Raw genomic sequence first — 42,798 nt, 5'->3', positions numbered from 1 at the left:
TGCGGATGTGGGTCGATCTACATTCAGGGCATTGCATGATGTGTTCCCTTGATATCATCTTTTAATTATGCAACGCCCGAAATCTATCTCAAAGTCGTAAGTAAATTGTTTGCAGAGAGATTACATTGATAATATTGTATCTAACACATACATTATGACTATTGACCTTTTGTTGCAAGTAGTAATTGGTATCGGCTTGGGCTGAAAAATAATAAATGCAAGAGCATTTTGCCATTTAGCATATTAGTGAGAAGCGCGATCGCAAGAATCGATACTTATGTCGATAACATTCCAACCAAAATCAACTTTAAAATGATCGAAATGTTCATTGTCACTGAATCAGAACTCATTAGGAATGTATTCGATTTCTGCTTTAGAGATAATAAGCTTTTTCAGTCTAAATACAACATTAAAATGTGACAAATCGGAACATACAATATCAATAATTAATTAGTCCAGCTAGGTACAATATGAGTGAGCATCAAGAACAGTCAAAATCTAAAACAAAAATTTCACCAACTCTCTCTCGCAGCGCTAGTTCCTCACGCTCTGGAGATGAGCAATCTCCGAGTTCTATCCAGGGCAATTCCCGTAGCAATACTTCTGTTAATGCTTCTGCGCCGAAAGAACTAAAGCCGATAGAAAATGAGCTTGTTGATAAAAGGACTCGAAGAGAGACGTTTCTTAGGAAGTATCCGAAGGCTGCCGAGATGTTGAGAAACATTGATATACAAGGAACCGAAAAGGAAAATCTACAGGCTCTGAAGACAGCATTTAAGGACAACTCTGGATTTGAATACACCATGGGGACAACAAGTGCAGATGACTTCTTAAATGGCAAGAAAAACGGAGATTGCCGCACTCTTGCCAATGCCTACGTTAAAATTGCCCAAGAATATTTGGGCATCGAGGACGTGGAAGTTATTTCTAAAAGCGGAGATTTCTTCGTTCCTAATGGAGGGAAAGTGTTGGATAAGAATGGTGCAACGGGGAATGTGGACAAGGGTACACATTGGGCTTTCACTAACCACTCCTGGGTTAAGTCTCCAATCGGCACTATCGATCTTCTTTTCCTCGGAGAACCGGTGAAGCAAAGTCAATGGATTAACAAGACCGGAAAAGGAGAGGACAAGGAGAATAAAATTGAGTACCGCATTTTCGGAGATTACACGGTGTATGATGCCAACTACAAATCTCAAACTCTAAAAGACAAATATGCAACTAACTTAAACGACGCGCTTCAGGGTAAAGTATTGGCGGTGGCGGAGATGGCGGCGGAGGAGGAGGCGGCGCGGGTGAGAAGGGTTGAATCAAAGCGATCCCCTAACTTGCTAAAGTGTTGCAACGTGATGTAACTTTAACTGCTTTGTGATGCTGTTTGCCTACTTGCCAGAGTATAACCATGACAATTATCTTCATTGATTCAAATCCCATTGCCGTTTATCGCCCCGCTTGTTCGCAAAGTTTTTTAGATATTTAACGAACTAAAGGGGTGAAGCAAATGAAATTCTGAAAAATTGGAGTGGCACTGAATACATTTAGAGAGCCTAAGATATTTACATAGACTTTCTGTTTGTCAAGGAGGCTTATGTAAATATCTCCGTTCGCACTTGCTAATCTTGTTAATCGATTGAAGGTAGATATTACGAATGGTCACTTACAGCATTGCTCAATTCAACTTGCAAGCAAATCAACCGCTCTTGACCTAGCTGTAATTTATCTCCGTGACTTAGTGAATGGGGCGCTCCACGAGGTAATAATTTATCATTAAGATAGCTCCCGTTGCGGCTATCATCAACAATCATGTAAGCTTGTTGAGCGCAATCCCAGTAGAGATGAGCATGGGTGCGAGAGATGATACCTGCATGAGGTATTCCTGTTAAATCAATTTCAGGTCGCATACCATTAGCTAGACTTTGACGACCGATCGCGCCAGACTCCCTAAGCAATAAAAAACTTTGGTTGCTGGGATGAAGCAACTTCAACTGAGGACGCTTCTGACTGTTGCTTGTTGATGAAGATTGGGGCGAAGGAATAAAGGTTTCATAACTTGCTACCGAGGCTACCATAGCAGGGGCTTGTACTGCCTGTGCTAAGGAAGTACCGCACATCGGGCAGATTTTAGCGTTGTGCGGCAGTACCTGATTAAAAAAAGAGCAGCTTGGCTCTGGGCAACGATGAGTTTGGCTTGCCATAATAATTGCGCTCCTTAACGATTTAGAATAGATGACGATAAAGTGTAGTTTCTAGGTGCAGTCTGCAACGGCACAAGACCCGCTTGCTGTAGGAGATACTGCCCATCTTGAGTTTTGAGAAAATTAGCGAAGAGCGGCCCTGATATATGCCCAGGCAAATTATTATCTCTAGGATAGGCGATAACTAATGGCGTGCTGAGTGGATAGGTCACCTGATGAAAAGCCGCTATATTAGGCAAAGGTTTTTTCTCTAAACAGAGATTGTCTGACGGAGAAATAGGCTGCATTGTCCCGTTGGTGGTTTCTCTCAGGAGTGGCTGTACTGGATGTTTATTTCCCTGAGCAATGGCTAGAGGATAAATCTTACATTGATCCCAAGTTTGGGTTAATAGTCCGAAACTAATTGAGCCAGCTTCAGTTTTTTGCGCCTGATTTTCTCCAACCGCGATGGAGCGCAAGGTATTAAAGGTTGAACGTTGCTCAATCTTGCTAAATTGAGCAATTAGATTTGGAGCGTTGTCCAAAACTTTCTGTTGGAACAGGCGTAATGCTTCAGGTTCTAAAGGTCGATAGGGTTTGATTGGTAGGTCAGGAAAATCTGAACCTAGCTGTTTCCAGTGAGTGAGTTGCCCTGTAAAAATTTGCTGCAATTGGGCAAGACTAATCTTGCCTTGCAATGCCCTTGGTAGGTTTTGACTTTTGTAGGCAGGCACATAGACTAAAAGACCATCGTAGGCAATGGTTTCTTTAATTAACCCTTCGGGCAGTTGGGTTGATAAACTAGCGATCGCAAAATTAGATTTCCCATTAGCTTCAAGAACTTCGTTTAATGGCGATTGCACAGGCGCATAAGTTCGGTAGTTAAAAATAGCTGCTATATCTAGCTTTGGTTGGGTTAGCAATTCTCTAGTTTTGCGATCGCTTGCGGGCTTTTTATCTAAGACTGTTGCCCAAGTTCCCAGCGCTTCGCCTGTATAAGGGTACTGTCCGGGTTCGATTCCATTGACATCTGCAAACGATGGCAAAAGATGCTTAAAGCTAGTATCTGCATAAGACTTTGACATAGATTGGGGCAGTAATAACCAAATTAGTCCTCCCAATAGCGGCAAAGCTAGCAAACCCAATAACCAATACTTTCGAGATTTTGATTTCGTTGGAGACTCTGAGTGAAGATTTCTATGAAAACTAGCCGTTTCAACTTGAGGCAATTTTATCAAATCCTGACGAGCTTCTGCCGCAGAGTTGAACGGGGTATCTAGCCCTAACAAACGATGTAGAAAATCTTTTAGGGGCGGATCGTTTTGGGGCCAATGTTCAGCCTCGCGCGGATTTGGCGGTTCAGCATCAGAGTGAATTGCTTGAGCCGTCCAAAGCGCAAATGCGATCGCTCCCAGGTCGATTAAATCTTGTTCCAATAAAGGCATCGGACGCAGAGTAGGGACAAAAAGCTGCTCCCAAAATGCCAGATCGCAGACATAGACGTAGCCGCTATCGCTGATGACCAAGCTGTCAAGCCCCAAGTTGCCATGGGCAGAACCTACCGCAGCAGATGCCATTGAGGGCTGACTGTGGAGGAAATGTAACGACTGCAACGTTTGGTCTAGAAATTGTCGCACTCTTGATGCTGAAAAGGCTCCAGTCTCTCGCAAAACCTGCTTCAGGGTAGGAAGTGCGGCAGTTTCACCGGGAAAAATCAGATAGGCGCGATCGCTGGATGGGTCGGCAATAGTCTCTAATGGGCTAACCAACCTAAACTCCCGACCCTTGGGGGTAGTCAAATTGCTCTTGGCTACTTGACTCAAGGCTATTCTGCGCTGGTGCGCTTCCACATCGTTAAAACATTGTTTAGGTAGTAAATACTCTTTCACCACAACAGGTTGACCATTACTGGTCTGACCTCTGTACAGCCGTCCTATTCCCTGAGACCTAAACATTTCAGCAAGGCGATAAGTGCCTAAACTGCCCCAAAGTTCGGTCTGAACTGGCAATGTAGCGGGGAAGCCGCATTCCAAACAAAACTTGGCTCCTGGTATCTTCTTCGTAGTTTCTATCGGATTATGACAGCCTAGAGGCGCATTTTGGGTACATCGATACAATTTAGCTAAGGCATTAGAATCAACAATAGGCATAGAATCTTCTCGGTAGTTAGGGTTGAACCAAAATGACTGATTCCAATTACGACTGAACCAGATTCATCTTGATGGCTGCCACAATAGCTTGCGTCCGACTTGTTACCTGAAGCTTCAGAAAAACATTAGTCAGGTGAGCTTTAACAGTAGCTACTGAAATATAGAGTTGCTTGGCAACTTCGTCGTTTGAGGCTCCTTGAACGAGCCAATATAAAACATCGCTTTCTCGCTCAGATAGTTTGCAAGGCTGACCGATCTGTGAAGGCAATGAGGCTTGGGTTTTTTGGAATCTTCTAAAGAAGCCAGTGGCAACTTCCGGCGGTAGATAGATTTGATCTTGCACAATAGATGCGATCGCATCTAGCAACTGCTGTGAAACTTGGCTTTTAAAAACATAGCCATCTGCTCCTGACTGCATAGCCTGATAGATCCAGTAGTCTTCTTGGTGACCCGATACAACAAGGGTTTTACTTGATGTATTGCTATTTTGAAGCTGCTGTAGCAGGGAAAGACCATCTCCCCCGATTAATTCCATGTCAATCAAAATTAGATCGGGAGTATTTTGCTCGGCAAGGGATAGAGCCAAAGCCGGACAATCCGCTTCCCCAATCACGTTAATGGCTCGATCTTGAATCTGAGAGCAGCTTAAGAAGGTTCTGATTCCAGAACGAAATTGGCGATCGTCATCGACTAAAAGTATCGATAGTTTGGTTTGTTCTACTTGAGTTAACATACGGCGTTGTCCTTTGATAAATCAATAGATGGAATCAATCGAGGTAGACTTAGCAAAAATTCTGCACCTTTATTGGGTGCATTTCTTGCCCATAGTTTCCCTCCGTGAGCGATCGCAACTTTTTGGGCAATTGCTAATCCCAAACCTGTCCCCTCCGAGCGGCGGGTATAAAAAGGTTTAAACAACTTCTGCAAATCTTCTGAAGATAGACCAGGCCCTTCATCTCTCAAGGTCAGCAATACATCGCTCTGCTGCTCTTGCCAATCGATGAAAATTTTTGCCCCAAAGGGACTAAAATGAATGGCGTTACTTAATAAATTACTGACCGCCTGTTTGATTTGAAGTGGATCGAGTTTCAAAGTCAGCGCGCGATCGGTGCAACAAACCTGAAGTTCTTTCTCCAAAATCCAGCCTTGAAATTCTTCCAGCGTTTTATTGACGAGACTGCGAATATCTTGGGGTACAATCTGCAACTTTTCACTACTTGCACACTGCACGATCTCAGTGAGAGTTCGATCTAGGCTCAGAGCGGTTTTGCAAATGACTGAAGCTTGTTCTTGCTCCTTACTTTTAGGCAGAAGACGACTAAGGTTATGAGCATAGAGATTAATTAAACCCAAAGGATGACGTAACTGATGCCCTACTCGTTGAACGATATCTTCTAAAATTTGAATTTTCTGGCGGTGTCGCCAGTTTTGCTGATGTTCGTCTAGATATTCACCTATACTAGCCGCCGTTCGCTTGATGAATTGCCGATGAGTATAAGACAAAGGTTCTTTGGCAAATAATAGTAAGTATTGATTAGGCTGACTTTGTTCGCCAAAATGACAATAATAAAAGCCTTTGGCTATTGACTCTGAATCAATCGGCTTTAGCGCTAAAGCCGATGAAATATTAACTAACCAAGCTTCGGTCTGTAGGTAATTTAGAGCTTCTTTCGCAAAGGGGAAAGGCATTTGAGATGCTTCAACTTGTTGGCGATCAGACATCTGCGGATCTTGATAAACCACTTGCGCCCATTGAATCTGCGATTGAGATGCTAGTTGGTCAATCTGTAGCTGCAAGAAATGCTTTAGTTTGCGGGTGTAATGCTCAGGAGTTCCCCTTTTTGACTGAGGACTCGGATTTGTTAAGAGTTTGAGACTTATGCCGGGATTATTTGTGCGACTATTCATCCTTTCCTCCAAGTTGTATACTGTACTTATGGTCTGGTACAAAAAATATTTGAAACGATCTAAAGTCTCTAGGGCGTGTCTGCAAACTACAGAATCAATGATTTGAGCTTGTGAATATTACCTCAAGATTACGTCTTTCCTTTCCAGCAAGATGTCAGTTTTCGTAAAAAATCTTCACAAAATTTATTTTGCAGACACGCCTTAGAAATAGAATTGTTTAGATCACAACGCCAAAGATATTTGTCATAAATTTTACTTAAGCTATAAAGTTTCTTTTGCTTACTCCAAATAGAGTGGAAAGCGCTAGGGCGATCGCCTTCAATCGATGGTTAGCCGCTTGATTTATATATTAGAGAATTGAATGGGCAAACGCTTTAATCTCACGTACCAAGCTGATGACACAAATCAGCTAACTTAATTGCACGAGTCTGCAATGTATTACCTGATTGATTTAGGTATCTTAATTAAAGTTAGCCAAATCTATGTTTAAATCGACAACTTGTCTTATGATTCGCTGAATAAAGAAACGAAAAGATACATTGTGTAGCTGTTTCTTTATCTACCCGCCAAAAATTTAAGGCTACAGTCGGCTTTAAGAAACCGATCCTCTGTACCGGAGTAGAGAAAAAATTTTCTTCTCTGTTACTTTCCTCTATCACAACCCATCCAACGCCATAATGAACAGTAACATTGTCAATTTTGATTTAATATGACCCAGGATTTACGAAAACTAGGGACGCTCAAAATACTTATAGTAGATGACCACGATCTAATCTTGAGTGGAACGCTTGATTTGCTAAAACAGCACTACCCACAAGCTGAAATATGTACAGCCAAGACAACCCAGACAGCACTCCAGCAGGTCAAAGTTTTTGCACCCGACTTAGTTATTATGGATCTTTCCTTGCCAGAAACCTCCGGGGACACTGCCGAAATTAATCAAGGTATTAAAAGCTTAGAGATTTTAATCAAAAATTATGCCACTCTCAATCTCGTAGTGCAAAGCAGCTATGTCAAAGCACTCGTGCGGCTCAAACCTGATATTGATGCTCACGAAGGAGGATTCACTGTAGCAGATAAAGGACTTTCTAGTCAGGAGATGTTAAAACGAATTGACTTAGCGCTGGTTGGAGTTACCCATACTAAAGACCTCAAAATTCCACCAGGGGAAGTCAAGCCAGAGTGGCTCGAGGTACTTAATCTTGCTTTTGCAGAAGGATTAGAAGATAAAGTCATCGCCGATCGCATGAAAGTATCCCCTAGAACAGTACGCCACTATTGGACTAAAGTTCAAGATGTTTTGGGTGTTTATCTTGAAGATGGCAAAAGTCTTCGTATTCAAACAGAAAAACGAGCTAGAGAAGAAGGATTTATTGATTAACCAAGTTTGTTGGGGTAGAAACTGGTGATAGTTGGCATTTGGCGCAAAAGACAAGAAATGACCATTGGGTCTGTAGGAGTGCTACCAGGAATTATCGCTCTGGGATTAGTTATACTTCTCGGTGGGCTACAATTTCTAGAATGGGTGACTCTTGTAGGTTTGCGCCTGTTCAATGAGTAACCGCTCCACCTTTACCAAATTATTAGAGGAGCGATCGTTAACGATCGCTTCTTGCCAAGTATTGATTGCTTGCTTGAATTGACCGATTTGCTAGTAGGCTAAGGCGAGTTTTTCGCTGACAATTGGTTCATTTGCCAGGTTGTTGAGGTTCTGATAGGCACTTAAAGCAGTTTGCCAATAAGCGATCGCTTTAAGCATATCTCCGGCACGATACTGTTCGATCCCTTGCTATACCAATTGGCTAGGACTGGAAGACTGGGCGATTACTTCTCCCCATTTTACCTGTACAATGAAGGGAACGCGATCCAGCCTTAGACAGAACGTGAAACTGCTCAAAAATAGAATTACTAGACAGCAGGCGTGGCATCGGCGGTGTCGGTTTGGCATAGCAAAATATGGTAAGTTACAGAGAAAACTTTGGAGCGTAATTTCAACTTTATATCGATCTGAAGTTAAATACTTGGGCAATAATAATAGCTGCCTAGTTATGCGATCGCGCCTTTCCTAAGCGTGCAACTAACTTATCGCCACAGGTGAAAGCATAACTTTATCAGTTTAATATTTACTGTATTGATTAGGTCAAGTTTTGTGCTGGCGGCAGTAAAATGCTGAGAAGAAACTCCAAAGATACATTGCTAAAAATGTCGAAGAATTACTTTATGATTGCTAAAAGCTGGTGTAGTGGGTGTTGGCAGTGGGCAATTGGGGGTTTAGTTGGGCTGTCAATAGGAGTAGGTGACGGTGTTTTAGCGCAAGTCATACCTGATAACACGCTGGGTGCTGAAAATTCTGTAGTTACACCCAATGTTGATATTCAGGGGATTTTTAGCGATCGCATTGATGGTGGCGCAACTCGCGGCGCTAATTTATTTCATAGTTTTCAAGAGTTTAATGTCGGAGAAGCTGGGAGTGTTTATTTTGCTAGTCCTACTGGAATCGAGAACATCTTAACTCGCGTCACGGGCAGCAATCCTTCTAATATCTTAGGCAGGTTAGGGGTTGTGGATGGGGCAAATTTGCTGTTGCTTAACCCCAACGGGATTATTTATGGATCTAATGCCCAGTTAGACGTTAAAGGGTCATTTCTGGCTTCTACAGCCAGCAGTTTCACGTTTGCCAATGGCGGTGATTTTAGTGCTACCAATCCTCAAGCACCGCCTTTATTAGCGATTAGCGTACCTTTGGGCTTGCAATACGGAAACAACCCTGGAAACATTCAGGTGCAGGGGTCTATTCTACAAGTGAATCCAGGTAAAACTTTAGCGCTCGTTGGCGGTAGCGTGAGCATCGATGGCGGGCAACTTCAAGCTCTAGGTGGTCGAATCGAGTTGGGCGGAGTAGCAGGAGAAAGCACTGTCGGTCTAACTTTTAATGACTCCTATATTGGTTTGAGTTTTCCTATCTCCGATAGCGTACCGTTGTCCGATGTATTTCTCGATAATGGCACTTTAGTGAACGTAAGCGCTAGTGGTGATGGTAATTTAATCGTCAATGCCCAAAACTTAAATATGGCGCGAGGAAGTGGACTGCGAGCAGGAGCTTCATGGTTAGTATCGTCTAACAACAACCCTGGAATTATTGAGATTAATGCTACAGGAGCAATAAACCTTACTGATGCTAGCTTTATCGAGAATTTGGTATTCGATGGAGCCATGGGTAAGGGAGGTGATATCAACATTACAGCAGACTCTCTTACAGTAAACAATAGCGCTCAACTGAGAACAGATAGCTTTGGCAGAGGGGATGCGGGAAATTTGAATATAATCGCCCGTGATTATGTCACCTTTGATGGGATAGATAGCAGAGCGGAAAGTGTAATAGCATCTGAGGCTGAGGGTCAGGGAGGCACAATTAACATTACAACCCCTTCGCTATCAATATCCGGTGGCGCTACTTTGGTATCCCATACCTTCGGTCAAGGAAATGCGGGTGATGTGATTATTAATGCTACTGAGTCCGTTTCCCTGAAAGGGTCATCTACTGGCATAGGCAGCCAAGTATTTGAACAAGCAGTGGGCAATGGGGGCAAAATTAATATCATTACAGGCAATCTGTCTGTCACTGACGGTGCTACCTTAGTTGCTAATACCTCCGGTCAAGGAAACGGAGGCAACATTAATATCACTACAGGCAATTTGTCTGCCACTGACGGTGCTACCTTGGTTGCAAATACCTCCGGTCAAGGAAACGCTGGTGATGTAATAATTAGTGCTACTGAGTCCGTTGCTCTGGAAGGGTCTTCTACTGTCATAGGCAGCCAAGTATTTAAACAAGCAGTAGGCAATGGAGGTCAAATTAATATCACTACAGGCAATCTGTCTGTCACTGACGGTGCTACTTTGGTTACTAATACCGATGGTCAAGGAAGTGGAGGCAAAATTAATGTCACTACAGGCAATCTGTCTGCCTCGGATGGTGCTACCTTGGTTGCGAATACCTCCGGTCAAGGAAATGCTGGTGATGTGATGATTAGTGCTACTGAGTCCGTTTCCCTGGAAGGGTCTTCTACTGGCATAGGCAGCCAAGTATTTGAACAAGCAGTAGGCAATGGAGGTCAAATTAATATCACTACAGGTAATCTGTCTGCCTCGGATGGTGCTACCCTCGCTGCTAATACCTTCGGTCAAGGAAATGCTGGTGATGTGATTATTAATGCTACTGAGTCCGTTGCTCTGGAAGGGTCTTTTACTAGCATAGGTAGCCAAGTATTTGAACGAGCAGTGGGCAATGGAGGCAAAATCAATATTACTACAGGCAATCTGTCTGCCTCGAATGGCGCTACTTTGGTTACTAATACCGATGGACAGGGAAACGCTGGTGATGTGACCATTAGCGCTACTGAGTCCGTTTCCCTGGAAGGCGTAGGGATTAATACGCAAGTTACTGGCGTAGGTAGCCAAGTGCTTCTTAGTGCCGAGGGTAATGGCGGTAAGATTGATATAACTGCAAGGTCGCTTACTGTAACCAATGGCGCTCGACTGATTGCCAGCAGTAGCGGACAGGGGAATGGGGGTGATGTGGAAATAATTACCCGCGATACGGTTTCCTTTGATGGGGTGGGTAGTAATGGAATAAGCAGTGGAGTATTCAGCAGTGTTGAAGTGGGTAGCGAGGGCGAGGGTGGTGACATCAGAATTACAACTGATACCCTGAACGTATCTAATGGAGGCGTTTTAGATTCCCAAACCCAAACTAACTTTAAAGCGGGCGATCTTGAATTGAATGCCCAACAATCTGTAAACATAAATCAGGCAAGTTTACTTGCTCAGTCTATAGACAAGTCAAATGGTGCTGGGGCTGCTGGTAACGTAACGATTAACACCGGAAATCTAACCGCTAGAAATGGCACGGTTACAACCTCCTCTCAGCAATCTGCTGGGGGAAGTATCACCATTACATCTGCTAAAATTCGCTTATTTGGCGACAGTGACATTACGACTAATGTCAATCAAGGTGCAGGAGGGGGGGGAAACATTGACCTGAAAGCCGACTCAATTCTTGCTTTCGACGACAGCGATATCCTCGCTTTTGCCCGTGATGGCAAAGGCGGAGACATAACCCTCAATACTCCTGCCTTCTTTGGTGAAAACTACCGTCCTGTACTTCGTGGCACTAACCCCGATACTGTTGATAATAATAATCGCGTCGATATCAATGCCACTGGTGCTGTTAGTGGCATCGTCACTATACCCGATGTCAGCTTTATTCAAAACAGCCTGATTGAGTTACCAGAAAATCAGATCGATACCAACAGCCTGCTCGCAAATAGCTGCATTGTCCGCCGCAATCAACCAACGAGGGGAAGCTTCACGATTACGGGGACTGGTGGCTTACCCCAGCGTCCTGGAGATGTTCAAATATCTAGCTTTCCTACCGTAGATGTAGAAACTCTACCTACCAATGACAGTACACCCGCAACTACTAACTCTAATCGTTCTTGGCAAAAAGGCGACCCCATTGTCGAACCTCAAGGAGTATATCGACTACCAAACGGGAAGCTCGTATTGAGTCGAGAATGTTCTTAATTTATGACATGAATATGTATCCAAATTTAAGGTGGGTTACCACTCCAGGTTTTTACCTAGCGGCCTGGCTTTGCCTTGCTGTCAGTGCGATCGCTCAATCCACACTGCCACCAGGCGTTGCTATTCCTTCAACTACACCTGACGCAGTAGAGCAAACTATTCCCCAACCCTCCCGATTGCCGCGTCCGCTCCCACTGGAAACGCCCACATTACCCCCACTTCAACTGCAAACTCCCTCAACTCAAGAGCCACCTCAAGATAGTCTTTCAACAGGCGATTACTTTTTTATCAAAAAAGTGGAAGTGCTGGGCAATACCATCTTGCACGACGAAATCACGGGCTTAACTCGGCTTTACGAAAACCGCGAAGTTACGTTTGAAGATTTGCTCCTCCTGCGCTCGGCGATCGCCCAACTCTATATTCAAAACGGCTACATCACTTCTGGCACTTTCCTACCCACCAATCAAAACCTCAGCACTGGTATAGTCCAAATTCAAGTTGTAGAAGGGGAACTCGAACGGATTGAAATTGGTGGGTTAAGGCGATTAGACCCAAGATACGTGACTTCGCGCCTCAAGAGAGCCACCTCTACTCCCTTAAACCAGCAACGCTTAGAAGAAGCATTGCAATTATTGCAACTTGATCCGCTCATTGAGCAGGTGACAGCCGAGCTAGTTGCAGGTAGCACTCAAGGGCAAAATATTTTACGGGTTAGTCTTACTGAAGCACCCGCTTTTCACGCGGCGATCGCCATTGAAAACAACCAATCTCCCAGTATCGGTTCTATTCAAGGCAATGTAGAAGTAAGTCACGATAACGCTTTAGGATTTGGCGATCGCCTTAGTGCCAGCTACGGTCGTACTGAAGGACTTGCCTTCTACAATATTAGCTATAACATCCCTGTAAATGCTCTTAACGGTACTTTTAGCCTCCGCTACAACAACGATGATAGCCGCATTATTGCAGCAGATTTTCGAGATGTCGGCATCAATAGCGAAGCTCAAACTTACGCTTTTGGTTTCCGTCAACCTCTGTTGCGATCGCCAAATAGTGAATTTGCCTTGAGCTTAGGTTTAGATTTACGTCGCAGCCAAACGTATATACTTGACGATATTCCCTTTTCCTTCACCGCAGGCGCTGAAAATGGGGAATCTAAAGTTACAGTAATTCGGTTTTCTCAAGATTGGTTCAATCGCAGTGTGAGAACAGTTTTAGCCGCTCGGTCTCAGTTTAGTTTCGGAGTAAATGCCTTTGATGCAACCATCAACGATACGGGTACAGACGGACAATTTTTTTCCTGGTTAGGACAATTTCAATGGGTGCAGCAGTTGTCACCTAAGAATCTTTTAGTAGCGCGAATTGATGCCCAGCTAACTCCCGATTCTTTGCTATCTCTAGAACGTTTCAGTTTAGGTGGAATCGATACAGTTCGCGGCTACAGACAAAACCAACTAATTGCTGACAATGGGATCTCAGGTTCGGTTGAGGTTCGTTTTCCCCTCACATCAAATTCTAGAACACTGCAATTAGTGCCTTTTTTTGAAATCGGTACAGTCTGGAACAATCGAGAAATCGATCCCGACCCGGCAACAATTGCTAGTTTAGGACTGGGCTTGCGTTGGCTGATTCAGCCAGATTTATCAGTGCGTTTAGACTACGGTATCCCTTTAGTTTCTGTTGGCGATCGCGGAGACTCACTGCAAGAAGATGGTTTTCATTTTTCACTACTCTATCAACCATTTTAAAATGCTTCAATCTTCTCAAAAAACTAGATAATCAGATGGTTAGCACTACCGTACACGCAATTCGGTTGTGTTGCAAAAAATAATCGGCTGAAATAATTCTATTTGTACCTGATGAATCCCAAAACCCCATTCAAGTGGCAGTAATATCAATCCAAAATCATCCTGTATTGCGTCTGATAGTATCTGCGCTATCCGCTTTCCTACTCAAGTAGCAAAGAAAAGGACGGGTTTTAGGACATCCCTTGGGAACCGTCAAAGAGCGAGTTATCTTCCTCAATCAAATCAGAGGAATGGTTACATGGAAAAACTCTTTTCCAATCAACTTTCGTGACCTCAAGAAGTTTTTGTAACACAGCCCCAAGCTAGAACAAAACAAAAGAGTGAGATAAAAATTAGCAAGCTGATTAAATCCAGCCAGAAATTTCTACACTCGTTAATGATTTCCCTAGTTTTTCATACTCTGTTTGAGTTGCTCTGAGAATATGCTTCATTTGCACAGGCTCTTCTGCATCGGCGGCTATAAAAGCCGCGTTGAGAGCAATGATGCGGATATTACCGCCAGGAGCATTAAGTTGAGCCAATCTTTCAACGCTTAAGCCCTCTGTTGGCGTATCAGGCGGAAAAATCCGTCGCCAAATTTCGGCTCGATGGGCGGCATCTGGGAGAGAAAATTGAGTCACGAACCGAAGTCGCCGCATGAATGCAGGGTCTAAGTTACTTTGCAAATTTGTTGTTAGGATAGCCATTCCTGGATAAGATTCCATTCGCTGAAGTAAATAACTTACTTCTAGATTGGCGTTGCGATCTTTAGAATCTTTAACTTCACTCCGTTTACCAAAAATAGAGTCCGCCTCATCAAAAAGCAAAATTACACCCCCGCTCTCAGCCGCATTAAAAATCTGTTGGAGGTTTTTCTCCGTTTCACCAATATACTTACTGACAACAGCAGAAAGTTCAATTCTATAGAGATCGAGGTTCAACTCATTAGCAAGAACGCCTGCTGCCAGAGTTTTTCCAGTTCCGCTAGGGCCAGAAAACAGTGCTGTAATCCCCAAGCCGCGTCTACTTTTAGATGCAAATCCCCACTTTTCGTATACCTTAGCCTTCTGTCGGACGTGAGCCGAAATCTCCTTTAGAGTTTCCTTCTGCAAGGGGGGCAATACTAAATCGTCCCAGGATAATTTAGACTCAATTCGCTCTGCAAGCTCATCTAATCCAGGACGAGCTTGGATGCGGCAGCTTTGCCATAAAGCTTGTTGTAAGGAAGGAGCGGACGGCATTGTCAACTGCGCCACTGCTGCTGTACAGGCTCGACGAATCATAGAGGTACTGAGTTGAAACTGAGACGTGAGAACCTGCAAGTCTTGTAGCAGCTTATCTGAGTCTGGAATACATTCTCCTTGCCCATTGAGTTGAGTTTTGAACTCGGTCATAGAGGTTTTCCAGGTACTTAACTGCTCCTGGGGCAGGGGTTTGGGAACATCAAAGCGAATCATCTGACGCTTTATGCCTTGGAGTGGAAAAAGTGTTGTAACGATTACAAACCCTTCTAGTTGATCGAGGAGTTGATTAATCGCAACTCTCTGTTGTTGATCGGCAGGATCGATATCATCACAATTTAAAACAAGAGCTTTACAATTTAAAATGCATTCTCTCTTCAATCGACGGATAAAAAATCCTAAGTCTTCGGGGTTAAGAGGAATGCAATGGCAGTATAAGAGACTCACCCGTCGCTCAAAGCGATCGCAAACAGCCTGAGCAATATCTGTTTTATCTTCTATTTCTGAGCCGCACAGTTGAATGATAGGAAGAAGATTACGAGCGGGGCTTAGTTTCCATAAAGCCTCTATTTTGTCAGCTACGCTCTGATGAGAGGGTATAAGTTGCTGGACTTTTTGGGATAGCTCAGTCATTCCTATTAGTAATGTATCTGTCATTTCTACGCCCACTAGATAATGAAGAATTCTTTCATCTATATACAAAGCTGTGTTGGTAAGGGTTTTCCCTGGACCTAAATCAATCAACTTCCAGCGACGAAGCGGCCCACTAGGTGCCAATGCACTCCAGTGGGAATTGGGAAATGCACGAAGAGCTAAACCAAATGTTGGAAAATGTTGATGATTAACACCGTGAGCTTCGGCACACAACTCAGGAAAATTTAGATCCAACTCAACTCCAACGCAAAGCAAGAGTAGATTCTTTTCAAAATCGGAAAGATTAAACCGTTTACATAGTGTTTCTAATGCAGGTGGGGTAGAAGTCTCTGGCAGGATATCTTTTGGAGAAAAACGAGCTTCACTTCGATTAGGCAAATCTCTTGAAGAATCCTTTTCACCTCGATCAATATAACTTTTCATGATACTTGAAACTTGTTCAAGAGCAACAAGTAAAAAGTCTTTGTTTGCTTGTTGCCAATTTTCAAAAGTATTTGCAATAGTCATAACTAATATTTCTAAAATCAATAATTTATCAAAATCAAATCATTACGACTTTTAAGATTATAATTGCCTTCAAAAGTTAAACTTATACAACGTCTTGAAGCGTAAAATTAATATCTGTTAACTTTCTTGACCTTAGCCTATTGCTTTCGACTTATAAAAATAAGAATGATGACAAACAATTTTTTGGAAAAAATTACAACTCTTTACTTAGTTTATCCTAATACATTTTTAGGAGACACACGTCTGTTACCCTTGCTAGAATTTGCTGATATGCTAACTACTCGTAGATTATCTATGTCGTTATAACCCTCTATAACTTTGGCTCTTTTGAGAGATCCATCTTTATTAAGTCCGTCATATTTTTCACAATAATCGGCGCAATATGTTTCCCAGTTCACAATATGATCGATCGAAGTTTGATCTTTTGGCAAGTTTTTGCCTGATGCTGCACATCGATATTCAGTTACGCCATTAGTGACTACTTTAGCTTTGCTATAAACTTGGGTTTCCACCGCAGGGTCGAACTTTGGACGACTACCAAGTGCCTTATCAATCTCTTTGTAATTAGTGCTACTACTGCCTATTTTAGAATGACTTCTAGTACCTTCTCGTTGTCCGGGACGTTGACCGCCCGATCTTGTTTCTGCTGGCATTAATTTTCTTTTAACCTCATAACAAATAAATCATGTTATTATTCTGTCATCATCTAGATTTTCTAAGATTAGACTGAAGTCGAGATTTCGTTTTTTACTACTTCAAATAAATTCCTATTCATTTTTAATAGACTCTTGGCGACATCGGCTTAAGACCATGTTTGACTTTTTCAAAGTCGAGGGAGACTATTAAACCTTGCTCATCTCTAGTTAGAGCGCAGCCTACACTGTGATTTTGATAGTCTCAGGTTTCAACTTTCAAGTTGCGCGATTTAGGAACCGCAGTTGAGTTTCAAACTTACTTTCATCTCCAGTATCAGGAGACATGATATCTAAAACTTTAAGCACAACTCTAGTTGAAAATCCGCTTGGAGTCCGGTATAATTCTTGTACTTTCCTATCAGTTTTTTAGCTTTTTCTTGCGTTTTTTCTTGCTTTCCATTCTGGAGATCGGCTTTTCCTTCAAAATCAGATAATGAGCCATCTTTCAGTTGCTTTATCTCTGTTATAAATTTTTCTAAATATTCAGAAATGACCTTATAACTTGGATTTGAAATAAACGATTCTATTTTCTCTTAAAGGTATAAGCAATTAAAATAAACATTCGTCGATTTTTTTATCTTTTAAACATCATTCTAAGCAGTTTTGATCGTGACACAATTCTTTTGAAAATTTTGCCTTTAAAACAATAATATTCTCAGTTGGATTCATATCAGCACTTTCAACACCATCAATTTCTGATTGCACCAAATAAGAGCCTGCGGGAACATCAGCAATAAAAAGCTCAATTGCTTCATTATCCGCATTTCTAAATGGAGCATTGAAGGTATAAACTTCTTTGTTAATCTCATTAGTGGAGGTAAGTCTAAAAATTACTTGCTGTTGCGGACAAATTTTAGGATTAAATTGCACAGTAAGGGCTGTGCCTTCAGAGTTGTCTAGATTATTAAAGCCTTGCTTCTGGACAGAAACCTTGATTGTTGGATGCAAGACAAAAGTTTTATCGTTCGACACTACTTCATGATTGTTCTGGTACTTGTACATTTGTTGATGAACAACTTTAATTTGATGAGTTCCAGCGTATAAATTTTGGGGAAGTTTAAATAATATTCGGTTATCTTCAACAATTTGCGGTTCCAATAGAGACTTCCCTTCATTTAGGCAAATCCGAGTTATATCACCACTAAGATTTTTCCCATATATGATGATACTACTGCCTGCTACAATCTCGCCATTTGTCGATGGAGATGCGGTTACTCTCTCAATGAGTGGTCGGTCTAATGCCTGTAAATGAGAACTTGATTCAGGTGTAGATTTCTGAGAGCCAATGAATACCATCGAGACTTCGTAAGCAATCGAAGGTCTGTAAGAACCCTGCAAGAGCGACCACAATCTCGACATTTGTTCTGTATCAAATAAGTTTGGCAAGATTTGTACCTGACCTAACTGCTCGGTTAACGCTGCAACAGAGGTTGATTCAATTGCTTGCGATAATAGTCCAGTACGATTGGTAGATGAAATATGATTTAGTGCTACTCGAATCGCATCATTGGACAAAACAGGGACTTGGTGCATCAACTGCATGACATACCCTAATAAAATTTCCGTCTGAAAGTCTTTGTTGCCATAAGCGGTCAACAGATAGTGTAGATTAATCGCTAATGGTGGATTCTCGTCCTCTAGCCAACTTTCTCGCAGGTGAGTTGGGTAGTTGCATAGCTTGCCGCCTTTGGCATTGCTCTTTCCCATGTCTGCATTACGGTTTTGCGAAACCTGGTAGAGAAATAGGTTTAATTGAGGTTGACCATCGACTCCAATAGAAATTTGATCTGGGGGGAGTGTAGTTACTAGCACATTTCCCATGCTAGACAAAGCCGAATTTTGAACTAAACCATTTTCCAATAGGTTTTTTAGAATTGCAGTAATTGCGGCGATCGCTAATCCATTACTCATAAGCTTCAACTGATGAAATATCTCTCCTGATGAGCATCTCGGAACATCAAGTTTTACCAAACCGCAAGAATCAATAGGAAGATTGAATTTCTTAAACCACGAAATAGCTACTAGATTTTTACACGCTTAAATCCTTCATAAGCTACTTCGACTTCTTCAACCTCTATCTCTTGACTATTTGATTTAACATCCGAAATTTTGTATCTAGTAGGCCAGGCTGCTGTAAGTTCAAATCTTGCCTGGGGTTTTCCACCTTCATAGATCGTTAAAAGAGCATTCTTTCTTTGTTTAGCCCAGTTGCCATCTTGAATTAACTCAAACCAGTTCCATAGAGCTATAGAACTTGTCATTCCTCGAAGTAAAGTCAAGTTTCCACTTTTGGCATGACCAGGAAGTTTTGTTTGCACAAATTTTCCTTTACTCGCCTTACCCCATCGACCAGAAGTAACCTCACTAAACTCAATTACATCCTGCGAGTAATTAAACCCCTGACATTCTAAGAAAACTGCGTCTACTACGTTGCTTGAGCCATCAAGCTTTAAATCTAAGTAGAAATTAGATGCAGTAAAAAAAACGGGACCTCTAGATAACTTTGCCATAATTTATTTCGTGGAACTAAAGCAGCGTAATTGCTAAACCAAATAGAATTAAAAGAGCAGGTTTGCCCTCTGTTGAAAGAGGGCTAGTAATTTTTGCGCCAGAGCGATGCAAATATTAGCTATTCTTCACGGGTGACTTCTTGAGCAACTAACTCTATCGTTTCACAAATTAATTCGCCACCAGCAGCAGTCAATGAAGAAACCGAATATTTACAGGGATAGCATTGCTTAATCTGCCATTCCATAACTTTCTTGCCGTCTGCATACGCAGTTATTTTTGCATCTTCAAGTTGTCCTTTCCAGTCAGGATTATTACCCGTAGGAGGATTAACTTTATTAAACCATTGATAGGCGCTCTTATCTTTACATCCAGCCAAAACAATCGTTGGGTTCATCGGTTTTACAGGTGTTGGCTTTGGCTGCATGGTTTTTTCTCCACCTTTTCCAGATCCAGCAACATGATCGGTGGGAGGAGCATCCATCCCCATATTGCTGAACTCCTTGACTGGTAAGTCCTTGATTTTAGACCCGGCAGTAAAGGTAAAGCTAGAACATTCAATGTAATCTTGACCTGGCATGATTTCCTCCTAATTATTTCGTTCGATGAATAGTTGACTTTTTGTGGACTGTTAATTCTGTTCTGTTTCTAGAGCATTCCACTGGCTGATGCGAAAGACGACAAATTCAGCCGGACGTACAGGGCAGACACCAACATCGATATATAAACGACCCAAGGTCATTGTTTCAGGTGTATTGTTTTCAGCGTCGCATTTGACGTAAAATGCTTGGCTAGGAGTAGCCCCAAATAATGCGCCCTCGCGCCATATCCGCTCTAAAAAGTTACTGACGGTATATTTAACTTGCGTCCAAAGCTCTTCGTCATTCGGTTCAAAGACGGCCCACTGAGTTCCGGCTTCAATCGAGCGTTCGATGTAGCTAATGAGCCTTCTAACACTGATATAGCGCCATTCGGTTTTGTCTGGTTCCACTAGGGTTCTAGCACCCCAAATCCGAATTCCTCGGTTGGGAAATTTACGAATACAGTTGATACCGAGTGGGTTGAGGAGTTCTTGCTCTCTAAAGTTGACATCGTAGGCTAAACCAGTAATTCCTCTGGGTACTTCATTTGCAGGAGCTTTATAAACACCCCGTGATTCATCTGTTCGACCCCATACGCCCATCATATGACCAGAAGGAGGAACAAGAATCGAACGCCCTGCATTTCGAGGATTGGGTACTTTCACCCAGGGATAATAGAGCGCCCCAAACATAGAACGACGACCAAACTCGTCTAACCAATCAACGACATCTTGAGGTTTGACGCGATCGGGTGGAGGATCTAGCACTACCATTCGATTGGTTGGCCCTGGCATATCGCCACTGGTAGAACCTTCAGACATACTCACCATTGTTTCCATGACACCATGAACTTGGTCAAGGCTCAATATTTGAGCTTCGTAGGCTCGCATCAAATCTGGAAAACAGATCATTGTAATCTCATCGATTTCAAAGATACCTAGTACGCCAGTTCGTTCGCTGCGATCGCCTTCAACTTCACGAGCAAATTTTTCGGGTGTAGAATTAGGCACTGGAGGTAGTAATTCGTATTCGCCATTCAAGGGTCGTCGGGATAAGGGCAGTCCGGGTTGAGCGATATCTCCAATTGAAATATATTCAGAGTCTTTTAGGGCTTCAACAACATAAGTAGCAACCTGCGTTTGAGGGTTTGGATCCATACTCAAATGGTTGTATTCCTCAAGCACTCGATCGTCTCGGTATACCTTTACAGAAAAAAGCTCTTTTGGATTGTGGGGTGTTTCTACTCTATTTTCTGCCTGCGATTGGTCTTCGGGCTGGTCGCTTGCTTCGTTGCTATCTCTAGCTGGAGGTATACGAGGCTGTCCATCTTGAATTTCAATTGTGATGGGTCCGTTGTCAAAGTGTTCGGGACGGATGGATAAATTTAAGCTTGGACGATTACCGCGCCTTGGAATCTCCAAAAGCGGTGCTTGTCGATTCGCATTATTTTGACCGATACCGGGTAGTTGCGTCCCGATGCTTGTAACCCAGCAACGTCCGCCTCCGTTGAGGAAATATCCCCTGACTGAAAAAGGTAAATAGGCATCGAACTCCGTGAATCCGTTGGAGTTACGTCGGGCAAAGTAATCAAGATACTGAGTCCAGCTTGTAACTAGCATTGGCTTGAAAAGTTCCGCCCCGCCTCGTACATCTTCAGTAAAGCCAATAAATCCTGCGACCGAAGTGCTAACGCCCTCAATTGGACGACTCCCACGATCTACCTCTTCAACATAAACGCCTGGTGCAAAGTAATCTAATCTAGCCATGTTAAGTATTCCCTGATTTGGACAATCGATTGATATAGAAATTTACAAGGAGGGCATAAGTAATATCTCTTTGGGAATACACGCTCCTCCGCCTACAAAAACATTGCAACTCTTAGATTGATAGCCAAATCGTCTGAGGTGTAAAATATAGTTTCCAGAGGTCAGATTCTCAAAGATGAAATACCCTTGTTCGTCACTAATTACTGATTTTTCAGTTCCTTGAAGTAGGACTTGAACTCGTTTTAATGGCTTTGAACTCAGAGTATTTTTGACAATGCCAGCAATGGCAACTCGCTGAATTTTAGAGCCGCTTTTGCTAATAGCTGGAACTGAATCCTTGACTCCAAAATGTCGTTCTGTAACCAAAGGTACAGTTGCTTTTCTCCATACATTGAAGGGAATGGTTACTGTTAAATAAATAGCAGGTCGTATGGAAATAGAAAGAGAACTCCATAGACTTCCTATATCAATGGGCGGGTCACCAGTAACTGATAATGATAAGTTGCCGTGACCGCGAAGGTCAGGAGTTAAAAACTCCTCTCGCAATACTCGACTACGCATTAACAGCAGTAGAGTCTCAGACAGAAGACGATGCTCTCCTAACACAGTGCGATCGCGCGCTGTAATCACAATGGAGACATCAAACCAACTCGGCGCTCTACAAACTTCTGCAACTTGCCTTGACTCATCAAAATGACGTTCAACCTGCCTGCCATTATTTGGCATTTTTTTACTGATCCGAACATCGTAGAGATAGAGATTTAATGATAGGTCTCTATTACTATTTTCTAAACTTGCAGGATGACTAAAGTCTATTTGCTCAGTGCTAGTGAGAACAGTTCCGCTAGTCAACATTTCCCCAAGAGTTTGAAGAATCGAATTCAGCATAAACAGGTGTCTAATTCATTTCGATATATTCAAATTAAGCGATTTTCTAACCAATGCAATTAGACTTATGTACTAATATCAATTTTTTATAAAGCTGGGCTAAATGTAAATAGATACGTGCGGAAGAAAAGAGTAATGGGTCGTCCGTTCCAAAAGAACTAGCTGGAAGCTGAGAAAAGTTAAAAAAACACCTCAAACAGGTGAGGACAGAAAGTAGCAAAAAAAACCTACATAGGTTCTACTTGCTAAGAAGCCGACAAGTAAGCAGCGAACAAGAACTAATGTTGCTTGCTCTGACCCAACCAAGTAATAATTACTCAATGGCTAAGAAAGTATAAAAATGACGAGCTAAAAAGTTCGCTGAAAGTCGAGTCTCCACCGGGTAAAGTTGCGATCGCTTATATTATTCGTCACAGACTTGGAGCAAAACTCAAAGTTCCTCGCTAAGTTCTCATATCTTGATGGTGACTTTTTTCAACGGTTTTTAGAAATACTTGCGGTACTTGGAGATGATATGGCGATAATACAGATGGAGCAAGGGTCGTTTCATCGTTCCTTAGCTCTTGATTATTCAGAAAATATTATCCCGATTTTTCAACTCTCTCATTGCCCCGAACTTAATTCCATTGCACGCTTCATCAAGAATTGGTATAAAATAAATGCGATAGCCATAACTTAATTTTTTCAGCGATTGCAATAGAAGCCCATTTATACAAATGGGCTTCTGTTTCATGATGGAGTTAATTTTGTCAATCATTTATTAACAAGCTGATTTCTGCTTCCGGGATGTAATCTCAAAGTTTTTACCTGTTCGCTTGTCAACTGAGAGAGATTTCTTGCAAAAGTGAAAATATCTTGTTGATTTATGAAAGAATCCTAGCCTCCTAAATTGAAATCCGCTTACTTGTAGCTAGAGTCGTTTAAGTCGACTTTATAATAAACCTTTGCAAGAGTTTAACCGCTCTAAAAAGGTTATTGAGCTTCATTTATATTGCCACAATGTAGCAGCTTAAAAAGCTAGCATGGTTAATTCTTATATGTTAAAATAATTTTATAGCCATCTTTTTTACTACACTTAAAGGCACTTTTAAGCCTATAAATACGTCATAAAAAGTGGCATACTCTCAATAAAATTTAGTATTTCAATCTTGAGAATCTATTTGGTGTTTGGTGTTTGCGCTTTGATTAGGCTGGTTGGTTGTTACACTTTGATTAAATGATTTTTCAACCGTTTCTCTCATTTTAGATTCAGCAACATCAGTTATTCTGTATCTCATTTGGTCGGACAACCTGTCAATAAATCCACCAAGAACTCTACCAAAAAAATATCTAATTGAATCCATTATTTTCACCTTAAACTGAAAGATGTTACACTAGAGCAGGACTTTTATTAACTTCATGCTAATTTAGCGACCTATGAAATGTCAGTAGACTTAAGTCTATGAACATAGGGAGAACTCATTTTTTAAATAGAAGTGTGACATTATTATTGAAGCAATGGAAGATATTGGTTTAGCAAAGGCGATTGCAGAAAGTGAAAATACTGAACCTGTTAGCCGTGAAGCTATCTTTAAGATTTTGAGCCAGCAGTCATGAATGTTGAATTTAGAAAAAGCTTTTTCCCCCAATTGTTTGGCAAGAAGGTTGCTACTCTCAACTAAACTTCTACAGGCACTTCCTCAGAAAAAACCGCACTAATAGTAGAAAGCGGCACTTTATAAAAATACTGGCGTTGAAATTGCTCCTCTCGTACCGCCGCGATAAATTGCTCAATAGTCTGCAAGTTCTCAGTATCAGCAATAGTTGACTCTAGTTGAAGCAAGCTTATTTTAAAAGCTCCATTTTGAAAGCTAACTTTAAAACCCAAACACTTTAAAGCTGTAAAACCTAATCGCAATAATAAGTCGCTGATTCCCAATTTTTCCATCAGTTGAATGCGCGTAACACTTTGCTCAGTACGGCTGAGATATTTAGCAATCCCTACTAAATTTAACCAAACTTGACGGGGTGAAACAGAGTTAGGGGCGCTAAAGGCGATCGCAAGCGGTTTATTTTCATCAAGACTTCGTTCGTACCAAGCCCGTAAATCGTCCCAGTTACTAGGACAATTTTTAACTAGCAAAACTGATGCTACTTGCACTGAACCTTCTTGTCGCCAATCTAAAATCTTATTTGGCGCTGAGGATGTACATTGATTAGTGATCGCACTACTACGAATAGCTAAAAGCCTAACTTCATAATGGGGTTTTATACCTTTTTCTGGATTTTCATAACTGTTGTAATCGAGTTCTACGATGGCATCGCAGCGCCCTTTAGGGATTTCTTCGCGGTAGTGTCCCCACCATACCCCAGGAAATCTAAGATTTGTCGATTCATCGCGCAGTTCAAAATCGGTTTTTATATACTTAACTTCTTTCCCCTGAGCGTCGCGGATATTGCGATTCCAAGTTTTATCAATCCAGCAGTTTTGAATCAACAGTTTTGGTACGGGGTTGCCCATTCCACAGGGTTCGAGTAGGTTCAATTCCCAAAATAGCTTTTTACCTAAATCGGCAACCGTGACGACTAAATCGGCTTGCATTGTGGGCTGTGAAGTCGCATTTCCCAATATTTGCCGCAGTCTTTGATTAATTGCATCGGTAAATAACGGGATATTTTCTATAGGTAAACTCAACCCCGCCGCAAAAGGATGTCCGCCGAATCGGTGCAGTAAATGCGCCTGATCTTTCACTAATTGATACAAATCGACTTGATTTACTGATCGCGCCGAACCACGAGCAAAAGCTGTTTGACCCTCGGTACTTAGTAAAACCGTTGGGCGACCTGTTTGCTGGGCAACTTGTCCGGCGACTAATCCCAGCACCCCTACAGCCCATTGCGGATCTTCTAAAACTATAACGCTGGTCGTTGATAAATCCATCCGCTCTAGTTTGGCGTTTACTTGCTGCTGGACATCTTTTTGTAAAGACTTGCGCCGCGCGTTTGCTAATTCTGTTTCTTGCGCCAATTGGTTGCAACGCTCAACATCTCTACTTGTCAGCAACTCTACGCAAAAAGAAGCATCCCCTTGAATCCGACTTACGGCGTTAATTCTTGGGCCCAAACCAAAAGAAATATCTGTCGGGCGATCGCCACTTCTACGGCAAAGATCCAATAAGCGCCCAACTCCAGGTCTGCGGCGCTCTGTTTCTGACTTTTTTGAGTCCGATTGCATTTTCTCAATTCCCACCTGTGCCAAGTACCGACAATCGCCATTTAGCTGGACTAAATCGGCAATTAGTCCAATCGCTACCAAATCTAACAAGTCTTCTAGAGGTTGCTGGGGGATATCAGGCAAGGTTTGATAAAGTGCTTCTACTAGCTTGTAAGCAACGGCAACTCCAGAAAGATTAAACAGTTGATGGTTGCTTGGCAAATAACGAGGATTGATAATTGCTGTTACAGGTGGGCGATCGCTTGGTAAAGTATGATGATCGGTAACTATAACGTCAATTCCTAAAGAGTTTGCATAAGTTATTTCTTCAATATTTGTACTGCCAGTATCGCAAGTGACAATTAACGCCGTATTATTTTGGGCAAGTTCATCAATCCCTTGACAGTTTAAACCGTGCGATTGGGTGAGGCGATTGGGGATGTAGTAATTTAGTTGCTGATGTTGCGGGAAAAACTGCCCCAATCCATCCCATAAAACCGCCGTTGAAGTAATCCCATCTGCGTCAAAATCTCCCCAAATAGTTACCTTTTCCGTGCGATCGCGCGCTTGTTGCAATCTAGCTACCGCTTGCTGCATTTCTTGCCCAAATACAAAAGGACTAGAAGCTTGATATAGTTGGGGTTTAATAAATTCTGCCAACTGCTGCACATCTTGAATCCCGCGCTGCCACAACAGTTGAGCCGCGTAATGTCCTGAAGAATGGGGAACATAGCTTTTCACCGCTTGAACAAACCAATCTGGCGGCGGTTCTATAGATATTACAGTCCATTGCAATTGTGTCATTTACTAAACTTGTAACAGATGTCTTATTACAGAATTATTACTTCTTGAATATTAGCAAGAAGCGGTAGTGTATTTGTACTATATTCTTGTTCAGATAAATCTGCCTCGAAATTGCGATCGCTCCGCTTCGTACTTCGTCTTTCGCATCTACTAATAAATTGGCAATAATTGCAAGTCTTGCTACCTTCCACCACTTGCGGGAATTGTTCGCCAATTTCGTAACGTTTAAGCCAATTAGTCAGTTGCAGAAGTAACTGCTTAAGTTTTTTCTCTATTTGCTGATGCTGAGTATTGCTGTAATTAAAGGTCAAATTTTGCGGTTTGTCGTCTGATTGCACAAACCAGTAAGTCATAGAAATTTGTTCGGGTAAATATTCGCTAGTTTCCGCCAATACATACTGATAAAGCAGAGTTTGCCAATTTTGGGCTAATTTGCGCCGATCTTGTGGTTTGGGGTAAGTTTTCCAATCGAGAATTTGGCAAGTGTCACTTCTAGCGATAAATAAGTCATAAATTACCGTTAGCAAATATTTTTCAACTTGCAAAGTACGACAATGTTCACTTTCTCGAAACTCCCCATCAGGAGCAGGAGTTAATATTTCTGTAGCCGCTTCTGTAAAAGCATTCATCCAACCTTGCAATTGTTCGTTTTCTTTGACAATTGCATCAATGGGTAAACCTAATTCTCGCTGCTGCATCAAAAGGTGAAAGCGGCTACCAGAGCTTAAACGTTCTTGTTGCTCTAAGCTAGTAGGAGAGGCAATACCATCTAAATAAGTATGTTGAAATTGACGCGGACAACGTTCGAGTAAATTTAGCTGTCCTTGAGATAATCGCATAGAGCCAGTAATTTGTAGCGTTATAAATAATTATGACTACTTTAGATTCAACTATTGATTTTGTGGATGTTTTGGCTAGGGCGGCTAGTTTACGAGCAAAAAAACTTCGCCCAGAGGCTAAAGAAGTAGTCAAAGCTTTATTGCAAGCAGAAAAAACAACCAAGCAACAAAAACAATTATATCCCCTCGAATTACTTTTTGGTCAGTGGCGGCTTTGCTTTACTGCTCCTAAAAACGCTCATTTTAAAAGTGGTGTGGCTTTAGGTAAAGGCTTGTATATACCCCAAATTGCTCCCGCACAGATTTCTTTTCATTCATCTCAGAATTTGGGCGAGGCTAGAATTACTAATTCTCTGCAATTTGGCTCTTTACAGCTTAAGCTAACTGGGCCCGCTCGTTATTTAGAGCAGAAAAATTTGCTAATGTTTGATTTTACACAAGTAGATATTTTGTTATTTAATCGAGCTATCTATAGTGGGGGGTTTCGAGGTGGAAAGCTTAAAGAGGCAGATTTTTCCAAACGATCAGTTGCTAAAGCGCCTTTTTTCGCCTTTTTCAGAGTAACAGAAGACTTCATTGCCGCTCGTGGGCGTGGTGGTGGGCTGGCATTATGGGTAAAGGAAAATCAGCAAAATCTGTAAAGAAACTTAAGTTTTGGACATAGGAGCGATCGCTCTTGAAGGTGTAATCTATCGGAATAGATCATGCTTTTTGATTAATTATTTTAAGGGATGATTTTGACTCAATAATTTTTCTACATGAGCCTCATCGATTCTAGAGACAATTTTTGTAGCTTCATGCAAATCTCTAGTAGTTTTTGCCAGCGTAAAAGTTGAGCCAACGCTGAAAGCCAGACCCATACCCATAAAGCCTTTGATCCAGTTATTTACAGGTAAATTGATAATTCCTACAGTTGTTAATCCTATAGAAAGACCAAACGCAGCCCAGGTTTGAAAAATCCAAGCATTGCTATCTCTTTGACGGCTGTAATTGTTCATGATGGCAAGGTCTACAGAAACTTATATATTATTGATGGCTTGGAAATATCTGCTTGAATTTTGCCGATAGACAGTCTGTAAATTGGCGAATCTCCTGGGCGATTGCACATTTAAGCAAAAGTTAAAGTATTGCCAATAGACGATTTTTTAAAAGAAATAGTTGCCAGCCAAACGCACAAAATTACGGCGGAACAAATTAATATTAAGCCAGCGTCTAACCTTCTGTTAACCGCCGATAAAAGGCTATAAGATTTGTTATTTAATATGATGAAGTCGCTAGTAAAAAATCAACAACTACTCTCAATATTTTTGTTAACAGGAGTTTTGTCTATAAGTACAAGCTTGTCTTTGGTACAAAATACTACTGCTGCCACGCAAAAAAATTCTGCTTCAAACATCACAACTAAAGGAGAATTAATTAGCGATCGCCGTAGTAATGACGATAATAGTGATCGCCGTAGTAATGACGATAATAGTGATCGCCGTAGTAATGACGATAATAGCGATCGCCGACGAGGAGGTGAAAATAGAGGTACAAGCAACCAATTACCCGATCGCGTTGCCAATGCTGTATTAGCAGATTTATCTAAGCAGACAAGACTTTCTGCAAGACAATTACAAGTTACTCAGTACAGTCGGCAAACTTGGTCAGATGCTTGCTTAGGTCTAGCTAAACCTGGTGAAATGTGTAGCCAAGCTGTAGTCGAAGGATGGCGGGTTGTGGTGTCTAACGGTCAGCAAAACTGGGTGTATCGTACTGATCGCAATGGGCGACTTTTACGCCTTGAAGCTCGAAATACAGCTAATACCCCTAATATGCCTGCTAATGTAGCGAACGCAGTGTTGCGAGATGCCGCACAAAGATTGAACTTATCATCATCTCAATTAAAAATTGTTAAAACAGAACGGCGCAATTGGTCTGATGGCTGTTTGGGCTTAGGTCGCCCTCAAGATCAGTGTGCAGCCGTAGTTACTCCTGGCTGGTTGGTAACAGTCGAAGGTAGGCAACAGCGTTTAGTTTACCGTACCAGCGATCGGGGTAGGGCGATCGTGTTCGATCCTACAGCAAGTCCTGTTGTTGATGGCAGTATCAAACCCATACAAATACCTACAAGTCAACTACCATCTACCTTAGAACGGGGTACAGTTTTTAGAGCAATATCTAGTGGTGGTTTTGCTGGTCGCACCTATGAGACTACGCTATTTAACAATGGGCGAGTAGTTAGGGTATTAATCGCCTCCAACGGTAATAAGTTGCAACCTCAGACTTATCAGATTTCTCGCCAACAAATGATACAGTTTCAACAATTGTTACAACAAGAGGAATTTAACCAATTTAACGGCTTGAGTTACCCAGTAAACCAGGGTGCGGCAGATTTCATCAATATAACTTTGAGTAGTCGAACGGCAACAACTATCTATACAGATATCAATCAAAATCTTTTACCTCGCCCTTTAAAAGCAGTTATCAAAGCTTGGAACCAAATTGCTATTAATCCGCAAAGATAAAAAATAGTAGTTTTTTGTCTACAAACTAAACTGCGAAGCCCTGCGTGCGTGCGCGCTTGCGCTATCGCACTTTACCAGTTTGGCGCAAAATGCGATCGCACAGCGTTTAAAGCTTAATTTCTACGGGCGCGATCGCAGTTTAGGAGTTCGATGTAGATTTTGATTGCGAAGCCCTAACGCTTACGCTATCACACCTTTAAGCAAAAGTTAAATTATTGCCGACTATCTGGCGAATTTCGGTGGTTAATTGATTATAAATATCGTCAGTAAAAACTGGCTGAGTATTGTCAATATCAATTGTTGAAGCTAAATCGAGCCAAGAAGTGCAGCCACCATATTCAGTACGATAGTCGATAACTTGGGGCGTTAAAAGCTTGTAGGTGCGTAATAAAAGAATGTAGATAGGTTGATGAGGTTTCCATTTTAAGCGATCGCCAATAAATTGCTCGTTCCAGATATGGAAAGGTAAAAGCGCTTTTAGAGTATTTTCCTCGCTTACAGGCAAAACATCAGTAATTTCTGCCCAGCTAGATATAGTAACTTGCTGAGGATGCCAACCGGAAGGTACGGGGGTAACACGACTTTGATATTCAGGCTTTAAAAGGGCTGGTTGTTGATGTTCGTAAGTGGGATAAAGAAGAATGCGAGCGCACGGTACTTGAAACTTTCCTTTGCTTTCCTTGATACCTCCTTTACGGAGTAACATAATTGTTTTACCTTGTTCTAAGGATTCAAGGGCGATCGCCCATTCTTTGAGAGCATGAGTTATTGAGGACATATCATAAAATTGGTTCGTTTCTCCAGCTTATAGTAGCGCTGAAAAATAGTTATGTGGCGGTTAATTTTAGTTTTAGTGTTGCTGCTGAATGGTTGTAGCGGTGTTGAACCAAATAGAGAGATAGTAGAAAATGCGATCGCCTTGCAAACTCGGTTGTTGCAGCAGCAGTTACAGCAGCAGATTAATAAGGTAGAGATTTCTCAAGTAAATGTTACCCAAACAACGACTCTAATCATTGACAGACTAACAGGCTATCGAATCAATGGTACTTATGACTTAAAGCTACCCAAACAACGATTGAGTCAGCAAAAAAACCCCTTTGATATTTATTTGCAGCGTCAAAAAGAAGGTAAAACCTGGCGTTTGGCATTGCCTAAAATGGCTAAGAATGGCGTTTTTACATGGCTTACTTACGCAATAAATTAAAAATATACTCAGTAATTAAATGAATCAGCAAAAACCCCAAGTAAATATTATTTTAGGTACGCGCCCCGAAGCGATTAAACTTGCTCCGGTAATTCAAGCATTTCAACAAGCGAAATCAGTAGACGTAGAGGTAATTTTAACAGGTCAGCATCGGGAAATGGTCGAGCAAGTAATGCAACTATTTGACCTCAAAGCCGATAAAGACTTGGAGATTATGCAAGCGGGACAGTCGCTTACAGATATTACTGAGCGCAGTTTACGCGGTTTAGAGAAGTTATTTAGGCAAAATAAGCCCGATTTTGTTATCGTCCAAGGCGATACTACTACAGCTTTTGCGGCAACTTTAGCGGCGTTTTATCAACAAATTCCTGTAGGTCACGTTGAAGCAGGATTAAGAACAGACGATTTATTTAATCCTTTTCCCGAAGAAGCCAATCGGCGGTTAATTTCCCAGCTTACTCAATTGCATTTTGCGCCGACAACTTTAGCGGTCGAAAACCTCCAACGTTCGGGAGTAGTGGGAGAGATTCACCATACAGGAAATACAGTGATTGATGCTTTATTAACTGTCGCCAAACGTCAGCCAGCTTGCGATATAAAAGGCTTAGAATGGTCAAAATACCGCGTTTTACTCGCAACCGTGCATAGAAGGGAAAATTGGGGCGCACCACTTCAAGATATTGCTCAAAGCTTTTTACAATTATTAGAGTTATTTCCTGATACAGCCTTACTTTTACCCTTGCATCGCAATCCCACCGTGCGCGAACCTTTGCAACAATTATTAGGCAGTCATCCACGAGTATTTTTAACAGAACCTTTAGATTATGCTCAATTAGTGGGCGCAATTGGCAAATCGTATCTTTTACTAACCGATTCCGGCGGTTTGCAAGAAGAAGCACCAAGTTTAGGTAAGCCTGTATTAGTATTGCGGGAAACCACCGAACGCCCCGAAGCTGTAACGGCTGGTACAGCAAAGCTTGTAGGTACTAATTCCGATGTCATTGTCTCAAATGCTAAAGAATTACTAAGCGATGAGACTGCTTATCAAAAAATGGCGACAGCAATTAATCCCTTTGGTGATGGTCATGCGTCAGAACGGATTTTAAAACTTGTAGAAGCTTATTTAGGTAAAATAACTTCTAACTGACTAAAGCGATCGCTCAGTAAGCTAGACAAAGCCCGTAATCCCCATTCTTCACTGCGTCTGTGTCCAATAGCTACGCAACTAAGTCCTGTTGCTTCTAAAGCAAGTTTAGCTGGTTGTCTCAATTGCCCGGTAATGTAAATATTTGCGCCGCGATCTTTAGCTTCACGGACTAAAGTATCAGTCATTGCACCCACTACCGCCACCCGGAAAATGTCGCCTGTAGTACCGTCCATTGCCTGATCGCAGCCCTTGAAAACTTGGTGGAGGCGATCGCAATATTTATCAAAACTATGGCGCTCAACTTCTCCTATCATCCCGATGGCGCGTCCTGCTTTTTTGCCTAGCACTTCTAAATTACCTATTCCCAGTACCGTCGCCAGGTGAGGATTGAAACCAAGGGTTAAAGCTTCATCAAAAGCTAAATGATAAGCAACTACGCCTATATCAACTGTTTGGAGTTGCCAAGGACGATGTAAAAATAGCCCGTCTAATCGCTCTTGCCGCGCCCAGGTGGTTAATTCTGCCCAAGGTTCTAGTGCAAGTCCAAAACGGGCGATCGCTCGATTAGAAGGTATATATACGCCGTTTTGGTCGTCAATAAAACGCTCTGCTGCCATCAAGTTAGATAAAAACTCGGCAATATCATCTAGATAAATCATTAGCAATTATGCTTTTTTACTGAAGCTAACAAACAAATTCGGATTTTTGCGCCTTTTAGCAGACTAAATTGCCGCACACTATGGGTATTAGTACGTTTATTGATATTGATATTTAACTTTTTAGCTGTAACCAATACTCAAAATTTATTTACTCTGTTGCAGTTTCCTTTTATGCAAAGGGCGATCGCTGGCAGGGTATTAATGGGCTTACTAGGCGGCTTATTAGGGAGTTTCGTTACCCTTACGTCAGTTATCGTTTTTTAGTCATGCTGCTTTAATTGGTGTAGCTTTAGGCGTATTGCTACATATAGAACCCACTTTGATGCTTTTGCCATTTACTTTAGTATTTGGCTTAGTGGTGCTGCAAGTAATCGATCAAACCGATTCAGCTAGTGACAACGTACTTAGTATTGTTTTATCTGGTGCTTTAGCTGTCGGTGTAATTTTAACTAGCTTGATTAAAGGCTATCGCGGTAACTTGATGGCAGTGCTGTTTGGTGATATTCTTGCTATTAATTCTACTGATTTAATTTTGACTGCGATCGTCTTAGTTGGCGCGGCGGTTTTCTTACTATCTACACTAAGGCAGCAAATATTATTAACTCTCAATCTGGCGGTGGCGTAAGTTCAAGGTATCCCCGTCCAATTGTATCGTTACTGCTTTGTTATTCTGCTATCTCTAGCGATCGCCGTAGCGATTAAAGCTGTAGGAGTATTGCTAGTCAATGCTTTTTTGGTAATTCCTGCGTCTTGTGCCAAACTTCTTAGTCACCACTTTACGCGATTTCTTACTTTATCTGTATTTCTGGGGGCTATAAGTAGTATTGCGGGGATGATAGTATCGGGTTTATTTAACTTTGCTTCTGACCCTAGTATTGTTTTGGTGCAATTTGTGCTATTTTTGGCTATTTTTAGCCCTACGAAGTTGATAATTAAGATAAACAGAGTTGTTTTAACTATATGCTTGCCAAAACAACATATTTTTGTTAGCTTAATAAAGCACTCAAAACGCAAGTTGCCGTGCGCCGGGATAGCTCAGTTGGTAGAGCAGAGGACTGAAAATCCTCGTGTCCGCAGTTCAAATCTGCGTCCTGGCATTGATTAAACGTAAAAGATTCAGCCAACTCAAAAGTTCCCAGCCTATCTTGAGAAAGTTCAACAATAGTAAGTCCGTACTATTATTGGTGCTTTTTGGGTACGCTTGGGTAAGTAATTGGTGTAAAGATGGTGTAAAAGCTCTAGAACAGAGGAGTCATTACACCAAAAGCTTTATGTACTCAAAAACTGCTACAGGCAAAGCATCCAAGGGGTCTGTTTCTGTTCTTAGTTCTAACAGTCGGTTGCAATTACGGTTTAATTATGGTGGCAAGCGCCATTACATCTCTACTGGTTTAGCTGATACGGTTGCTAACAGAAAGCTTGCAGAATTTAGGGCTGCGGAGATTGAGAAAGATATTTTATTTGAACGGTTTGATCCAACTCTGGAGAAATATAATCCTAGAAGCGTTCTGAGTACGGTTACACCAATTACACCAATTCAGAAGCTACAACCAAAACTCGATGAGCTTTGGGATAAGTACAGTGAGTTTAAGAAGCCTCAAGTAAGTCCTAGTACCTACGCTAAGGACTTTATCAAGCATCGGAATCATATTGCTAAGTTGCCTAGTCGATCGCTAGATGATGCTTCTGCTATCAGAGATTACCTATTATCGACTTTGACCCCTGACTCCGCCAAACGTTGTCTTACCCAAATTAAGGCTTGCTGCAATTGGGCAATGGAAGAAGGCGCGATCGCAACGAATCCTTTTGTTTTAATGAAAATTAAACTACCAAAGGGTCTATCTGAAAAACAGGACGTTAACCCGTTTAGCAAGGAAGAGAGAGACTTAATTATCCAGACCTTTGAAGGCGATCGCCATTATTGTTATTACACTAACTATGTCCGCTTCCTTTTCTTTACAGGTTGTAGACCCTCGGAGGCAATTGGTTTAAAGTGGAAGCATATTACTAATAACGTAGTTCAGTTTCGAGAAACTGTTGTAGTTTCAGAAGACGGGTTAGTTCTCAAAGAAGGCTTAAAAACACAAAGAAAACGGGATTTTCCTATTACTTCGGAATTACAGTCGATCTTAGATGAGATTCGACCAGAGATAGTCAATCCTGAATCGTTAGTATTTCCCAGTCCAAAGAGAAAATTTATTGACCATCATAACTTTGCCAACCGTGCCTGGAAATCAGTTTTAGCTAAATGCGCTACTCCCTACCGTAAGAGTTATCAGACACGCCATACCTTCATTAGCTTATGTGTAGAAGCACATATTAACAGCACTGCCATTGGTAGATGGACGGGAACATCAGCCAAAATGATTGACAATCACTATGGTGCTACCAACTTTACTAACCTTAGACCACCCAATTTGTCATAAATGGTTAACAGTTAGAGAGGTAACGATCGGCTTAGAGCGATCGGAGGCGATCGCCTATAAAAAAGAAAAATATAAATTATTAAGCTGCAACAATGTAGATATTCTTACCAAGATCGAGGTAAGAATCATATATATGCTGATAAACGCGATCGCACTTTTGCTCGTAGATTTCAGCAGAGTAAGATTGTGGTAACTGGTCTAACCCCTCCTCAATTGCTAGTTGAACTACTGCCCTTGATTGTTGCCGTTTGCGCCAATCTAGCACTAATTTTTCTCGTTTCAAGTTTTCGAGGAGAACTTTTGCAACCTGTTTAACTTCCTTTTCTTCTTGTTTGGTGAGGTTAACTTCTGGTTTAGTCAAGAGATCTAAAATAGCTAATTTTTCTTCGGTAAGATTTTCGGCGATCGCGCGCTTATCTTCGACTTCCAAATCTTGGGCAAAAGTAAGTAAATTGTTGAAGAATAACTCTACATTACGCAATCCGGCATTATAGTCTTCAATCATCTGCTGGAACTTCTCTAGGTAGTTAGTCCGGCTTTTGTTTAAGCTTACCATGCGTTGCAATTTGCGGTTGAGAGTGCCTTTAAGTTTCTCGGCTTCAGTCCGTTGGTAGCCTGTGGCAAATCTTGCTTTTAGTGCCTCAAAATCAAGCTGGCTAAGGTCGATGTATTGTCCTTGCGAGTCAGGGATAATAAATTGACCTGCCATAATTGAATCATCCAATAATTCCTCTACTTGTGCCTTGACTTCAGAAATAGCTACATCAGGAACTTCTGAGCGAATTTCTTGGGTTAAACGGCTAAATAGCGCTTCAGAGGCAGTAAATTCGTTGGCATTTGGATCAGGCAGAATAGCTTTGTAGAGTCGAGTGATATTTCCGGCTAGAGAGAAATAAGTTCGTTTTGAGTCATCGCCATGCAAAATTGCTTCTACGGCATCTGCCCATAGCTTAGTGCGCGCGAAGGCATCCTGAGTTGATAGGAGTTTAGGTAAGTCAATTTTCTTAGCAGTACAAAAGTCTGTGGCTTCGGCGAACTCTTCTCTAAGTTGTTCGACTAAGGCAGTTTTAGCTTTGATGGGTATATCTCCTTCCTCTATGCCTCCACCCGCCGCAGCTCCATAAATCGCCAGGGCTTTTTGCAGGTTGCGAAATACGCCAATGTAGTCCATTATTAATCCGTTTACCTTGTCCTTGAATACTCGGTTTGCCCTAGCTATAGTTTGCATTAGGGTGTGATTCTGCATCGGCTTATCTAAATAAATAGTGGAACAACTAGGCACATCAAACCTAGTCATCCACATAGCACAGACAAACACAATCCGTAGAGGGTGATTTTCATCCTTAAATTTTTCATCTAGCCCTGGTGACTCATTCATCATCCGATGGCGATGGGGCATGATGTCTAACCCTTTTTGTTTAAAGTCCTCAGCTTCGTTTTGAGAGGAAGAAATGACCGCAGCCATATCTGTTGTTTCCATATAGGCAATCTGGGCAGTGAGTCGCTGCTGTCAGTTGCAGTTCTGGAATGCGGTTTTCGTAGTAAAGCGGTACTGTTGCGCCGTCTTCTACTGATTGCCGAAAATTGTAGATGCTGATGTAGTCGCCAAATTCTGCCCTTGTCTTTTCTTCCCCGCTCATTAAGGGCGTGCCAGTAAAACCAATAAAGCCTGCATTGGGTAGAGCATTTCTGAGGTTGAGCGCGAAGGTGTCGTACTGGCTGCGGTAGGCTTCATCAGCAATGACAATAATGTCTGAGCGATCGCTGTAGAGACTTTCCGGCGAAACGTCTCTACAATTTTTTTCGGTACGGAATTTCTGAATTAGGGTGAAGATGTGGCGATGGTCTTCTTGTAATAGTTGCTTGAGATGTTCGGCACTATCGGCTTTGACGTTCTTTTCGGGTTCGGTGACGGCTCCAGCGTAAGCAAAGTTTTTGTAGATTTGATCGTCTAGGTCTTCGCGGTCGGTAATAATCAAAAATGTCCAATTTCCCAACAGTATAGAAACAGAGACGTTCCGGTGGAACGTCTCTACAGGGAATACGGGATAGGGACGATTTTATATATACAAATTTGTGTCATTGTGTCTATCTAATTCCCATTTCATAGGATTGTTAACGATGTATTTTCTGATGTTTTCTAGAGATGTTTGTTCGCGGATAATATGGTCGTAAAATCTGGTTTGCCAGCCAAAATTAGAAAAACCCGCCTCCCGAATACGTTTTGTACAAACCGATTTAAATTGACCAATGATCGCACCCAATGAATCTGATTTTAATCGTGATGTAGAGACGTTCCGGTGGAACGTCTCTATTTCTATCCGAGAAAACGTCTCTATAGGTTGATTTTTAATAATTATAATTCCGTGAATATGGTTTGGCATGACGATCCATTCATCCAATTCAACATTAGGACGAATTTGTGCAGTTTTATGCCATTCTTCGGCTGCAATTTCACCAATTGCAGATAGATACATCTCGTTGCCTTCCACTTCACCAAAAAAATATTCTCTATTATGAGTGCAAATAGTGACAAAATAATATCCATTGGAGGTATAATTCCAGTTTTTACATCTTGTTGATTCGATCCGGTATTTGTTTTTATAAAGAGTCATACAACATTTGTAACCTCGACTTATTCAAAGCGCCATTCTGTGTAAGCGAGGGATTCCTAAATGTCGGCTAATTCTAGGTAGGGGTAAGCTTTCAGGATTTCGTCGGGTGAATGACCAGATGCCATAAGTCCTACAATTGTCCCAACGGTGACTTTTCACCCCCGAAGGCAAGATTTACCACCCATTACTTCGGGATTTAGTGTAATTCTGTGTAGTGTTTTCATACTTTTTATTCTTTACAATGCGATCGCACTTCTATTTATTTTCCTTGGCGATCGCTTTTAATTACTAATTCAACTTATCGGGCGATAGCGCAAGCGCGCCCGGTTACGGGCTTCGCTGTACAACTAGATAAAATAGAGGCGTAATTTTGGGAGAATCTCTAATAGTTTGGGATGTTTCATGCTGCTATCTCAGTTTCAATATCAAGGTTTTCTACGTCTATTTCTCCTGAAATAAGTTTTGGGAGGAGTAAATCGCGGGTTTTGCGGAGATTGACATTTCTTGTTTGTAAATTTTTCTTCATTGCAAATAGTGGCTTAACAAAGCAATTGAACTGCTCAAGCACTAGATGAGACGGAATAACTACTTGCAAACTATGTACATCATTCCTGTTAAGAGTTGGAACTGCTGCGCCAGAATTAAATTGCTCTAATCTTAAGTTACTCAATAAGTAGAACGCATAAAGCGGTGTAACCCGGCGAAATTCTTTAACCCAAAGTGTCGTATTTAGCGCCCAGAAATCTTCATCAATGTAAATCACCGTTCCTAAAGATCCACTTCGTCCTGTCACGACACCTGGAGCTTTGACTTTAGCCTCATTATGAGTACCAGTAACTCCAGTAGATGCGTAAACTGGAACATTGCTTTCTTGTCGCTGTTTTGTAGGCAAATCGAAGCCTCTTTGCAGAATTAAGGCATTATCTAATCTGTTAACCTCCCAACCTTCAGGGATTAGCTCCAATTCTGAATCAACCATTTTGGTTTGTTCATATCCAGGAAAGCGGAATTTGACAAACCACTCATCGTAGAGACTTCGCGCCATCTCCTCCAATATCTCGATCCGCCGCGTGTTGTTTTCGATTAGGCGATCATAGTTTGAGAGAATCGCAGCAATCTTGTTTTGAATAGAAAGGCTAAGATAAGGAATTTGTAATGTATTAATGTTTCTTAAGCTGATTGTGGGTTGAGATGAACCGCCAACACAAGCATCAATTTGTTGCTTAACAAAAGGAGAGTTTAAGCAGGAATATAGGTAGAAAGAATTAAGTAACTGCTGCTTAGGTGAAATACAAACGATGTTTTGCCCTAAGCAAAAAGCTTTAGTTTTATTGACATAACTTGAGTTTCCATAAGCTCCCACTTGTGAAAATACAACATCGCCAATTTGAGGCTTGTACTTTTTTGTAAATTCTCTATATATACTTTCATCTACTTTTTTCGTTTTCGCCAAGTCTAAGTATCCAAGTTTAATGTCGGTTACTCTTACCATAGGATAGCCATTTTCAGAATATTGAGGCGTTTGATGAAGCGAGTCATACAATACAGATACATCAGCAAGAGGAACTTTTTTCAACTTGTTTTTCATTTGTATTTCTATACGTTGGCTCAGACTGCTTTTATTTAATTCTAAATTTGTATTTAAAATAATAATCCCAAATAATATTACTATTCTCTTAGTAATTATTCTCACTAATAAAACTACCTGTATTTAATTGTTTGCTTATAATGTAAACAAACTTTTTGAGTGTAAGTATATAAATAGTTGTTTTACTCATCAAAGTTTAAGATGTTGTAAGATTGCGCTTGATTATTTCCCTGCATCTACTCCATACCTTCCAACAACTTCGCCACTTGTTCCTGTGTAGGAAGCCGATCTTTCAACTCTTGAGGTAGCGTTGAAACCATTCGATAAGTTGCAACTCCAATCGGCTGATTAGACTCCTTCAGCGCATATTCAACAATAGTTTTATTTTTGGACTTACAAAGGATAATTCCCAAAGAATAGTTTTCATCCTCCAGTCGCACGCGATCATTCAACACAGACAAATAAAATTGCATCTTACCTACATATTCCGGCAAAAACTCCCCAATTTTTAACTCAATTGCTACTAAACACTTCAAACGGCGATGATACAGCAATAAGTCAATAAAATATTCTTTGTCCCCAACTTCTAACCGATACTGACTACCCACAAAAGTAAACATTCCACCCATTTCTTGCAAAAAGGGTTCAACACGAGCCAGAATTGCTTGCTCTAACTGGCGTTCGCTGTGTTCATCTGCTAATTCTAAAAAATCAAATGTATATTCATCCTTGACCGCCAACTTAGCCTGAATGCGGATTTCTTCTGGCAAAGTTTGCTCAAAATTAGTCTGATTTAGTAAAGTTTTCTCATAAGTTTGGTTTTCAATCTGATGAATCAAGACATTTTTTGTCCAGCCACACTTACGAGTCATGCGAAGGTAAAATTCACGCTCCAAATCATCCTTGCACTTCTCCATAATCGCTAAATTATGACTCCACCCAATTTCTCGCGCCAATGGTGCGAGTTTTTCCCGATTGACATAAGTTTCATAAAAAAGCTTCATTCGCCATAGGTTAGCCGCAGAAAAACCACCAACTCCGGGAAACTCGGCTTGCAAGTCTTGAGAAAGGTTTGTTACTACCGATTTACCCCAAGTTTCGTCTTGCTGACGAGTCACAATTGCCTCCCCAATGTCCCAATACAGAGCAATCAATTCTTTATTAACTGCTTTTAGCGCCTCATATTGAGCCGAACGAATGCGCTGCTTGACTTGTACCAGTAGTTCGCCATAATTGCCCGGAGAAATAGAACTCATTATTACCTTTTTACAATTTGTTTAAGCTGTGCGATCGCCACTTGCTCCCTATTCTCAAAAACAAACCCCATGACAGACATATGCGATCGCGCTTGTTGATAATATTTTCGTTGAGTGAGATCGCTCTACTCTTAACTACTTTCCTCATTCCTTACATCGCAAACTAACTTCTTAAACAAAGACACAGAAATAATTGTAGTATCCATCAAAGTTTGAGCTTCAGTAAAATCGCGATCGCCTGTAATCAAAAAATCTGCTCCACCTGCTAAAGCGCAAGCGATAAATTTAGCATCCTTTTGATCTCTAGGAAAATTAATTTCTACATTGACATCAATGATTGCCATTACTGTATTGATAGTTTTAAACCATTCTTCTTTTATTTCATCTGTCAGTTTTAATTTACGACGGCTTAAAACCTCTGTGGATTCAGCTAAAACTTCTACCGATCCAATCCACTCAAAACCTTGAGTGTCAATAATAAACTGAATAACCTCTCGTGGCTTTTTCCCCTTTAGGACAGCAGAAACTAATACATTGGTATCAACAACTCTCATTCGCCGCGACCGTAAGCTTCTATTTCTGCTGCAATTTCATCTTCTCTAATATCTTGGACTCCAGGGAGCGCCTGTGTTCTATCAAACAAATCTCTAAGTTCCTCACTAATTGCACGCTTGCTGTCTGCTGCTAAAATAATCACCTCTACTCGTTGCCCTGGCTTAAATGGAAGATCGGACAAAACAACATGATTGGGGTCTTCAATAGTGATGTATTTTTTGTAAGCATTCATCGCTTTTACCTTTAATGCCTTGATTTTCTATTTTGAAGTTAAATTTAGCCTAATGTTTCTTCCAACAACTTCGGCACATTAGCAGCGATCTGTTCCTCTAATTCTCGCGCTTCCACATTGAGAACTTCTAATTCCTCATTCAATTCTTCTAATCGCTCCGCAAAAACAAAATCTTCAGCTTTCTTTTCTGCCACTCCCACATAACGCCTAGGATTCAAACTCCAACCTTGCGCTTCAATCTCAGCTAAAGTTGCGACTTTACACAATCCCGCTACATCTTGATAACTACGCTCATGAAAATTCTGTTTCAGCATTTCATCGCTACCATTTGTAACTACTGGCAGTTCTCCACGATACAACCGTACAATATTTGCTAAAAACTTCATTTGCTCGTCAGTAAAATCTCGATGAGCGCGATCGACTTGGTGGTAAATGTGCCGTGCATTAACAAACAGCACTTTATCTTTTCGGGCTATATTCTCCTTGCCCTTGTCCAAAAACCACAACGTACAAGGTAGCGTTACCGTGTAGAAAAAGTTAGAGCCAATAGAAACCATCACATCCACCGCTCCCGCTTGAATCAGCTTGCGGCGAATCTCTAGTTCCGAACCCCTGGCATCACTAGCAGAATTTGCCATCACAAATCCTGTCCGTCTAGTTTGATTCAATGCACTATAAAACAGGTGAATCCAGATGTAATTAGCATTATCAGCCCTAGGCAATCCCAATTCTTTAAATCGCGGGTCGCCTGCTATCTTTTCCTTATCCACCGCATTCACATTAAAAGGTGGATTTGCCATCACAAAATCAAATTTATGCAAGCACTGGTGGATATCTTCGTAATAACTGTTACCTTCGCGAACGCTACCCAAACCTGACAACCCATGCACTGCTAAGTTCATCTTGCACAGGCGAATTGTCTCTGCAACTCGTTCCTGCCCATAAATACTAATTTCATTATTTAGGTTTGCCTGCTTTCGCCTTTCCACCAAAGCCGCACTTTGGACAAACATTCCTCCCGAACCACAAGCAGGGTCAAAAATTCGCCCATGAAACGGCTCGATAATTTCCACAATTAATTTAACTAAAGAAGTCGGATTGATACTCCTTGGGCTGAAGCCGCAAGGATTCTTAAGTAGTCCAAATATGGACTCTTAAAGGCGTTAACAAAGCGCCGCTAGACACTCCACTCAAGTCTAAACCAAGTGTTGTCTTACTTTTCTAATGATAATTAAAGTCAGCGAAGGGGTCGCTCCCTCCACTGCTCTACAAAACGGAACGTGATAGTTTCCCATCATTCCGCTCCTCAATAAAACGGCTGTTGTCATCAG

38 protein-coding genes, 1 tRNA gene and 1 pseudogene are annotated in these 42,798 nt (G+C 41.5%); 14 read left to right on the top strand and 26 right to left on the bottom strand.

Annotated elements, in window-relative coordinates; translation table 11 throughout:
• Positions 1–470 precede the first annotated feature (470 nt).
• Positions 471–1,355, top strand: coding sequence for a hypothetical protein (locus C7B70_RS17365; RefSeq protein ID WP_106370266.1), 885 nt, complete (start codon positions 471–473; stop codon positions 1,353–1,355).
• Between the two features lie 288 nt (positions 1,356–1,643).
• Here the strand turns inward: C7B70_RS17365 and C7B70_RS17360 are convergent, their stop codons facing one another.
• The 4 genes from C7B70_RS17360 to C7B70_RS17345 are packed head-to-tail and all read right to left on the bottom strand — an operon-like array spanning position 1,644 to position 6,232.
• Complete coding sequence (locus C7B70_RS17360) at positions 1,644–2,195, bottom strand: FHA domain-containing protein (protein WP_106370265.1); 552 nt, start codon at positions 2,193–2,195, stop codon at positions 1,644–1,646.
• Positions 2,196–2,209: 14 nt separating this feature from the next.
• Positions 2,210–4,324, bottom strand: a complete 2,115-nt coding sequence (locus C7B70_RS17355; protein WP_106370264.1) for a substrate-binding domain-containing protein — start codon at positions 4,322–4,324, stop codon at positions 2,210–2,212.
• A gap of 46 nt (positions 4,325–4,370) precedes the next feature.
• Complete coding sequence (locus C7B70_RS17350) at positions 4,371–5,057, bottom strand: response regulator transcription factor (protein WP_106370263.1); 687 nt, start codon at positions 5,055–5,057, stop codon at positions 4,371–4,373.
• Positions 5,051–6,232, bottom strand: a complete 1,182-nt coding sequence (locus tag C7B70_RS17345) for a sensor histidine kinase KdpD (RefSeq protein ID WP_106370262.1) — start codon at positions 6,230–6,232, stop codon at positions 5,051–5,053. The genes C7B70_RS17350 and C7B70_RS17345 overlap by 7 nt, the downstream gene beginning before the upstream one ends.
• Before the next feature lie 709 nt (positions 6,233–6,941).
• Between C7B70_RS17345 and C7B70_RS17340 the strand changes: the two genes are divergently transcribed.
• The 4 genes from C7B70_RS17340 to C7B70_RS17330 all read left to right on the top strand — a co-directional run bounded on the left by C7B70_RS17340 (position 6,942) and on the right by C7B70_RS17330 (position 13,563).
• Complete coding sequence (locus C7B70_RS17340; protein WP_106370261.1) at positions 6,942–7,613, top strand: response regulator transcription factor; 672 nt, start codon at positions 6,942–6,944, stop codon at positions 7,611–7,613.
• Between the two features lie 24 nt (positions 7,614–7,637).
• Positions 7,638–7,793, top strand: a complete 156-nt coding sequence (locus C7B70_RS26440; protein WP_158260518.1) for a hypothetical protein — start codon at positions 7,638–7,640, stop codon at positions 7,791–7,793.
• Positions 7,794–8,452: 659 nt separating this feature from the next.
• On the top strand, positions 8,453–11,818 hold the full coding sequence (locus tag C7B70_RS17335; protein WP_158260517.1) for a filamentous hemagglutinin N-terminal domain-containing protein: 3,366 nt from the start codon (positions 8,453–8,455) through the stop codon (positions 11,816–11,818).
• Positions 11,819–11,832: 14 nt separating this feature from the next.
• The gene (locus C7B70_RS17330; protein WP_233220975.1) at positions 11,833–13,563 is read left to right on the top strand and encodes a ShlB/FhaC/HecB family hemolysin secretion/activation protein; all 1,731 of its coding nucleotides are present in this window, start codon (positions 11,833–11,835) and stop codon (positions 13,561–13,563) included.
• A gap of 404 nt (positions 13,564–13,967) precedes the next feature.
• Here C7B70_RS17330 and C7B70_RS17325 read toward each other — a convergent pair whose 3' ends face one another.
• From C7B70_RS17325 to C7B70_RS17285, 8 genes are all read right to left on the bottom strand, one after another.
• Positions 13,968–16,004 carry an ATP-binding protein gene (locus C7B70_RS17325; RefSeq protein ID WP_106370259.1) on the bottom strand — a complete coding sequence of 679 codons (2,037 nt, stop codon included), beginning with the start codon at positions 16,002–16,004 and terminating at the stop codon, positions 13,968–13,970.
• Between the two features lie 212 nt (positions 16,005–16,216).
• On the bottom strand, positions 16,217–16,657 hold the full coding sequence (locus tag C7B70_RS17320; protein ID WP_106370258.1) for a hypothetical protein: 441 nt from the start codon (positions 16,655–16,657) through the stop codon (positions 16,217–16,219).
• A gap of 630 nt (positions 16,658–17,287) precedes the next feature.
• Positions 17,288–18,610 carry a Pvc16 family protein gene (locus C7B70_RS17315; RefSeq protein ID WP_106370257.1) on the bottom strand — a complete coding sequence of 441 codons (1,323 nt, stop codon included), beginning with the start codon at positions 18,608–18,610 and terminating at the stop codon, positions 17,288–17,290.
• A gap of 110 nt (positions 18,611–18,720) precedes the next feature.
• Positions 18,721–19,209 (bottom strand): phage tail protein, encoded by a 489-nt coding sequence (locus tag C7B70_RS17310; RefSeq protein WP_106370256.1) that lies wholly within the window; start codon positions 19,207–19,209, stop codon positions 18,721–18,723.
• A 119-nt stretch (positions 19,210–19,328) separates the two neighbouring features.
• Positions 19,329–19,787: a phage tail protein gene (locus C7B70_RS17305; protein ID WP_106370255.1), complete on the bottom strand. Its 459-nt coding sequence runs from the start codon at positions 19,785–19,787 to the stop codon at positions 19,329–19,331.
• Positions 19,788–19,838: 51 nt separating this feature from the next.
• Positions 19,839–21,554 (bottom strand): phage tail sheath C-terminal domain-containing protein, encoded by a 1,716-nt coding sequence (locus C7B70_RS17300; protein WP_106370254.1) that lies wholly within the window; start codon positions 21,552–21,554, stop codon positions 19,839–19,841.
• Positions 21,555–21,596: 42 nt separating this feature from the next.
• The gene (locus C7B70_RS17295) at positions 21,597–22,442 is read right to left on the bottom strand and encodes a Pvc16 family protein (protein WP_106370253.1); all 846 of its coding nucleotides are present in this window, start codon (positions 22,440–22,442) and stop codon (positions 21,597–21,599) included.
• Positions 22,443–23,584: 1,142 nt separating this feature from the next.
• Positions 23,585–23,785 carry a hypothetical protein gene (locus C7B70_RS17285; RefSeq protein ID WP_106370251.1) on the bottom strand — a complete coding sequence of 67 codons (201 nt, stop codon included), beginning with the start codon at positions 23,783–23,785 and terminating at the stop codon, positions 23,585–23,587.
• A gap of 154 nt (positions 23,786–23,939) precedes the next feature.
• On the opposite strand from C7B70_RS17285, the gene C7B70_RS26435 reads away from it, so the two are divergent.
• Positions 23,940–24,038 carry a hypothetical protein gene (locus C7B70_RS26435; RefSeq protein ID WP_158260516.1) on the top strand — a complete coding sequence of 33 codons (99 nt, stop codon included), beginning with the start codon at positions 23,940–23,942 and terminating at the stop codon, positions 24,036–24,038.
• Positions 24,039–24,099: 61 nt separating this feature from the next.
• Here C7B70_RS26435 and recJ read toward each other — a convergent pair whose 3' ends face one another.
• Both recJ and C7B70_RS17275 read right to left on the bottom strand, forming a co-directional pair.
• The gene (gene recJ, locus C7B70_RS17280) at positions 24,100–26,439 is read right to left on the bottom strand and encodes a single-stranded-DNA-specific exonuclease RecJ (protein ID WP_106370250.1); all 2,340 of its coding nucleotides are present in this window, start codon (positions 26,437–26,439) and stop codon (positions 24,100–24,102) included.
• Between the two features lie 26 nt (positions 26,440–26,465).
• Entirely contained in the window at positions 26,466–27,278 is an 813-nt protein-coding gene (locus C7B70_RS17275; protein WP_106370249.1) for a PD-(D/E)XK nuclease family protein, read from the bottom strand.
• A gap of 32 nt (positions 27,279–27,310) precedes the next feature.
• On the opposite strand from C7B70_RS17275, the gene C7B70_RS17270 reads away from it, so the two are divergent.
• The gene (locus C7B70_RS17270; protein ID WP_106370248.1) at positions 27,311–27,919 is read left to right on the top strand and encodes a hypothetical protein; all 609 of its coding nucleotides are present in this window, start codon (positions 27,311–27,313) and stop codon (positions 27,917–27,919) included.
• 78 nt (positions 27,920–27,997) lie between these two features.
• Here the strand turns inward: C7B70_RS17270 and C7B70_RS17265 are convergent, their stop codons facing one another.
• Positions 27,998–28,276, bottom strand: a complete 279-nt coding sequence (locus tag C7B70_RS17265) for a YiaA/YiaB family inner membrane protein (RefSeq protein ID WP_106370247.1) — start codon at positions 28,274–28,276, stop codon at positions 27,998–28,000.
• 264 nt (positions 28,277–28,540) lie between these two features.
• On the opposite strand from C7B70_RS17265, the gene C7B70_RS17260 reads away from it, so the two are divergent.
• On the top strand, positions 28,541–29,785 hold the full coding sequence (locus tag C7B70_RS17260) for a hypothetical protein (RefSeq protein ID WP_146134088.1): 1,245 nt from the start codon (positions 28,541–28,543) through the stop codon (positions 29,783–29,785).
• Positions 29,786–29,981: 196 nt separating this feature from the next.
• Here the strand turns inward: C7B70_RS17260 and C7B70_RS17255 are convergent, their stop codons facing one another.
• Entirely contained in the window at positions 29,982–30,563 is a 582-nt protein-coding gene (locus C7B70_RS17255) for a DUF1802 family protein (protein ID WP_106370245.1), read from the bottom strand.
• A 51-nt stretch (positions 30,564–30,614) separates the two neighbouring features.
• On the opposite strand from C7B70_RS17255, the gene C7B70_RS17250 reads away from it, so the two are divergent.
• Together C7B70_RS17250 and wecB are read left to right on the top strand one after the other, a co-directional pair.
• A complete protein-coding gene (locus C7B70_RS17250) occupies positions 30,615–30,989 on the top strand; it encodes a hypothetical protein (protein WP_106370244.1) in 375 nt (124 codons plus the stop codon).
• A 19-nt stretch (positions 30,990–31,008) separates the two neighbouring features.
• Positions 31,009–32,136 carry a non-hydrolyzing UDP-N-acetylglucosamine 2-epimerase gene (wecB, locus tag C7B70_RS17245; RefSeq protein WP_106370243.1) on the top strand — a complete coding sequence of 376 codons (1,128 nt, stop codon included), beginning with the start codon at positions 31,009–31,011 and terminating at the stop codon, positions 32,134–32,136.
• On the opposite strand, the gene C7B70_RS17240 is transcribed toward wecB, so the two are convergent.
• Complete coding sequence (locus C7B70_RS17240; protein ID WP_106370242.1) at positions 32,109–32,795, bottom strand: Nif3-like dinuclear metal center hexameric protein; 687 nt, start codon at positions 32,793–32,795, stop codon at positions 32,109–32,111. The genes wecB and C7B70_RS17240 overlap by 28 nt on opposite strands.
• Positions 32,796–33,093: 298 nt before the next feature.
• On the opposite strand from C7B70_RS17240, the pseudogene C7B70_RS17235 reads away from it, so the two are divergent.
• The 3 genes and pseudogenes from C7B70_RS17235 to C7B70_RS17225 form a co-directional block, all read left to right on the top strand.
• Positions 33,094–33,648: pseudogene (locus C7B70_RS17235) on the top strand (metal ABC transporter permease); the annotation flags it as partial.
• 171 nt (positions 33,649–33,819) lie between these two features.
• A tRNA-Phe gene (locus tag C7B70_RS17230) sits at positions 33,820–33,892 on the top strand.
• Complete coding sequence (locus C7B70_RS17225; RefSeq protein ID WP_199192327.1) at positions 33,863–35,221, top strand: Arm DNA-binding domain-containing protein; 1,359 nt, start codon at positions 33,863–33,865, stop codon at positions 35,219–35,221. Before C7B70_RS17230 ends, C7B70_RS17225 begins: the two co-directional genes overlap by 30 nt.
• Positions 35,222–35,300: 79 nt before the next feature.
• On the opposite strand, the gene C7B70_RS17220 is transcribed toward C7B70_RS17225, so the two are convergent.
• The 4 genes from C7B70_RS17220 to C7B70_RS27875 all read right to left on the bottom strand — a co-directional run bounded on the left by C7B70_RS17220 (position 35,301) and on the right by C7B70_RS27875 (position 37,961).
• A complete protein-coding gene (locus C7B70_RS17220; protein ID WP_106370240.1) occupies positions 35,301–36,701 on the bottom strand; it encodes a type I restriction enzyme endonuclease domain-containing protein in 1,401 nt (466 codons plus the stop codon).
• Entirely contained in the window at positions 36,649–37,218 is a 570-nt protein-coding gene (locus C7B70_RS17215; protein WP_255409348.1) for a DEAD/DEAH box helicase family protein, read from the bottom strand. The genes C7B70_RS17220 and C7B70_RS17215 overlap by 53 nt, the downstream gene beginning before the upstream one ends.
• A 63-nt stretch (positions 37,219–37,281) precedes the next feature.
• A complete protein-coding gene (locus tag C7B70_RS17210; RefSeq protein WP_106370238.1) occupies positions 37,282–37,836 on the bottom strand; it encodes a transposase in 555 nt (184 codons plus the stop codon).
• 56 nt (positions 37,837–37,892) lie between these two features.
• On the bottom strand, positions 37,893–37,961 hold the full coding sequence (locus tag C7B70_RS27875) for a DUF433 domain-containing protein (RefSeq protein ID WP_233220976.1): 69 nt from the start codon (positions 37,959–37,961) through the stop codon (positions 37,893–37,895).
• Between the two features lie 22 nt (positions 37,962–37,983).
• Here C7B70_RS27875 and C7B70_RS27870 point away from each other — a divergent pair, with 22 nt between their 5' ends.
• Positions 37,984–38,121 carry a hypothetical protein gene (locus tag C7B70_RS27870; protein WP_233220974.1) on the top strand — a complete coding sequence of 46 codons (138 nt, stop codon included), beginning with the start codon at positions 37,984–37,986 and terminating at the stop codon, positions 38,119–38,121.
• Between the two features lie 115 nt (positions 38,122–38,236).
• On the opposite strand, the gene C7B70_RS17200 is transcribed toward C7B70_RS27870, so the two are convergent.
• From C7B70_RS17200 to C7B70_RS17180, 5 genes are all read right to left on the bottom strand, one after another.
• Positions 38,237–39,424, bottom strand: coding sequence for a restriction endonuclease subunit S (locus C7B70_RS17200; protein ID WP_146134086.1), 1,188 nt, complete (start codon positions 39,422–39,424; stop codon positions 38,237–38,239).
• Between the two features lie 236 nt (positions 39,425–39,660).
• On the bottom strand, positions 39,661–40,680 hold the full coding sequence (locus C7B70_RS17195; protein ID WP_106370237.1) for a YhcG family protein: 1,020 nt from the start codon (positions 40,678–40,680) through the stop codon (positions 39,661–39,663).
• Between the two features lie 131 nt (positions 40,681–40,811).
• Positions 40,812–41,234, bottom strand: coding sequence for a putative toxin-antitoxin system toxin component, PIN family (locus C7B70_RS17190; protein ID WP_106370236.1), 423 nt, complete (start codon positions 41,232–41,234; stop codon positions 40,812–40,814).
• Positions 41,231–41,467, bottom strand: a complete 237-nt coding sequence (locus C7B70_RS17185) for a hypothetical protein (protein ID WP_106370235.1) — start codon at positions 41,465–41,467, stop codon at positions 41,231–41,233. Before C7B70_RS17185 ends, C7B70_RS17190 begins: the two co-directional genes overlap by 4 nt.
• 44 nt (positions 41,468–41,511) lie before the next feature.
• Positions 41,512–42,615 (bottom strand): class I SAM-dependent DNA methyltransferase, encoded by a 1,104-nt coding sequence (locus C7B70_RS17180; protein WP_106370234.1) that lies wholly within the window; start codon positions 42,613–42,615, stop codon positions 41,512–41,514.
• Between the last annotated feature and the right edge of the window lie 183 nt (positions 42,616–42,798).

The sequence above is a fragment of the Chlorogloea sp. CCALA 695 genome (assembly GCF_003003885.1).
Lineage (GTDB): Bacteria > Cyanobacteriota > Cyanobacteriia > Cyanobacteriales > Chroococcidiopsidaceae > Aliterella.
This window is presented reverse-complemented; position numbering and strand designations above follow the sequence as displayed.

Bases quoted from the DNA above. Each gene is read 5' to 3' on its own strand.
- C7B70_RS17365 (WP_106370266.1), top strand. From the start codon at position 471: ATGAGTGAGCATCAAGAACAGTCAAAATCTAAAACAAAAATTTCACCA.
- C7B70_RS17360 (WP_106370265.1), bottom strand. From the start codon at position 2,195: ATGGCAAGCCAAACTCATCGTTGCCCAGAGCCAAGCTGCTCTTTTTTT.
- C7B70_RS17355 (WP_106370264.1), bottom strand. From the start codon at position 4,324: ATGCCTATTGTTGATTCTAATGCCTTAGCTAAATTGTATCGATGTACC.
- C7B70_RS17350 (WP_106370263.1), bottom strand. From the start codon at position 5,057: ATGTTAACTCAAGTAGAACAAACCAAACTATCGATACTTTTAGTCGAT.
- C7B70_RS17345 (WP_106370262.1), bottom strand. From the start codon at position 6,232: ATGAATAGTCGCACAAATAATCCCGGCATAAGTCTCAAACTCTTAACA.
- C7B70_RS17340 (WP_106370261.1), top strand. From the start codon at position 6,942: ATGACCCAGGATTTACGAAAACTAGGGACGCTCAAAATACTTATAGTA.
- C7B70_RS17335 (WP_158260517.1), top strand. From the start codon at position 8,453: ATGATTGCTAAAAGCTGGTGTAGTGGGTGTTGGCAGTGGGCAATTGGG.
- C7B70_RS17330 (WP_233220975.1), top strand. From the start codon at position 11,833: ATGTATCCAAATTTAAGGTGGGTTACCACTCCAGGTTTTTACCTAGCG.
- C7B70_RS17325 (WP_106370259.1), bottom strand. From the start codon at position 16,004: ATGACTATTGCAAATACTTTTGAAAATTGGCAACAAGCAAACAAAGAC.
- C7B70_RS17320 (WP_106370258.1), bottom strand. From the start codon at position 16,657: ATGCCAGCAGAAACAAGATCGGGCGGTCAACGTCCCGGACAACGAGAA.
- C7B70_RS17315 (WP_106370257.1), bottom strand. From the start codon at position 18,610: ATGAGTAATGGATTAGCGATCGCCGCAATTACTGCAATTCTAAAAAAC.
- C7B70_RS17310 (WP_106370256.1), bottom strand. From the start codon at position 19,209: ATGGCAAAGTTATCTAGAGGTCCCGTTTTTTTTACTGCATCTAATTTC.
- C7B70_RS17305 (WP_106370255.1), bottom strand. From the start codon at position 19,787: ATGCCAGGTCAAGATTACATTGAATGTTCTAGCTTTACCTTTACTGCC.
- C7B70_RS17300 (WP_106370254.1), bottom strand. From the start codon at position 21,554: ATGGCTAGATTAGATTACTTTGCACCAGGCGTTTATGTTGAAGAGGTA.
- C7B70_RS17295 (WP_106370253.1), bottom strand. From the start codon at position 22,442: ATGCTGAATTCGATTCTTCAAACTCTTGGGGAAATGTTGACTAGCGGA.
- C7B70_RS17285 (WP_106370251.1), bottom strand. From the start codon at position 23,785: ATGGATTCAATTAGATATTTTTTTGGTAGAGTTCTTGGTGGATTTATT.
- C7B70_RS26435 (WP_158260516.1), top strand. From the start codon at position 23,940: ATGGAAGATATTGGTTTAGCAAAGGCGATTGCAGAAAGTGAAAATACT.
- recJ (WP_106370250.1), bottom strand. From the start codon at position 26,439: ATGACACAATTGCAATGGACTGTAATATCTATAGAACCGCCGCCAGAT.
- C7B70_RS17275 (WP_106370249.1), bottom strand. From the start codon at position 27,278: ATGCGATTATCTCAAGGACAGCTAAATTTACTCGAACGTTGTCCGCGT.
- C7B70_RS17270 (WP_106370248.1), top strand. From the start codon at position 27,311: ATGACTACTTTAGATTCAACTATTGATTTTGTGGATGTTTTGGCTAGG.
- C7B70_RS17265 (WP_106370247.1), bottom strand. From the start codon at position 28,276: ATGAACAATTACAGCCGTCAAAGAGATAGCAATGCTTGGATTTTTCAA.
- C7B70_RS17260 (WP_146134088.1), top strand. From the start codon at position 28,541: ATGATGAAGTCGCTAGTAAAAAATCAACAACTACTCTCAATATTTTTG.
- C7B70_RS17255 (WP_106370245.1), bottom strand. From the start codon at position 30,563: ATGTCCTCAATAACTCATGCTCTCAAAGAATGGGCGATCGCCCTTGAA.
- C7B70_RS17250 (WP_106370244.1), top strand. From the start codon at position 30,615: ATGTGGCGGTTAATTTTAGTTTTAGTGTTGCTGCTGAATGGTTGTAGC.
- wecB (WP_106370243.1), top strand. From the start codon at position 31,009: ATGAATCAGCAAAAACCCCAAGTAAATATTATTTTAGGTACGCGCCCC.
- C7B70_RS17240 (WP_106370242.1), bottom strand. From the start codon at position 32,795: ATGATTTATCTAGATGATATTGCCGAGTTTTTATCTAACTTGATGGCA.
- C7B70_RS17220 (WP_106370240.1), bottom strand. From the start codon at position 36,701: ATGGAAACAACAGATATGGCTGCGGTCATTTCTTCCTCTCAAAACGAA.
- C7B70_RS17210 (WP_106370238.1), bottom strand. From the start codon at position 37,836: ATGACTCTTTATAAAAACAAATACCGGATCGAATCAACAAGATGTAAA.
- C7B70_RS17200 (WP_146134086.1), bottom strand. From the start codon at position 39,424: ATGAAAAACAAGTTGAAAAAAGTTCCTCTTGCTGATGTATCTGTATTG.
- C7B70_RS17195 (WP_106370237.1), bottom strand. From the start codon at position 40,680: ATGAGTTCTATTTCTCCGGGCAATTATGGCGAACTACTGGTACAAGTC.
- C7B70_RS17190 (WP_106370236.1), bottom strand. From the start codon at position 41,234: ATGAGAGTTGTTGATACCAATGTATTAGTTTCTGCTGTCCTAAAGGGG.
- C7B70_RS17185 (WP_106370235.1), bottom strand. From the start codon at position 41,467: ATGAATGCTTACAAAAAATACATCACTATTGAAGACCCCAATCATGTT.